Source organism: Bacillus sp. ISL-34 (genome assembly GCF_018613325.1).
Classification (GTDB): domain Bacteria; phylum Bacillota; class Bacilli; order Bacillales; family DSM-1321; genus Peribacillus.
Window position 1 is genome coordinate 115343 of record NZ_JAGGQJ010000021.1, and the last position, 57671, is coordinate 173013.

Here is a 57671-nt window from a genome sequence, read left to right on the forward strand (position 1 = left end):
ATCCAGATCAAGAACCTTATCCATGTATGACTCCCCAGCTGAACCATCAAGAATACGCAAAAAACGATTGCCAGGCCTGGAACGAGCGGTACAGCCGGACAATAAAAAGCACGTTTCATATCCGGTCTTGTTTTCCTTAAAACGATGACCGCTATGGAAATCATCGTAAACGCAGTCAATGTCCCAATGTTGACCAACTCAGCCAATTCACCAAGCGGGATGAATGCTCCCAATAAGGCCGCTATCAAACCAAATATCCACGAAGCCGCATATGGTGTTTTATATTTTTTATGAAGTTTTGATAAGGATTTTGGCATCAGCCCATCACGTGACATCGCAAACATGATTCGGGTTTGTCCATACAACATAACCAAGATCACCGTTGTCATTCCGAGGAAGGCACCTAGATCGATGATTCCTGCAACCCAATTTTGGCCTGCGCTTTGCAAGACCAAAGAAATCGGGTGGTCAAGGGCCTTGCTGAATTGTGCATACGGTACCACACCTGTCATGATTAAACTTACGGCCATATAAAGCACTACACAAATGACCAATGAACCGAGAATTCCGCGCGGCAAATTCTTACCTGGATTTCTTGTTTCTTCCGCCGCAGATGCAACTGCATCAAAGCCGATGAAGGCAAAGAACATTAATGCGGCAGTTGAAAATACCCCATCGATTCCAAATGGCATGAATGGCTGCCAGTTTTCCGGTTTCACATAATAAATAGAAGAAACGATGAACAACAAGACTACCAACACTTTAATAACGACCATTATATTATTGATTCTAGTCGTTTGTTTCGTACCTATGGAAATCAAAAAGGTAATCGCCATGACTATCAAAAAGGCTGGTAAGTTCATATAAGTCGTGACACCTTCGACCGAACCCGGTGCTGCCGTTAATTTCTCAGGAAAGTTAATCCCGAATCCACTTAAAAATGATTGGAAATAGCCCGACCACCCCGCAGATACGGCACTAACAGCCAATAAGTATTCAAGGATTAAATCCCAGCCGATTATCCAAGCGGCGAATTCACCTAAAGTTGCATAAGCATACGTATAAGTCGAACCTGATACCGGCACGGAAGCTGCAAATTCTGCATAAGAAAGTGCAGCGAATAAACAGGCAAGACCAGCAATGACGAACGATATTGAAAGTGCAGGGCCGGCATTCACTGCACCAGTGCCTGTTAGAACAAAAATGCCTGTCCCAATAATCGCTCCAATTCCTAGCATAGTTAAATCCCAAGCACCTAGTTCCCGTTTCAATCCCTTACCGCCGGAACCTGCGTGTTTCAACAAGTCCTCAATGGACTTCTTTCTAAAAATACTCATCTTCTCTCCTCCATAATTTTAAAAACTATTCTGAAAATTATAAACAAATAAATTCACTTACGATTTATATCTAAGAAATTTCGACAAATTTCTACAATCCCTGAATTATCTGACTTTCAAATTATATGTATTAACCTATTCACCGTCAATGGTTTATTATTGTAAAATTCTGTTTTTGTTTATTATAAGCTTAATTACCCAACAGAATTAACTATCAATAACAATGAATGATTAACAATTCATTATTGTAATATTAATAAAGTAGCTATTGAAGTATTTACTGCATTCCAGTAATTTGGTTCTTGTAAAAGTTCTAATATTTTTAATTCTATAGAGAATCATTATTTATTTTTATCTAAGTATTATTATGAAATAACACACCAAAATTATTCCGATCATTCATGCACCAATCGTTTGACGGAATCAAAGTACATCACTATACTTATTAAGTCTTAAAAAAAGTACGGGAATTATGCTTAATAATTGAAGAAGGTGACATTCATGGATTTTGCGATTACCTATCTGTCTTTTTATTTAATCCAAGTCGAAGGCAAAGGCGATCAGGCTGATAAGCGTTTTAAACATTTCCAAACTCTTGATACTGAAGAATACGAAGAAAGTCCTCTAAAGGATTTTTTAGATGGGGAATTGATGAAGATTTCCAAACGGAAAGTCGACCGTCATCCAAAAACTGAACAAATACCGACGAAAATCGGTTCTTTTATTGTCGAAGAAGGACATGCACTTGATTCCAACCCTAATTACAATGTATTTAACCGTGTTCGATATGCAAAAACAAAACAAGAATTCCAAGAGGAAAATGAACAATTCACGCGGTCTTATATTGATACAAGTGCCGTCCGTGGCGGTGTCTTCATAATCGCATCGGCAAAATTAACGAAATATCTTGATGAACCATTCGTTTTCTTATTAAAATGTGATTTCGAGCCGAAAGTTGCTTCCATTTCTGATGAACGTACCCTGATTAGGCACGTTGAAATGGCAATCACCACTAAAAATATGAAATCCATTCAATACCCCTACATGCCCGAAGAAGGAATGGTCGAAGAAGGCGAACTGAAAATCCACCAGGCTTCACATGCACGCTACTTCGAGGACTTTTTGAAATTCGTCGAGTATGGCGAGTCGATGCCGGAAATCATGAAAAACCAGGTCATCCATATGGTCCATGAACATGTATCCGCTCAATTCGAAGAAAACAGTGACGAACTGCAGAAATTCGAACAAGACCTGGAAATCTGGGAAACAAGCGATAAACGGGAAATCCAGGAACGCCTTGAAACTCACCAAGTCGTCGAAGCCACAGCCCAGATTGTCGAGCATACACCTGAAGCCGAACTGCGCATGAAGCTTGGCAGTACATCCATCAAAGGACTTCTAGCCGATTTCGGCGAAAGCATCCATTTAGGCAAGATTAATGGGAAGTATGTATTAATGATAGAATCCGATACAATAGAATTCGATAAAGGTGTATCACCGATTGAATTTCATAGGCCGGATGATTTGATGGAGATTGTGGAGCGGATTAATAAGAAAAGTGTTGGGGAGTAAACAGGGAATGGTGATGATTTGTGGTCATTGATGGAATCATTAAAACTGTGCCATATAAGGTTATCTGATCGTTTGTGACCAAAATTGTGATCAATTTACGCTCTAAAATCATGTTAATAAGGGTTTTCTTTAATTAAGTAACTTAAAATATTAAATCAAAAAAGACAGTGAGCTAATCTTTGCTTACTGTCTTTTCGTTTATAACTAAATAATAAGTTATTCAGTTGTTCCCATTGCTAATTCTTCTTTATAGAAAAGGAATAACCCTAAAAAAGACAATAAGAAACTACGCCCCTTGATATGTATTTTAAAAATCTTACAATTCCTGTATCCCTCATTCTTAGCTACCATTTGGGATTTTCTAATTTTAATTTCTTTCTTCTATTTGTTTTATATACTCTGCTGCCTTATTGCATTGCCCAAAAATTTTAATAATTTTCTGTGGCATGAAAAAAGGCGCACCATTTATAAAAAAATCAGTGTTTATATTTTTTGAGATAAATTCATCATTTACTTCTTAATTCCTTAGCGAAAAATTCGATCGAGAAAAGTTTTCTTTTTCTCAGGAGGCACAGGAAGAAAGAAACGATTCTTACTTGTTACATCAAGATAAGGCGTTAATATGTCAGTCTTCTCCGCTACAGAAGTTGCGGTATTTAACTGTTCTTCAATTTTTGCAAAATGTTTTGCTGTTGAGCCTTTTGACGTATAGACAAAACGCCCATCTGGGAATTTTTGTGACTCTGTTGTTTCTTTTTCAGTATATGCATGGACAGACGGACGTGCCCAAAAAACATTCTTCCGCACCATACGTGCAGGACTTCCTGCAGCTGCTACATTTGATGGAAGCGATTTTGCCACGAGTGACTTTGCACCTAAAATTGAACCTGTACCAACTTCCACTCCTTTTAGAATCATGACGTCCTGCCCAATCCAAATGTGGTCACCTAAGTACACACTCTTTGTTGAGTTAATCCTTTTTCGAGTTGTTCCATCGTAGATTAAATGTGGATCTGCCAAACGAACGACTACACCACTTGAAAACATATTATCATCACCGATGAATAGATTCTTTTGCTCAGAGAGAATAAATCTCGCTTCTCCATTAAATGAATAGTTGCGACCTAGGAAAAATGTATTGTCATTCCAAACATTGACTCTCATCGTTGCTTTGCGATTGGATTTCCCAATGATTATGAGCGAGTTGTTGCCATTAAAATTTAGCGTTGCATTTTTAAATTCGGCTCCACGTTCAATAATTAACCGATTTCCTTCACCAATAAATTTGATTTTACTATTCACAAACGAAATCTCATCTTCTGTATTTCCTATAAAGAGTATCCCATTATCCGTTTCTGGTTTCTGTAATATATCTGAAATGATTTCCATACTTTTCGTACCCTCTTTTTCAAAGTGTTTAAAACGTTTTCATTATACCTCATTTTTCGCTCAACACAAAGACCGCCTAAGAAAACCTAGGGAGATGTAAAGCTTGAAGCCTCCCGATTTACGAAAAAAGGGTAATGGTAAAGTTATTTTTTTCAATGAACTGAGAACAGGATGATCTTATTAAATCACTGAAACGGAAGATTAAGAAATTTGATAATAAACAAATTAGGGGCCGAATTAAAGTGGCTCTTGCAGTGGAAAATAAAAAATTTTAAATTAATTTAGAGATCACGATGCTCTCCCCTCCCTGCTAGTTAAATACTAGGGCTTTTTCTTTTGGTATTGCGCCATTATGCGGAATTGGAAATTAAATTGCATTTTCTATTGACTAAACGTTCATTCAATAATAAAATAAAACTGAAAATTCAGTTAAAATCGGAGGGGTTGCATTGGATTTACATTTCGAGATTACTGGCAATGGTCATCCTGTTGTTCTTATTCATGGTGGTGGGACTGATTTGAGGCAATGGACATTTTTAGCATCTCATTTATCTAAGAATCACAAAGTTATTGCTTTTGATGGCCGTGGTGCTGGTAAATCACCATCCCCTATAAAACATGCAAACTATGTTGACGATGTACTGGCACTGATGGATTACCTGGAACTTAATCAGGCAACGATTATTGGCCATTCCATGGGCGGCCAGATTGCAACTGATTTCGCACTTAATTTCCCTCAAAGAGTATCGAAACTTGTATTAATTGCTCCTTCTTTAACTGGTTTTCCCTATTCAAAAGAGTTTGAACAATATCATAAAAAGATATTGGAAAGTGCCCCCAATATAGATAAGATGTTGGAGCTTGCCCTTCATTCCCCAACATATCAAGTTGTTATCAATAGTCCGCATAAAGATCTCACTGTCCAAATGCTCAGGCATCATTTCGGGCGCATGCTTAAGTGGCCAGCTGATATCTGCATGAAATGGCCTCATCCGCCTGCAATGGATCGATTAGGAGAATTGAACCCAGAAACGTTATTTTTTATCGGCAAAAAAGACTTGGCAGACAATTTTCGGGTTGCCGATTGTTTCCGTAAGGTACCAAACATCCGTTTCATTGAAATAGAGGATGGCGATCATATGCTGTCCCTCACCCACTCTGAAGTTTTATATCAAGAATTCACTGCTTTTATGGAGGATTGAAGTTAAAATGCCACGTACACCCGAAGAAAATGACCGCATTCGCCAAGTATCCAAAGAAAAAATTCGCGCTGCTGCCATGGAGTTATTTATGAAACAAGGATATTACACTACTTCCATTAACGATATAGCCAAGAAGGCGGACATTTCTAAAGGGTTACTCTATAACTATTACAAAGGAAAAGAAGAACTGCTTTCTGAAATGGTCGAGACGAGAATCAGGGAAGTGGTTGAAGTCATGGAAGAAGCGTTCACCTTAAATACACCTCGTGAACAGCTCGAACATATAATCATTGGTGCCATTGATAATATCCACAAAAAACCGGAAGTCCATCGCTTCTATCTACACCTGCAAACCCAGCCAGCGGCTGATGAAGAGTTGATAAAATACAGTCATCTCATCATTGAAGAAAATGCTAGACAATTCGAGTTTCAATGTAAAATATTTGAAAGCATGGGTGAAAAGGAACCAAGGAAACGATCGTTATATTTTTCATCTGTACTACAAGGTATTATGTTGATGATATCCACCTATCAACAAGGGTTTCCGGTAGAAGAAATAAAGCACCAGATTATAAGGGAGTTTTGCAACTAGTCTGCCGTTTAATAGGTCATATCCTAAATAAAAATTAAATGAGGAACTTCAACAATCGGGCGCTGAAATGGAGTAAATTATGCCTCAAATAGCTAATTCTTTATCTTGGTCGGATGTTCCCAATTCTAAAAAATCTCTTCAGAAATCTATCTGAAGAGATTTTTTAGTTTATTTGTGACGACCGGTTTGAACTAAAACCAATATCACTTTTCTAAATAAGAAGTTAATCTCTATCTCCTATACGCCCATCTATTATTCTACTAACAATATTCCGTCTGCAATCGGGCGTTCACCTGCTGCATCAGAGGGTCTTGTGACTCGGTCATCCCCAACTGTCATTGTCGTCGACCCGCCGCCGTCAAGATTGATGGCATCTACGGCTCCTAATGACATCATGACTTTTGCACTTTCTTCAAAATTAGCCCCTACACTCCATCCGGGTGCGCGTCCATCGATGGTGACAAATAATAGATTGCCATTTTCCTTGATTCCTGCAAGCGTTCTAGGATTACGACGTTCCCCAAAACGATAATAAAAGCCAGGATCTTCTTCCCAGTGAAAGCCTTCCTCTACGGCATTAATGGAAATTTCTCCGTTTTCCAATAATCGAGGTCCTCCATTAATCATGTTGGTGGTTTGGTCTAATTTTAATAGCTTTCCATCACCGATGATTTCACTCTTCACCTGAATTTTCATACCTTGTTGGGCATGGTCACGAAGCCACTCTGCCGCCTCCCCCGTTCCTACAAGAACAGAACCATTGCCCGGAATGACTCCTCCGCGATTGTCACGAATTTCCGCCACTTCTCCGGCATGATTTACGACCACTTCCACACCGTCGCCCGATTCTGTCTTTTCTCCAAATACGGATGTATATTGGATAAGCTCACTTTCATCCTTACAAGTAAAATCATGTTTCGCCCCTTCTGTTGTCGTATCTCCTCCAACACCGCCACAATTGCGGATTAATCCCGGCTTCCGATTTAACCCATCCACTTCCCTGACCGCACCATCAGATGAAGTAGCCTGAATTGACGTGGAAACAGACACAATGTTTGCCTTCTCTTCAACAGAGGATAAAGTCAGAGCTGAACGGCCATTTATCGCCTCACTGACAAGGTGGCCTTTGCTGGCGAATATACCGGCAAGATCGCCTGGTGTTCCATCCTTCTCTCCTACAACAAAGTATCCGGCATTAATTCCGGCAATCGCATCATTTCTGTCAGCGATTTGGGTCAAGGTTTCTTTCCCTGTCACTGCCTCATTTGCCAATTCCGGCAAAACATGCCCTTGAAATCGATCCTGATCCACTTCGAGTACGTTCACTACCCATGGTCCTGTTGTTTTCTCTCCGTCTTCACCCGTATACATAGTCCGTAGGCCCGAATATCCCTTTTCCGATAACTTGTTTCTCATTTCAGCTGCATCCGCTTCCAGCTGATATTGGCCGATGCGGACAATGTATCCAAGTGGACCTTTTTCCCGGTCATCCAATGCCCGATTCGGTTCTCTTATGATACGAGCATTTTTGAAACCATCTCTTTTTAAATTTCCCAACAATATCTTTGCCTGCTTCTGTGTTTTTACAAATGCCACATCCACTGTGAAAAAGTCTTTAGAAGATGTTTCACCACGATAGATTTTGGTATACGTCACTCCTGGTGCTGGATTCATGGAATTTCTTTGCTCAATCAAATTAGGTGTTCCTAACGGAAGCACATGATTCTTCACTTGTAATTGAGCATTCAATTCTGCTTGAACTGGAGTTTCTGGAATGGCATTTACAATCATCACAGATGCTAGACTAATAGTCGCGATAGGCAAAATGGGCTTTTTCCATAATTTTTTCATTTATTCCTCCAATAAAATTATGTCCTGCTTTAACTTTATTGGAGGAATATGATGGGAAATTAAAAAGACTATTATATTTCAGTCAATTTTAAGTGAACAAAAATGAGCATAAATACCCGATAAATATTACAATAAATTTTTGTGAAAGGACAAATTTTGGATATTTTCTCATTGTACTCAGTAAAATCAACCTTTCCTTTTAACAAAGCCTTAACCTTGCTTTGCTGCCTAAAGAGTGGAAATTATAAGAGGGATTATCATTTTGGAGGTAAAGTTTATGGAGACTTTAAAAAAGAACTTGTTGTTAATACCAACCATTTTATCGGTTATCAATGTGATCTTCCTTGCTTCATTCCTCATTGGACTTAGTATTATAAGCCATCCAATTTCAGGTATTTTAACAGATTTTGGCTTGCTATGCCCATTGATCGCAACCTTATCATTCTTCTATTTAGTGATTAAAGTCAAGGGTATAAAGCATTCAACATTAAAGTACTTTCCTTTCGTAAATGCGGTTACATTTCTAATCCCGATATGTATTCTTACTTTCCTTATACTTCGATTCTTAAACGATTAGGATTTTCACTTTTAATGAATGCTATTATAAAAATACTTTTATTCATACAAAAAAAGCCCTCATTTTTAAGGGCTTTTTTGCTAAGCTAAGTGCATTTAAGCATTATATTCTATTACATTTCATATATTTCATCCAAATAATTTTGCGAAGGTATTTTCACCGGCGACCCCGTCTGCAGATGTTCCATTGGCCCTTTGAAATGCCTTCACCGCTATTTCCGTTCTGCCACCAAAGATACCATCTATGCCATGTGGATCATGTCCTTCCAAATAAAGTGCAGCTTGAAGGATATAAGTGATATTCCCTTCCGCCCCTTCCCTAACATTAGGTGAAGCAGCTTTTGTTTGGGGTCCCCATATTCCATCAACATTAATCTTTGCACCATATTGTTTATTCAATTCGGTTTGAAAACCCTTGATCAGCGCTTTTTTAGTATTGGGACCATAATAACCATCAACATCTATTTTTGCTTTATACCTGCTATTTAATGTCCTTTGAATGGACTTGATAGTTTGGTTGCCGCTATCCTTTGCTGGCGTATCTTTTACAATGACTTCGGATTCGACTTGTGTAGGAGGTGGAGTGGTTCCATTCACTTTTGATATCAGTCTAGGCTTCATTCCCGCTTTTAACTGAGAATAAGTCAGTCCGCCCGTCATATCCAAGTGCGGATAATCTTTAAAGCTTGACCAATCCCCTCCCCATGCAAAGCCCAAGGATTTACCAATAGCGGCTACCCGTTTCCATTTTGCATCGACTGTCCATATTGCATTTTTTCCATCATCGCTGACTATGAAATAATCAATAGCTAGTCCAAAGTTATGATAAGATTGACCTGGCATCGCGTTGGTCACTCTCGGTTTCGATAAATCACTATAGTTTTTACCATCATAAATATACCCTAGGCGACCTTGACCATATAGTTTTGCTTGCTCTTCCATAGACCGATAACCTGCGCTGATTTGCACGAAAATGCCTTCTTGGTATGCCCGTCTAACCATTTCCAATGCTGATTCTTTTACGACTGGATGAATGCCGCTGCCCATATTCTTTTCTGAACGATCCAATAAGGTTTCTAATTTAACTGTCAATTTAATCACCTCCTAATATGTTATGGTGCTAATTAGGAAATGCTTGTACACCTACCTTGACGTTACACAAAAAAGCCCTTTTATGTGGACCTAGTTTGCTTTCATCGTTCTTAAATAAAAAAAGCACAACCCTTAATGGGATTGTGCTTTTGATCTATTATAAAAGCTTATTTGGATCTTCTTTATCTTTACCAATAACCCTTATCAACTCATCCAGCTTTTCATTTCTTTCTTGATCTAATCTTGTCTTTGCATTGATGAATTTAATTATCTTAATTATGAAATAAACACTTAATACAACAAGTCCCAAATAAAACAAAATCGGTATGATTGCAAAAAGCCCTATTAAACTGCTGGCTTGGTCCAAAAATAATTCCTCCCAAATGTAAAATATAGTATTATTATACAGGAAAAACAAAGAAAGCATCCGATATCGATTTATTATTTAAATAATTATTTTGCGCAAAAAACCTGAAGCTAGCAACATTTTAATGATCTCCAATTAGTCATCAGAAAATTTCTTAAAGGCAGGGTAAAACAATATTGAAGGATTTGAGTCAGAAAAAGGGAGAAGTTTAAATTACCCATTTAAAAACCCCTATTTTATCTATTCAAATATAGACATAAAATAGGGTTTATATATTTTTTTGTTGCGTTTCTATCATGATTATAAAATAGATAAATTGAATTAAAGAACTTCACATAATCAGTCAATACTTCCCTAAACCCCACTTATCTCTGCACTCTACAAATGTTTTCTAAAAAGAATTTACACTCTAGAACAGTGGAATGAATCACATCATGGGCCATATATTTCGATGATCTAATCAAAAAATCCCTCGAGGATCCCCTGTGCATAATCCCTTTCTATAATTAGGCTTTCCAAAGGCTAATTATCAAGGAACGTTGTCGACCTTTTCCGGGTATAAGAAGTTCGTGTATACGTAAGACTTAGAGTTTCCAAAAGTCTTGAAACTCCACGAAGTGTATATCTCTTCCCCCATTCCAGTTCAATATACGTCGACACTAAGGAAAGGGTCCAATTGTAGTGCAGTTCATAGGTTGGGGTGCTTTTCTCTAGCTACTTAGCTGTGAAGGGGAACGCAATCATTAATTCTGGAGCCAGGGGCTTCTTCATAATACTTAATTCGTTTAAGCAGCCAGGATAAGTAATACCTCTCCAAAATCCTGGAATATATTGAAGGCTACTTTATTCCCGATTAAGAATACAACCAATTCAGTTTTATTCAGTATATTAGGGTGACAGAATTTTAAAGGTAAATAGATGCTAAGACAATTTTCAGTTCAAGTAAATCCTGGTGAAGTTAAAGATAAGTTCCACCGATTTAGTACTAAAGTGTAATTCTTTAATTCGAATAAGGTTAGTGTTAACATATAGTAAGTATATCTTCCAATGAAGGAGCTAATTATGAATCCCAATATTTTATTGCGTAATAATGTAAAGTTTAAAGGAAGCGGTACACGACCAATGATATTTGCCCCAGGTTTTGGTTGTGATCAAAATGTCTGGCAATCAGTTGCAAAAGACTTCGAAGATGAATACCAAATTATCCTATTTGACTATGTTGGGTCAGGTAATTCAGATATAAAGGCATATAACGTGGAAAGATACAGTACTCTTGAGGGGTATGCACAAGACGTACTTGATGTTTGTTCCGCATTAGACCTAAAAGATGCTATATTTGTTGGACACTCTGTTGGATGTGTGATTGGCATGCTGGCATCAATTAAACATCCTGAATATTTTTCTAAACTTGTTCTGGTTGGTCCTTCCCCTTGCTACCTGAATCTTCCTAATGATTATTACGGAGGATTCGAGAAAGAACAACTTTTAGGATTGCTTGATATGATGGACAAAAATTATATAGGCTGGGCAACCGCCTTTGCTGGAACGGTAATGAATAATCCAGATCGACCAGAGCTTAAACGGGACCTAGAGAATCGTTTCTGTTCTACTGATCCTATTATCGCTCGACAATTTGCGGAGGTTACCTTCTTTGCAGACAACCGTAAAGACTTACCAAAAGTAAAAGTACCATCACTCATTTTGCAATGTTCTGAAGATGTTATTGCTCCGTCAGCAGTAGGTGATTATATTCATAAACATCTTCCTCGTAGTACATTTAAATTGATGAAAGCAACAGGACACTGTCCACATATTAGTCATCCTGAAGAGACGATATACCTAATCCGTCAGTATTTGGATGAATTTCCGACAAACGATTTACAGAAAGAGATTGGTGTGAATTTTTGTGAATGAACAATTAAATGAGGCACCCTGCGGATATTTGACTTTATCAGAAGAAGATACTATTTTATCCGTTAACCAAACCTTACTTAAAATATTGGGGTATAATCTCGATCAATTGAAAGGGCAGCATATTAATTGTATCCTTTCGGCTTCTGCCATACTCTTTCATCAGCTTTATCTGGTTCCTCTGATCAAGTTGGAAAATCACATTGAGGAAATATATATATCCTTAAAGTCTGTAGATGATGAAGAAATACCTGTGTTACTCAACGCTGTTCGAAGAGAGCGAAATGGAAGACCTATTATTGAGTGTGTAGTGATTCCAATGCGAAAAAGAAACGAATTAGAAAATGAGCTTCTTATAGCGAAAAAAGAGGCAGAGAAAGCTCTAAATGCTAGGAATAAGGCTTATTCTGATTTAGAGAATGCTCATGAAACGATGATAATGCAACAGGATAAACTTATTGAATTGAACGAAAAAAACGAAAAATACAAAGTAGATACAGAAAGAGAAATGGATCTTGCCAAAAAAATCCAAGAGGCACTATTAACTGTTCCTATTATTAATGAACATCTTGAAATTCAAGCGTATTATAAAGGCGCCAATCAATTATCAGGTGATCTTTATGGATTTTACCAAATTGACGCCCAACGGTATGGCCTTATCCTACTTGATGTGATGGGGCACGGGCTTTCTTCAGCTCTACTAACCATGTCACTTCATTCCATATTTCAGAGATTAATTTTAAAAGGTTCTGAAGTGAGAACTGTGATGAAGGAATTAGATGATCATCTTCATTCTTTATTCAAAAACACAAGTGAAACTTTTCATTATTGCACAGCCGTCTACCTTTTAATCGATACTGATAAGAGAGAAATTAATTATATCAATGCAGGCCATCCTTCCGTTCTTTTACAGGATATAAACGGAAAACAATATCACTTGCGTTCTAATCGGCCTCCACTCGGGATGTTTGAAGATATGATTTTTAAAACAAACACCCTTACATACAATAAGGACAGTAAGCTGTGCCTTTATACAGATGGAGTTGAAGAACCTCTTGGTTCAGACCGTTTATGCTCATTGTTAAAGACCTATTCGGCTGCCCCTTTATCTAAACTTAAGGGGGAAATTATACAATCGCTTAGAAATGAAGAGGACACTGACCAACGTAAAGATGACCAATGTCTTATTTTAGTTAAACTGAAATAAAACATTGGGGTTGTGCTATCCGTTATATAAACTAATACAGGTTGATTCAATTTCTTGGGAGTTCCTGTAGCTATGATTGCAAATCAATTATTTCAGTTAATAGAGGGTTTAAATTTAGTTGGTTCGAAAACCTCATTGTGTGGATACGCCCTTTTATTTAGAGATAAACTTTAGTTCAAATCACTTTAGACACCCTTAATGGACCAATTTAGTAATTGGAATAAAATAAAACAAATGAGGAGCTATCTATTTTGGGTAGCTTCTATTTTTTATGCAAAATAGTTATTATAAATTACGTAATATAAATAAATTGACAGCGTCCGATTCAAAAATCATCCGTAACCAGCTTTTCAATAATTTTCAATCATTTAGTTCCATTTGCCTCCCAATCCTTTCCATCATATAATAAAGCTATTAAAGAGGAAGGGGGGCATGGCAAATGTACGAAGGTAGAGATCCTTTCGTTTCTTCACTCGCTTCTCATTTAAACATGCGGCTCACTCGTTTAGCAAAAGAAAGGGAAATCCCACTGGAAAGATTATTGGATAAATCCGTCGAATTGTTACTTGAATATATGGAAGACAATGAATTGATCAATGACCATGTTAAATTAAACAATGTTGAAGCGATTAATAAAAATAATGAAATCATTCAGCAAAGCAGGCAAATCCTTAAGAAAGACTAGTATAAAAACACTCAGCCATCACAGTTGAGTGTTTTTTTCAGCTTTTATATTTCAGAGCATTACTCACTAATATAGCCCACTCTAATTTACAACTGAATGTCCAAATAAAAAAGGCAGCCACTAGGACTGCCCCTGTTGAACAATTGTTTTACAGTTGCTTCATTCTTTTAGTGATTAATAAAAACGATGCTTGTTTTTTTTGCATTTTTTACATTTACAACGTTTTCCAGGAAACCATACTGTACTCGGGTCATTGTTCTCAAAACATTTTTCTTCATAGCAACAATTTATCTGCATACTAACACCCTCCTTACTACTGTATATGCTTGGACTGATCGAAGGTGTGGACAAGTTGCTAAAAATTTAGTAGTAAATGCTGAATTCATTCATTTTCCATGTTGCTGGACAACTTCCAATGTATGTGGAAGCCAACTGAAATCTCCCCAAGTTTATGGCCGGGAATAACGATTTTCGCATCTTTATATACATACATTAAATTCTTCATCGTATTTGGCCATGCTTCCATGTTAGCTTCATCAATGATCCCGGAATTCTTTTGTTCCAGCGCGAAAATCATATCACCAAATAATTATACTTTGGCAGCCATATTGTCATGTTATCAGAAGTATGGGCTTCTCCCGGGAAGTATTATACACTTCCAAATTTCCCCTCAACGAATAGCACATAATATAATTATGTAAACAAATATTCGCCCATGAAACTATACTAACTCCACTATTAAGCGTTATTTATTTTAGAACGAAACTATTTTTTCGGCATTAGATAGCCCCTAAAAAAAGAAACCTTGAAAGGTATTTAGCCAATCAAGGGGTTTCATTCTATATAATGTTTTACTTTAGATATTCAGCTTCCCATTTATCTTGTTTTTCTACAGGGCTAAGTTCTGAAATATCCTCATATCCATAATTTATTTTCATTTTTCCTGTGTTATCTAAAATGAAAGTTAGGTTTGTCCATAGTTCCTGTTCTTGCTCCTTAAATTCTTCACGCAATCTCGAAAAACAATTATACAATTCATTATCAAGCCCATCAAACTCTTCCTCATCAACATTAAATAAATCTGTTATATCCAGACTATATACTGGTTCCCCGCCAGTTTCAGGGTAATAGTAGAAAAAAACTTTTTTATAACCTTCTCTAAATTCAGCGTATAAAAAGATTTGTTTCCAATCCTCTGGAATTATATTAATTAATGTATTCGCAATTAGTTGATATGTCTGCTCCATTATTTTGGTTTCCATCTCACTTACCTCCTAAATAATTAGTTAATCTATCTGAATATTTTTTACCATCTATTGCATAGTTGATTTTAAACTCACTTGGTCTAGCTGATTGTGCCTCATATATGGGTTTTACTTTAATAGTTACTTCTTTATCCTCTACTAAAGCCTTCTTCCATGTATTCTCTAGAGTCTTATATTCCCTCCTATTTAAAGTAGCATTCATGGGTACTAAGTTATCTATTTCACCAGAACCTTTAAAGATACTTGCAATTAAATGTCCACCATCATCGTCTGATTGTCTATCGTCTCCTCCAACCTTTCTTTGGGCATATGAATTTCGTTTTGCTTTACCCAATTCTAATTTAGCTTCAGCAATCGCAATACGCCCGTTATCATCAGTGGTATATTTATATCCTTCTTTTGTTGTATACTCTACATTGGGTTTTAAGGTCTTCTTACGATTTACTTTCGTGTATTGTTCACCATATCTAACGTTATCTATACCCTTAGAAATACTTCCCCTTGAAACACCCTCTACTTTACTATCCTTCACCGTAAATTTCTGATAGGCTTCCTTAATTGTCTGCTTTTCCATCACAACTTGGGGAAGGCTTGGTCCTCCTGCGAGGGAAACTTGTTTCACACTTATGCGTTTAGGAACCTCTTTTTTACCTATTTCTTCACCTATATTTTTTAACGTGGTTTTTCCTGATTTCGCTATGTCTGTTATTGTAGCTTGAGCCTTCTGTACCTGCTTTTGCGCAAATTCCTTGCTCTATGGGACGAACTTTGTACCACTCGCTACTTTTTTCTAAGCCACCTTGCCTGAAGTAAATCTATATGATTTTAAGTCCTCACGGCCTATTATCTGAGGAACCCGATATGACTTAAGATGATAAATATTCATATCGACAATGAAAAGACCATAATTTTTCCGTTAAGGTCATTTAAAAGAAAAACAGGTTGCACCTTATTCGGTAATCTCTCATTTAGCCAAATAAAATGCACATCCAGCCATGTAAAAGTCATATCTTCTAATTATCGTTCTTTCCACACTATCCAAGTATTAAAACCAAACTCCATGATGGTACAATCTTCATGAGCTGTAAACTTCAGTAAATCGTCATTCATGTCGTCCAAAATTTAAATATCTAAAACAAAAACACCTGTTGCCTAAAAGGCATTCAAGTGCTTTATAATTAACTTTATAAGTATTTCTTGACGAATATTATGCTTAATCCAACAATCTTGTTTAATTTCGTGAGTTTATAGCTTATTCCCTGTGATAATACATCATAATTTAAACTGTCATATCTTCTATTTCTCGTTCTTTTCACCCTTAACTACTTTAGATATTTATTATTTCTTTATTCCAGTCTGGAAAGATATTTTTCTAAATGCTTCTTTCCAGAATTGCTTTTAGGCATAATGCCAAGATTCCTATACTTCCAAATAGTTTTTCTTTCATGAGGGTCTATATTTGAAAGATCATCATAATTAAAATCAATCTTAAACTTTCCTATCTTATCTAAAACCATAGTAAAATTTGTCCAAGATTCTTGACCATTATCTTTAAACTTTCTCCAAAGTTCTTGAATAAAATCTACTAATCGATGCCATTTTTCTGAGTATTCAAGCTCACTTATTGTGAATAGTTCAGTTAACTCATGGCTGTATATCGGTTTATCACTACCTTCAGGGTAATAATAAAAGTAAGCAGTCTTAGCTCCTTCAACTACCTCACCGTATAAATAAACCTTTGACCATTCTTCTGGAATAGTGTCTACAACGACTTCTGCTATCTGTTGATATAATCTATCTAATTGTTCTTCATTCATCTAGCTTTCCCCCTGGTACATTATCAAATCGTCTAATTTCCCATTCATCATCACCAATTTTATACTTAATATCAAAACTTACTGGACGTTGTGAGTCTCCCTTATAGTTTGGGGTTATCTTTACCTTCACTTCATCACCTTGTTTAAGTGCATCTGCCCATGTATTCTCAAGTTTCTTCCATTCACCTTTATTTAAATTCCCATTCATTGGAACAAGGTTATCAAGATTACCTGAACCTTCGAAAATACTTGCAATTAAATGACCACCATCATCATCTGGCAATCTATTTTCTCTTCCTACAACCTTTTGGGCATAGTTATTTCTTTTGCCATCTCCTATCTTGAGAGTTCCATCAGCACTAGAAATACGACCTTGACCATCTGTTTTATAATTGTAACCTTCTTTACTTGTGTACTCAACATCTGGTTTCAATACTTTTTTACGACCATTCCTAGTATAATGTTCCCCGTATTTAACTTTAGTAACGGATTTGACGGTACCCTTAGGAATATTATTCCCTGAAACACCCTCTACTTTGCTATCCCTCACCGTGAATTTCTGATAGGCTTCCTTAATTGTCTGCTTTTCCACTACAACTTGGCGAAGGTTTGGTCCTCCTGCGAGGGAAACTTGTGCCACACTTATCCGGTTAGGGATTTCTTTTTTACCTATTTCTTCACCTATATTTTTTAAAGTGGTTTTTCCTGATCTCGCGATGTCTGTTATTGTAGCTTGAGCCTTCTGTACCTGCTTTTGCGCAAATTCCTTGCTGTAAGGGATGAACTTTGTCCCACTTGCTACTTTTTTCTAAGCAACCTTGCCTTGAAGTACACCTGTATGATTTTAAGTCCTTACGGCCTATTATCGGAGGAGCCCGATATGACGTAAGATGATACATTTTCATATTTCAACAATGAAAAGACAAAAGACCTTAACTTTTGCGTTAAGGTCTATACAAAAGAACAAACTCTTCTTGTCCTCCAATATTCATTCTTAAGGTATTCTTCTAAAATACTCTTATCATATTCAGTTTCAGGTAAAAGACCCAAACGAGTATATTCCCAAATAACCCTTCTTTCGTGATCATCTGCATCTGATAGATCTTCATAATCATAGTCAACCTTAAATTCCCCTGTACTTTCTAAAGTAAAAGTTAATTTGGTCCATTGTTCTTGATTATTATCTTTAAATTCATCTCATAATTCTTTTAAGATCTTTATTAACCTCCGCCATGTATCTCTATACTCTATTCTACTAATACTATGTAACTCAGGGATATCGTGACTATATATGAGTTTATCATTAATATTAGACTGATAGAAATAGAACGCAGTCCCTGTCCCCTCAGTAACTTCTCCATACAAAATTACTTTACTCCATTCTTCTGGAATCATCTCATTTACAGTTTGAGCTATTTTCTGATAATATTCATTTAGTTTTGATTCATTCATTTTTTATCCCCCTGCTCTATTTTCAAATGTTCTTAACTTTCTCAGGTTCACCTAATAAGAATTGCTAAGTAAAAAAACCTTCTCTCTTAGGAAGAAGGTCTATTTTATGTTTTTAGAACAATGGTAAACTATCCCTTTTTATATAATTATAGTTTTCACTATTATCGTTTAATGAGTAGTTTTCCAATAAGTATTTTTTTACATTATTTAGACTTTCAATCTTAAAATAACCAGATTCAATCGCATTTTCACCTAATATTCTTAACGTTTCATCATCAATCACTTCAATCACTTGAGGAACAAAGTCTCTTTTTTCCTTTTTATATGCTTGATAAGTTGTATAAGAAACAGCATCTAAAACTGAATACCATGCATATTGTTTTTGTACATCCTTTTCTTTATTTGCAAACTCAGCTACATCTACATAATCTTCGCTATCTATGTAGTTACACAAATCATCCGCATCGATTTTTTCACCTTCTAGCCATTTCCAACAGGAATCTAGAGCTTCTCTACCAGTTTTATATCCGAGTTCATTCATACTAATTATATTATACATATTTTCAGCTATTACCAATCCTACTGCAACCTTAGCCACTGCATTGAGATTATTGATAAAATCCATAACTATCATTCCCTACTTATTTTCTTATTTTAACCACATTCTCCGGCAACCCATTTATTACCTCAAAGGATAATGTATCTCTTGGATATGGTAAACTTGGATTTATTTCAGTCGATACCTTAATTTTTAAATTAGGATACATATCAGTCATTTGCTTAAATATTCCTCTTTCATCATTTGGAACAGGATCAAACAAACCTTTTGTACATTTATTACAAATTCCGTTTGGATTAGACTGATGGATATATAGTGTTCCCTTCATATCTTCTGGTTTAAGTCGTGCTTTTTTAACAGCATCCTCAAATTCAGCTATTATACCTTCTTCTGCATGATCCATGAGCTGGGCATGTCCTCTTATTGATCTATTATAAGGAGCTTTAATTTCACGACCAGGATATAGTTCATCCAAACTTGGTAAACCTGCTTCTTTTCTAACTTTGGGAGAGCCACCCTCAAATACTATACCTTCTAAACCTTTTATATCTGTTTTTCCAATAGCAATTGTTTGAGTTTCAGGAACACCTAGTTTTTTTCTAAGACTTTCAAATCCTCTTTCCCAACGTTAATACCCGATTTACTTCCAGTTCCATTTACACCCTTACCACCATCACTCTTCACTGCAAACTTCTGTACGATATCCTTAATCGTCGTTTTATCAAAAGTGACATGCTTGTAGTTGTTTCCATACGCCGTAGCTAACTCTTCGACCCTAATCCGGAGAGGTACTTCTACCTTGCCGATTTGCCGGCCGAATGCTTTTACCTTCTGAACCTGCTTTTGCGCAAATTCCTTATTGTAAGGGACGAACTTTGTACCACTTGTTACTTTTTCCCAAGTCACCTTACCTGAGGTAAGTAAATCAACATATTTTCTAAAGAAAGTTTTTTTTTGACCTGACTGCCCTTTTTCTGAGGTAACCGATATATCTTAAGATAATACATATTCTATTTCAAAAATGAAAAGACCTTAACTTTTGCGTTAAGGTCATACAAAAAGAACAAGCTCTTATTGTCCTCCAATATTCATTCTTAAGGTATATTCTACTAAAATACTCTTATCATATTCAGATGCAGGTAAAAGACCCAAGAAAGTATATTCCCAAATACCCCTTCTTTTGTGATTATCTCCATCTAAAAAGATTTTTATAACCATAGTCAACCATAAATTAGATTTTTATTAACAGGTATGTTTATTTAGTAATATTTTTAGTTTTTTATATTCTTCAATTATCTTGAAATTCATTTTTTTCTATTCGCGTTTAGCATTATACCTAATTTTTCATATTCCCCAATTTCTTGTTGCTCATAGCTATCAGCATTTTCTGAATTTCTATACTCGCCCTATTCTCTTTCTTATTGCATATATTAAAATAACATTGACACTCCTTGAAGGAATAACCTTCATGCACCATTAATTCAAATTCTATTTAACTGTAAACAATTTAAAGATTATTATTTTTTATCTCCTCAAACCACTCATCAGCAAAATCATCTGACGTTTTTATATCCTCAATTGTATGTACTAAATCATACTTGTATTCTGCTTTGAAGTTCCCACTCCTAACATCATATATTAATTTCAACTCCGTTGGCATGTCTCTTTCGTATTCTTTGCATAATTCTTCAATTTTTTCGACATCATCATTGATAATATTTAATACCATAAACTGTCGTTCTGTAGATACATCATATCTTTCGTCCCCATTCTCCAATGCATCGTTCACCTTGTGACATTCTACATACTTATTGTTAATTAAATAAAAGAAACTGCTCGATATCATATCTTCTTCACATGTAGCATAAACATATACTTTATCGGCTCTATCTTCAACATATTCCATACAAATGGATATCATATCAGCTTGCAATTCACTAAATCTATCTTCAAATTCTTTCATACTACATTGCACTCCTTTTATAAATTTTTAAATTTTGCACTGCCCGGCTTACCATCAATAGTGTAATTAACTATAAATTTATCTGGGCGCATATCATTCCCAGAGTAATTTATAGCAACATCAACTGTTACTTTTTTTGGTGGAGTTTCTTTTAGAGCTGCAGCCCATTTATCTTCGACTTTCTTATATTTCTTCAAATTAACATCAGATAATTGCGATACCAAATTGTCAATTTTAGGTGATCCGCCAAACCTATCAGCTGCCAAATGTCCTGCATGGTCTTGACCTTTTACTTTACCTGGTGTATTTTTGCTGTGTGACAATCTGTCTTTTCTTTCTGTTAATTTTAAATTTTCTGTTTCAAATTTTGTAATCCTACCTAAATTATCTGTTTCATATAAGTAATCATACTCTCCAGTTTTATACCTAATATCAGGCTTTAACCTATTTTTTCTACCATTTGTAAACTGTTGCCCTTTGTCGATAACTGTTTTGACTTCACTTACTCCAGAATTTTCTTTACGCGTCCCCTTAGGAACACTCTCCCCTGAAACACCCTCTACTTTTCTATCCTTCACCGTGAATTTCTGATAGGCTTCCTTAATTGTCTGCTTTTCCACTACAACTTGGCGAAGGTTTGGTCCTCCTGCGAGGGAAACTTGTGTCACACTTATCCGGTTAGGGATTTCTTTTTTACCTATTTCTTCACCTATATTTTTTAAAGTGGTTTTTCCTGATCTCGCGATGTCTGTTATTGTAGCTTGAGCCTTCTGAACCTGCTTTTGCGCAAATTCCTTGCTGTATGGAATGAACTTTGTACCACTTGCTACTTTATCTGCGACCTTGGCCGCACCTGCCACACCGCCGATTCCAAGTGCCATCAACAGCCCGTTCTGGCGCTGTTCCTCGGTTAGCTGGTTGCCGAACATGTCTTTGCTGGTGACTGCTTCGCCGAGGCCGTTGGCTGCGAGGAGGCCGTATATCCCGTATTCGGTTTTCTGGAGAAGGCTAAAGCCTTTTGTCGTTTTATAGGCATCAAGCGCATGGTTCGCTGCGCTGAGTCCTTTGGCCGTTTTGTATAGGGCGCTGCCGCCTTTGATGGCCCGGCCGGCCCAGCCGACGACGGGGATGAATCCTGCGGCTGCCATGGCGCCGGCGGCGATTCGTTCGGCATCGGACAGCTTGCGGCCCGTTACTGGATCGACTCCTGTTGAGGCCCTGATAGAATCATAATATCCCGTGAATTCCCCTGTAAAGGTTTTTGTCGTATCCCAGGCTTTTTCGTACCATGGGCGGTTTTCGAGTTCTTCCATTTCTTGTTCGATTTTCCGGGCTTCGGCTTGTTGCTTTTTGAAGGTCTGATAGTCTTTCATCTGACTGGCGACTTCATCCTTCACTTGATAGACGTCACTATTCTTAAATGCCGATTGGTTGAATGTCATCGGCGAAACGTTGCCGTCCTGATTAGTGGCATCAAGCAAGGCGCGGAAGAGGCCAACGGCCACATTTTCCTGCCCGACGGACACATCATATTCCTCGACCAATTGCCGGTCGATATTCTCGACCTTTGTCACGGTGTCATCCAGCCTCTGTCCCGCCAGCGTGATTTTTTCATTAAAGTCCTTTTGGTCGAACCTATCAAGAGGCAGGATATCGTCAATGCTGTTCAGGATCCTTTGGAGATCGTTCGCTTGTTCATCGACAAGCGACTTCGCTTGATTAATGCCGTTCGACACTTCGCCATCTAAAAAGGGAACCTCGACCACCGTATTTCCGGAGAGGTCTGCCTCTTCCAGACTGGCCGGAATGCCTTCCAAAAAACTGATCTGGGTAGTGAATAGCTCCATCCAGGCATCCGCCACCTCGATTTGCGCTTCATAGAAGCTTTTGATGGCGGCAGCACCGGCTCCTTGAAACTCGTTATCCAGGCCGACGATGCCCTGAAATTCTTTCTTCAGGGCCGCGACTTCCTTCTTTAGTTCTTCATATTGCTTGGCACGTGACTTGGTTGCGGCCGTCAATGTCTTGGCTTCATATATTTTCATCGCGTAGGATACCCATGTGAAGACGTATGGGCGATGGCTTCATCCTGTTCTTTTAATAAGTCAATGTTGGCACGGGTATCTTCCACATTTTTCTGGACGATTTTGATATATTGCTCGAAGACCTTCTCCAGGTTCGTTTCCCGGTCGATCCATTTCGAGGTGAATTCCAATTTATTGCTTCCAAGCTCGCCTGCCGGCAAATTTCCAAGCGTGACTGTACCAAGTGCCGTCTTCACCTGATCGACTTGCTTCGTTACGGCAGGATGATTCAGTTTGATTGTCGTCATTAAAACAACCGCCTTTTTAAATCTGATATTTTACTTTCCAGCTGTTCAAATGCCTCTTCTCCTTTGCTCAAAAGGGAGTCGGCTTCTTGGGCTATATTCCCTGCTATGCTCAGAAGCGTATTTTCGGCATTCAGCTTTGTGATCATCGCCTCGATTTTCCATTGGTAATCGTCATAATCGTCATGAATGATACTGAACATCACATTATAGGCATCATGACGGACTTCCTGAAATTGATCCGAGCGATTCCCTGTCCAGCTACCACCTAGCTCAGGGTCTTTTATTTTCCTAATCTCGTTTAAACACATGCTCTGCTCTTTTATAATATCGTTTTTCGCATTTTCTAAACGTTCAATTTTCACATTCAAATCAGCTTTTTTACTGGAGATAGCAGAGTGCATATTACTCAAAATATCTGCATAAACCATGAAACTCACCTCAGAAACAGTATAATCCTACACTAAATGTCATATTTTCCTATTTAACATTATAAGGATTAAAGTCCGAGAGTTAAATAGGGAGAAATATGCTATTTTGTCAGTTAAAAGAGAAGATTGACATAAAAAAGTTCCTAAATTCCATATTCTTTATACCCTGCGTTTTACCAATTTTAAACAAGTGAGCAGAATGTCATCTCATTGAATTCTCTATAAAAATTGCAACCACTTCATTCAAACTGCCCTTGACTGTATCTGTACAACAAATCATCCCGAACAAATTCCCTGCAAGTGGAAGATAGATGTGACCGCTCGGGATGTATCAAATCTCCAAAAGGCAAATCGCCGACAAATTTAACTTCGCCTTCAAAAGCCTGTCCGGATTCACCATCAAAACCGATTACTTTCACAAAGCAAGTTTTGTGCCCGGTTTTCATAAAATCAATTACCGTTAACACATGATTATGTACATCGTTCATTCTTTTTTCCTCCAACCATGAAAGCATTAAGTAAAGATATTTTTTACTAGTATTATAATAAAGAAACCGATCAAAACAACCATGGTTAAGATCGCTAAAGGCATTAACATTGGAAATAGGCACTCCTACTTTCCGTGAATCTCTTATACTTTATTTTTTTATGTATTTTGGGTTGATCTATTCACTATAACCTTATTTAACTGACGTTGCATGTCCTGACTTCTCAATTCATTCACTTATACTTTGTTTACGTTTCCCGGAATATACTTCTCTTAGCATGTCTTTGATTTCATATTACTTCCATCGAAGGTCAGTCTGGCAACCCCGAGGGCCTCCCCTCTTCTATATAGATTTATAACCTGCTATAATCTAAGGATTGGAGGTGTGAAAAATGAAAGAAATCATCCAGATATTAGCTGAAATCGTCAATAATCTTCACGATTTCATCTTATTCTTTGTGAGTGACACATTAAATTCAAATGCAACGGACAAAGATTTGCATTTTTGGATAATGGGAATCATCGGTATCATCATATTTTTGTTCGTGTTATTTTTATCTAATTTAATTTCCCGGATGCGTTTTGGAATAACGATACTCTCTTTCCTTTATACCTTTACAGTCATGGTTGTTTTAGTATTTGCCATTGAAATACAGCAAGCCCTTACCAGCAGGGGGAATATGGAGTTTCAAGATGCGGCGGTAGGCCTATGGGGGTTCATCGTATTTTTCATGGTTTTTGCTGTACTATCATCCATATTCCTTTTGGTGAAGAATTTTTTCAAGCAATCAAAAAAAAGGTAATGATAGGTCACCTTGCTTAAGACATCCCTAACTAGAAATTCGGATTTTGTATTGGCGGGAATGATAAACTCTCTGTAGCATCATCTTAAATCGGAAGGAAGGTTACAGAGAAGCAAATTTGATTCGGGGAATTACTTCGGTTCACTTTCATTGAATAAATCAACGCTAAACAGATTAAAAGAATCGTCGTCATTAATACGTTCCTGGTCATTTCCGGGTATATCAGGACTATTTTCCCTGCGACGGCGATTTACTTCCCTTAATTCCGCTTCCAAAAATTCCGCTTGTTCGTGGGAAAGCTTGATCGTGATTTCATTATTTTGATCATCTGCAGCTTTCAAGAGGACATAACTATCCGCAGCATTACGTAAAGTGACATTGCTTACTGTTAAGTTCATGTTTGCGAGTTCATATCTTGCCTTCATAAAGTAAAAAGAACCTCCATCGGAAAATACCGGTTAAAATAATATATATTAAATATACTCTACTTCAAGATATCTAAATATACAAATTCTTTGTTTGAAAAAGCCTGGATACCTAAAGAAATCTACCTCCTTAAAGTTCTTTCCAAGACAAGAAATGCGCCGCGTCTTTAATAAAGGTACAGGTGAATTATCTTCACTTGAAAATCCAGAAGTTCTGGAAATAACGGACAATTGAATGATAATTCGTCCCTTTCTTAAATCTAAAACAGGATATCGGAACCCTTGACTCGTTAAAGGGTTCCATTTGTTTTTATAATTCATTCTCAATCGCGCAAGCAATATGGTATGGACCCGTGCTTTTATTTGAAGTAATGACGGTTTTCATTCGATTTGCCGGATATACCGCAGAATTGAAACTTATACCCGGGTCATACCCCATAAGATGATATTTGAAAATCGCCTCATCTTTTTTACGAATCCAAAGACCATATCCATAGTATTCCCCTTCATCTTCTGTAGCAATATGGGGTTCCAATAAAAGATTGGTATATTCTTGATTCAGTAGCTGATTGGAAAATAACCCTTCCCAAAACCTGAACATATCTGTTGTGGTAATATACGCCCCTCCATCCGCACCGCCTTTGATCGGAAGGGAATAAACATTCGTTCTCCAAGCTCCATTTTCTTCGTCTATGTACCCTAATGCAGTATTTTTAGGAAGCTGGTCCATGGAAAAATAACCGGAATTTTTCATTTCACAAGGCAGAAAGATGTTCTTGTCGATATATTCGGAAAATTCGAGCCCTGTTAGTTCCTCAATAATCAATCCTAATAAAATATAGCCTGCATTATTGTAATGGAATCTTTTCCCTGGTTCGAACATCATCCCTTCATCCTGAAACATTGGCAGGAAATCTTTTAATCTTTTTATATGGTACATCGGACACTTCTGCCAAAGCTCTTCAAAATCATCCATCACTTCTTCATCAAAGTAATCAGGAATGCCCGAAGTGTGTGTTAAGAGGTGGTGTATGGTTACATTATGATGAAAGTCCGAAAATACGATTGGAAGACAGTCTTTAAGCTTAGAATCAAACTTAAGTTTCCCTTTTTGTATTAACTGGCAAATGGCTATCGCGGTAAACAGTTTACAGCCGGAAGCAATTCCGAACCTTGTTTCGGTCGTATTCATGATTTCATCCGCTCGATTGGAATAGCCATGTGCTGAACTATGGATCAGATCATCTCCTGCTTTCACACCGATTACACCCGAGAATTCAATTTCCTTGCTCGTCTCTTCAATAAGCCTGGATAAATCCATATTTAGTTTTTCCCCTTTTCTGGTAAAATTTTCATTACTGATGTATTGGCCAAGGTGCTCGTTTGGTCTTGCAAAAAAACCCGCATCTTATGTGATGCGGGATAACTTATCTCAGCTTCTTTTATTTCCACCAAGTATCATAAACATTAATGGCTTCATTGCGTTTATGTTCGGTTTTAGTATACCATCCTTCGATGATTTCGGCAGCTTCCGTTCTGATTTCCTTGCCTTCAAGGTAATCATCGATTTCATCGTAGCTAACGCCTAAAGCCACTTCATCAGGAAGCAACGGTTTGTCATCTTCCAGGTCGGCCGTTGGTATTTTCGTATAAAGACGCTCAGGGGCACCGACGAACTTCAGGATTTCTTTTCCTTGCCTTTTATTTAAGCGATATAATGGAAGGATATCCGCTGCACCATCACCATGTTTCGTAAAGAAACCTGTAATCGCTTCAGCGGCATGGTCCGTTCCAAGCACGATGCCTTTGTAAAGTCCGGCTAAATCATATTGTACCTTCATACGCTCACGTGCTTTGACATTTCCCCTTAAGAAATTCGATAGCTTTTCAGAAACTGCTTCTTCCACAGCTTTTACTGATGCATCCACCGCGTCCTTGATGTTGACTGTAACCGTTTGGCTTGGCTTGATGAATTTTAAAGCCAGCTGCCTGTCATCTTCATCAGCCTGTACTCCATATGGCAAGCTTACGGCAACAAACTTATAGTCGCTGCCATTGGTTTCTTCATTCAATTCATTGACAGCGGTTTGGGCAATATACCCCGCCAGCGTTGAATCTTGACCTCCAGATATTCCAAGTACAAAGCTTTTCAGAAACGTATTTTTCTTCATATACCCTTTTAATAGATCAACACTTTTCCTGAATTCGACTTCAGGATCGATCGTTGGTTGGACAAGTAATTTTTTTACGATTTCTTTTTGTAATGGACGCATTGGCATAGCCCCGCTTTCTAATAAAATAGATTGGTCATTTCGTTAGCATTCTTTCTACATTGGCTTTAACTTCATCTATATTCCTCATTTTATTATCCCAACAATCCTGGCTTAGATCTACCGGGTATTCTTCAGGATTAAGTGCACGCAGGTACTCCGGCCATAATACTTGGAGATTTTTTTGCGTGAAGGCCTTGATTTCATCTATGGTTGGCAATTCATAAATCAAACTTCCATCCTTGAAAATATCCACATGCAGATCAACCGCATCGAAATCCGTGACGAATTTACTTAGGAAGGTATGGACAGGATGAAACATTTTTAATTTTTCCTGTTCCTGCGGCTTCTCATATTCCATCGCCAAATAATCACCTTCAGCATGATGGTTCACTTTATTGATGATTCGATATACTCGTTTTAAGCCAGGTGTCGAAACCTTTTCAGGGTTAGAAGAAATTTTGATGGTATCTCTCATATTCCCATCTTCACCCTCTATTGAAACCATTTTATAAACGGCACCGAGCGCTGGCTGGTCATAAGCAGTGATCAATTTGGTTCCGATGCCCCAAATGTCAATTCTTGCTCCTTGTTGTTTCAGGTTGATGATCGTATATTCATCCAAGTCATTGGAAGCGACAATCTTCGCATCATGGAAGCCTGCAGCATCAAGCATACGTCGTGCTTCTTTTGATAAATAAGCTAAATCACCGCTGTCAAGACGGACGCCAATGAAGTTTATTTTATCGCCCAGCTCCTTGGCAACACGTATTGCATTCGGGATGCCAGAACGTAATGTATCATAGGTATCAACCAAGAATACACAGTCTTTATGGGAAACAGCGTATTTATGAAAAGCCGTATATTCATCTTTATAAGCTTGGATCATGGAGTGAGCATGCGTTCCTGAAACCGGAATTCCGAACAGTTTTCCAGCACGTACATTACTAGTGGAATCAAAGCCAGCAATATAGGCCGCTCTCGCTCCCCAAATTGCAGCATCCATTTCTTGCGCCCGTCTTGAGCCGAATTCAAGGGCAGATTCTTCACCGATGACCTGTTTGATGCGCGAAGCTTTTGTTGCCACGAGTGTGTGATAGTTCACAATGTTAAGCAGCGCTGTTTCTATGAGTTGAGCCTCACCAAGCGGTGCCTCCACCCGTAAAATCGGTTCATTGCCGAAGACGAGCTCTCCCTCTTTCATGCAGCGGATCTCTCCCGTGAAACGGATGTTCTGCAAATAATTCAAAAATTCTTCATCATAGTGCAGATCATTTTTTAAATAGTCGATATCACTTTCCGAGAAAGAAAAGTTTTGAAGGTAATGCACAATTTTTTCAAGTCCCGCAAAAATCGCATAGCCGCTGTTAAATGGAAGCTTTCTGAAAAATATCTCGAAAACTGCCTTCCGGTTATGTGTTTTATCCTGCCAATAAGTTTGGGCCATATTGATTTGGTAAAGGTCAGTGTGTAATGCGTAACTGTCGTCGTTGTACTTTTTTTCCATGGATAGTTCCTCCCAAAAGAAAAGCAATTGCTTCCCTTCTATTCTGTCGTGTGAATGGATATTATAGAATGGTTGCTCCAAGAGATCCTTTAAAATGTCCAAGCGCCCAATGGTGACCGGCATCATTGAACGAGGCCACTGCATTTTCATATACAAAGATTTTATAGCCTAGATTATAAGCGTCGATAGCCGTATGCAAAATACAGATATCTGTACACACCCCGACTAAATATACATCGGTAATGTGACGTTCCCGCAGGCGGATATCAAGGTCCGTTCCTGCAAAGGCCGAATAGCGTGTTTTATCTATATAATGAACATTCTTTTGATTTTTATTTGTTTCATATTCCTCTTTTAACGCCCCGTATAGGTCTCTCCCCATTGTACCGCTAATATTATGCGGTGGAAACAAATTCGATTCGGGATGTAAGCGGTCTCCTTCTTCATGTAAATCAATCGCGAATACCGTGTATTCGCCTTGTTCGATAAAATCCTTGGTTATACTGACAAGAGCCTTCTCGATATTCTGGCCTGGCTTCCCGCAGGTCAATGAACCACCGTCTGCCACGAAGTCATACGTATAATCTATATTGATCAATGCCTTTTTCCCCATATCACGAATTCCCCCTTAATAGTATATAGAGTCCATGACAACCTCTGCATTAAATCGGTAAAGCTGTGAAGGCCGATATGAATTCCGTTTCGTTTTCTTCTGCATTCCCTTTTCATCCAAGACTTTCTCCAAAAACGGGAGTTTCGGGGCTTTTGCATAAAAAAGTGAGTCTGCGCTGATTTTTGCATCATCTCTGGCTGTCAGCAAAACCCGTTGCAGTTCAGAAAGTGTAAATTCATCCGGCAGGAATTTTTGGGCTATCGTCGTTTGCACCATTTCTTTTTTCATTAAATTCATCGCATCGTTAATAATAGTATAATGATCGAATGCTAGATCTAATTGTAAGGCTTCCTTAATCGTGAACAATTCAACCTCGGCTGCATCGTCATTGGCTTTTCTTTGATGAAGAAACTCTTCCTGGACAATTGCATAAAAAGCATTGGATATGATCCATCCCCTGGGGTCGCGTCCTGGCCGGTCATAAACCCCGAAATGCTTGACATGGAATCCAGCTACGCCCGTTTCTTCTTTCAATTCCCTTTTGGCTGCTTCATAAGCAGTCTCGCTAGCATTGACAAAGCCTCCGGGTAAAGCCCATTTATCTCCTTCAACATTCGGGCTTCCTTCCTTATCTTTTGTGGCACGTTTGATTAATAATAGCTTCAAAAACATTTCAGGCGGGGCTTTCTCTGCCGTTTTCTTTGTAGTGATGGTAAAGATCGCAATATCTGCTGTGTATCCATCTGGTGTAATATATTTCTTTTTTTCCTGCTGAGCCATGGCAACTCTCACTTTCTTTCACTAAGTATGGAATGAATTAAGTAATTAGTAAATCATTAATTACTAATTATAGTACTCTTCCTTGTGTGAATTAGCAACTCTAAATCAGAAAAATTTTCTAATTATTTAAATAATCATATTTTCATACATGATAAATAGCCCGGTCATGATGACCGGGCTTGTTTGTTGAATTCTTTAAACGGGATAGACCCCATGTTTACGATCGGTAAATGTCAATTGCTTACTGCTATACGCTTCAAACCGGGCGCTCAATTCATCACGCAGGTCATTTGGCTGGATGATGCCGTCAACAATCATCTCGGAGGCTAAACGATAGATATCGATGTCTTCATTATACTCATTGCGCTTCTGTTCGATGAATTTGGTGCGCTCTTCTGGTTCCATTGCATTGATTTTATTGGCATAGACTGCATTGACCGCAGCTTCTGCCCCCATGACCGCAATCAATGCCGTCGGTAAGGCAAGAACGCAGTCCGGTTCAAAAGCGGGACCAGCCATTGCGTATAGTCCAGCACCATAAGCCTTACGGACAATGACAGAAATCTTGGGAACAGTGGCTTCACTCATGGCGGAAATCATTTTCGCACCATGGCGGATGATCCCTGCCTGTTCGACCTTCGTCCCAATCATGAACCCTGGAATATCCACCAGGAACAACAGCGGTATATGGAAAGCATCACATAAATTGATGAACTTGGCAGCCTTATCAGCTGAATCATGGAACAGGACGCCGCCCTTGACACGCGGCTGGTTGGCTATGATCCCTATCGTTTGTCCATTTAGCCTTGCAAGCCCAGTAATTAATTCAGGTGCAAATAGCTTTTTGATTTCACAAAACGATTGCCTGTCTATAACCCTATCGATCAGGTCATACATATTGAAAGGTGCATTCTGATTTTTAGGAATCAGTTCTTCCAATGTTTTTTCGAAATCCGCAGGCAGCTCAGGTTTTACGCTTTTAGGCCTTTCTTGATAATTTCCTGGAAAATAGCTTAAGTATCTGCGCGCAAACGCGATCGATTCTTCTTCCGACTTGACAAGCACATCCCCGCATCCTGAAACAGAACAATGCATTTTCGCCCCGCCCATTTCCTCTTCGCTCACCTTTTCGCCAATGACCATTTCTGCCATTCTCGGTGAACCTAAATACATGGATGCATTGCCATCAACCATCACGACAATATCACAAAAAGCTGGGATATATGCCCCCCCTGCGGCAGACGGACCGAACAATAGACAAATCTGAGGGACTTTTCCTGATAACTTCACTTGGTTGTAAAAAATGCGTCCCGCTCCGCGGCGTCCTGGAAACATTTCTACTTGATCCGTAATTCGTGCCCCCGCAGAATCGACTAAATAAAGAAGGGGAAGCTGTAACTTTTCAGCTGTTTCCTGAATGCGAATGATTTTCTCGACGGTCTTAGCTCCCCAGGAACCAGCTTTTACAGTCGAATCATTGGCCATGACACAAACTCTCTGACCATTGATTTTCCCGATGCCTGTAACCACACCATCGGCAGGCAGACCAACACTCGCACAATTAGCAAAGAAAGCGTCCTCTATTTCAACCCCTTCATCGAAAAGCAGCTCTAGCCGTTCACGTACGAAAAGCTTTCCTTTTTCAGCGTTTTTTTGATGATATTTTTCTAAACCGCCTTTTTTAATCGTTTCAACCGTTTCTGTTAGTTTATCCGTCGTTACCATCCCTGTTCCTCCTTCAAATGCAATCATTGGCCCTTAAATACCGGTTTGCGCTTTTCCTTGAATGCTGACAGACCCTCCAGTCGGTCACGGGTTTTTAATGTTGTCTGATAGCAGTCTTTTTCAATTTGCAATCCAGTTTTCAAGTCAGTCTCAGCCCCTTTATTGATTGCCGCTTTTGCAGCCCTGAGTGCTAATGGGGCATTGACCGCAATTTCCCCAGCCAATTTTTTCGCTTCCTCAAGTAAATGTTGGGGTGAATATACATGACTGATGATTTTCAAGGCATGTGCCGTTTTTGCATCCAGTCTCCTTGCCGTATAAATCAGTTCTTTCGCTGTCGGCATTCCGACTATCCGCGGCAGTCGCTGTGTACCCCCGGCGCCTGGGATGATGCCTAACGACGTTTCTGTCAGTCCCACCTTTGCCGTTTCCGATGCGATGCGTATGTCACAAGCAAGTGCCAACTCCAGCCCTCCGCCAAAAGCCGAACCGTTAATCGCTGCGATGACTGGAACTGGAAGGTTTTCTACAGCGGTAATCGTGTCTCCAATCAACTTGACTGTCTCCCTGACTTTATCATCATTCATACCTGCTCGTTCCTTAAGATCCGCACCTGCACAAAACGCTTTTTCACCTGCTCCGGTTATAATGACTGTTCGTAAATTGGAGTCAATTTTCAATTCCTCCAGCCCTTCGACTAAGCAATGAAGCAATTCTGTGGATAAAGCATTAGCAGCATCCGGCCGATTCAAAGTCACGAGGGCAATTCCCTGTTCCTCAATTCTTATTTCAACTAATGAAGTCATAAATTCACCTCTATTTCTCGTATTGTGCGTTATAAACAGCCATCTGATGGCTAGGCAATGGTTTTTCCAAAAAGCTTTGCATCGTGGCCGCAGCCTTCATTAGTTTTTCTGGATTGATTCCCGTCTGAATTCCCATTTTATGTAGCATATGAACCAGGTCATCCGTTGCAACATTTCCGCTCGCACCTGGTGCATAAGGGCATCCTCCTAAACCTCCGAGCGAAGAGTCGAAAGTGTCCACACCGTAATTCAGTGATTCAAGAATATTTGCGAGTGCCATTCCCCTTGTATCATGAAAATGGAGGGCAATCCGGCTTATATCATATCTTTTTACAGCCTGTTCAAGGAACAGTGCAACCTGCCTTGGAGAAGCGACCCCAATGGTATCACCCAATGAGACTTCATTGATTCCATATTCAAAAAGTTGATCACAAACACGGAAAACCTGTTCGGTCGAAACCTCCCCTTCATAAGGACAGCCGAAAACGGTTGAAATATAGCCCCTAACCGTTTTCCCGCTCTTTGCTGCAGTCCCGATGACATCCTTCATTATTGGAAAGGTATCGGAAATCGACTTATTGATATTTTTAAGATTATGCGTTTCACTGGATGACATGAACACGGAAATTTCATCGATATTGGCTTCAAGTGCCGACTCCAGTCCCCTTTGATTGGGTACAAGGGCCGCATAAGTGATACCGGGATTGCGCTTTATTCCCTTAGCCACAAGGGCGGCATCACTCAATTGGGGAATCCACTTTGGATGGACGAAAGAAGTCACTTCTATATAAGATAATCCTGTATCAGAGAGCTGATCGATCCAATCCATTTTGCTTTGCGCAGGTATCATGACCTTTTCGTTTTGCAGCCCGTCACGCGGACCCACTTCCTTAATTGTCACTTTTTCAGGCCAATTCATCTTACCCCTCCGTCCCTTTATTCAATGACGGCCAAAACGTCGCCCTCATTCACGAAATCCCCCTCATTCACTTTAAGTTCTTTAATGATGCCGGCTTCCTCAGCTGCAATGGGGATTTCCATTTTCATCGACTCCAAGATAATGATATCCTGTCCGTCGGTTACACTTTGCCCCTCGTTCGCTACGATTTTCCAAACGCTTCCTGCCATGCTTGCCTTTAATTCTGCCATCTTACATTCCTCCTGATCATTATGTTTTAAAATATACGTTATACAGTCAATTTTTTTATATATTTTGCAATGAAATCCGTAGTCGTATCTCCTTGGGAAAAAGCTTCATGAGAAATTATTTCCATCAGCAAAGGTAGGTTTGTTTTAATTCCTTCTATTTTATAGCTTGCCAGCGCTTCTCTTAATCTCTCGATCGCTTTATCCCTCGAATCGCCGGTAACCACCAATTTGGCGATCATCGGATCATAAAAGTGGGATACGACGGAAGATCCATGAACAGCCAATTCATGACGGATTCCATCACCTTCCGGAAGTTCCATGCTTGTGATTTTCCCCGGTGCTGGATAAAAGGTTTTCGGATCTTCAGCATATATGCGCACTTCAATGGAGTGTCCATCCTGTTTAATCTCACTTTGTGTGAATTCCAATTTGTTGCCAGATGCAATTTTGATTTGCTGTTCGACCAAATCCAGCCCCGTAATTTCTTCGGTGACAGGATGCTCCACCTGAAGGCGTGTATTCATTTCCAGGAAATAAAAATTTTTATTTGCATCAACTAAAAATTCGAGGGTGCCCGCATTGCTATAACCGATGGATTTTACCGCTTTCACTGCAGCCATTCCCATCCTGTTTCTTGTTTCTTCGTCAAGGAAAGAAGAGGGGGCCTCTTCCACGACCTTCTGGTGGCGCCTTTGAACGGAGCATTCCCTTTCCCATAAGTAAACAGCATTCCCAAAGGAATCCGCCAATACCTGAATTTCGATATGACGAGGCTTCTCAATCAATTTTTCTATGAACATATCTCCATTGCCAAAAAACAATTGGGCACGTTTTTGATTCCCTTCGAAGGCTTTGGTCAGCTCATCTTCATTAGCAACCGCCTGCATGCCGATTCCCCCGCCGCCTGCTGCTGCTTTTAACATGACTGGATAGCCAATCTTTTCGGCAACGGCTGCCGCTTCTGCACTATCAATTAATGGCCGTGAAAATCCCGGCACCAATGGAAGTCCAGCTTGCTCCATCTTTTTCCTTGCCTCGACTTTATTGCCCATCTGCTGGATGATCTCTGGTTTGGGACCAATGAATATCAAGCCTGCATCTTCGCATGAACGTGCGAAATCTGCATTTTCACTAAGAAATCCGTATCCAGGATGAATGGCCTCCACTCCGGTTTTCTTAGCTATTTCCAAAATCTTATTGACGTTTAAATAGCTTTCCTGTACTCTCGGGCCACCCAATAAATATGCCTCATCCGCCAATCCTACAAATGGCGAATCCGAATCTGCTTCCGAATGGACAGCGACAGTAAGTATTCCCAACTTTTTGCATGTACGAATAATGCGTGATGCTATTTCTCCCCTGTTTGCGATAAGAATTTTTCGAATCATTTGGATATCCTCCTTATTTAGTGCGTTCCGATAGTAGGTCAAGAGTTTGTTGCCGAAGCTTATACTTCTGGATTTTTCCGGATGCTGTCATAGGATAAGAATCGGTAAATTGAATGTAACGGGGAATTTTATGAAAAGATATTTTCCCTTTGCAATACTCGATCAATTCTTTCTCCGTAAGGGTTTCTCCTGCTTTCAAAATGATCCATGCCGCTACCTCTTCCCCATACTTCTGATCTGGAACGCCGAGTACCTGGACATCGACAATTGCAGGATGTTGATAGAGGAATTCTTCAATCTCACGGGGATAGATATTTTCCCCTCCGCGGATGATCATATCTTTCAGCCTGCCAGTAATCTTGCAATAACCCCTCTCATCCATCACCGCCAAATCTCCCGTATGAAGCCAGCCTTCCCGGTCAATCGCTTGCTCAGTGGCTTCCGGATTATTATAATATCCCTTCATTACATGGTATCCCCTTGAACAGAGTTCCCCCTGTTTTCCCCGCTGGACTTCTTCCCCAGTAGCCGGATCGACAATTTTCACTTCCACTTTCGGCAAAGCCCTTCCCACTGAGGAAACACGAAGTTCGATCGGATCGTCCGTTCTTGTCATCGTAATTCCTGGAGAAGATTCCGTTTGACCATAAGTAATCGTAATTTCCGAGATTCCCATCTTATTCACCACGCTTTTCATGACTTCGATCGGACATGTGGAGCCTGCCATGATTCCAGTCCGTAAAGAGCGTAGATCATACTGGTCAAAGTCATCGAGATTAAGTTCAGAGATGAACATCGTCGGAACACCATGAAGTCCCGTACATTTTTCGGCTTCAACGGTCTGAAGGACGGCGCGTGGATTGAATTCCACGATGGGCACCATTGTCGCCCCAACAGAAACAGAGGCCATCGTACCAAGGGAGCAGCCGAAACAATGAAAAAACGGAACCGGGATGCAAAGCCGGTCAGCTTCGGTAAGCTTCATGCATTCCGCGACATTCAATCCGTTGTTGACCAAGTTTGAATGCGTCAGCATCACTCCTTTTGGAAATCCTGTCGTCCCCGATGTATATTGCATATTAATCACATCACTGGATGCCAACTCCTCCATCCTCATGTCCAGCGACTCCTCCGAAACGGAATCGCTCCCGCTAATGACTTCATCCCAAGAAAACGTACCGGGATAGCGCGTTTCACCTAAAACGATGATATTTTTCAATTTTGGCAGTTTCTCAGATTGTAATTTTCCTGGTTCAGCATTTTTCAATTCAGGTATGATTTCATACAGCGTATCTATATATGAATGATCCTTATATTGTTCCATCAGGATGATCGTCGTCGAATCGGATTGCTTGAGCAGGTATTCCAGTTCACTTGTGCGGTAATTAGTATTGACCGTAACCAGCACCCCGCCCATTTTCGCGGTGGAAAATTGGGATATAAGCCATTCCGGTTTATTGGATGCCCAAATGGCGATATGTTCCCCTTTTTTTATATCGAGTGACATGAACCCCCTGGCCGCCTTTCGGCAAATCTTTTCAAATTCGCGATAGGAATGGCGCAGGCCTAGTTCATGGTACACCACCGCTTCATTATCACCATATTGTTCAGCTGTCCTTTCAAGCAGTTTCCCGATAGTAACATCTAGCAAATCAGACATCAAACTCCTCCTAATCAAATAAAGGTAAGAATGAACGCTTTTTGCTGTATAGATAACATCTGCTTTTCACCAAAATGAACGCAAGCAACATAGTTCATTTTACGTTCCGTAAAGATTAACAGCCTAGTTGTCTGGCGATAACGACTCTTTGAATTTCGGAAGTGCCTTCACCAATCTCCAATAACTTAGCATCTCTTAAATAGCGTTCCACTTCATATTCGCGCATGTAACCAGATCCGCCGTGTATTTGAATCGCTTGATTGCTGGCCCGGAAAGCGGTTTCACTTGCAAAAAGCTTGGCGTATGCCGCTTCCTTTGCAAAAGGTTTTTTATTGTCTTTTAACCATGCCGCCTTATATACCATATTCCTTGCCAATTCAATTTCCATCGCCATGTCTGCCAGCTTGAATTGAATAGCCTGGAAATTTGATATGGATTTACCGAATTGAATGCGCTCTTTTGAAAAAGCTAAAGCTTTATCAAAGGCAGCCTGAGCGATACCGACGGCCAAAGCTGCAATGGAAATCCTTCCTCCATCCAGTGTGAATAAGAATTGTTTAAAGCCTTTTACTGGATCACCCAATAAATTTCCCTTAGGTACCCGGACATTATCCAGAATGATTTCACAAGTATTGGAAGCCCGAACTCCCATTTTTTCATAATTGCTATTGATCGTAATCCCTTGGGTATCGGTTGGCACGATGAATGCCGAGATGATATTCTTGCCCTTGGAATCTTTGCCCGATACAGCAGTGACGGTAACGGTTCTTGAATAGCTGGCATTAGTAATCCATGTTTTCTCGCCATTGATCACATATTCATCACCTTCCAACACGGCAGTCGTTCTCGTACCGCCAGCATCGGAACCCGCATTAGGCTCTGTTAACCCGAAAGCTGCCAGAGTTTCACCGGTCGTGATTGGAACCAGATATTTTTGCTTCTGTTCTTCGGTTCCAAAATAGTAAATTGGACTTGCTCCGAGCGAAACGGCTGCTGCATAACTTAAGCCGGTTCCGCCGCACGCCTTGCCAACCTCTTCAACTGCAACGGCATACGAAATCGTATCACCGCCCGAACCGCCATATTCTTCAGGAAACGGAATTCCAAGCAACCCGAGTTTCCCCATTTTTTTGAATACATCCTCCGCAAACATGGACTTTGCATCCAACTCTATTGCAATGGGTTTAATTTCCTTTTCGGCAAATTCCCTAACCATTTCCTTAATCATCTGCTGTTCTTTTGTAAGTGAAAAATCCATATGTTCATTCCCCTTTCAATTGAGACCGACTAGTTGGTCTGTGCAAATCAAGTTTAATGTTTAATCCACAATAAATTGGTTCTTCAGTAAAAATGGCTGGGCGAACTCCGCTTCTTTTTGTTTATCTGTCAATAGGGCATTCAGAATTAAATCTACGTAAATATCGCCGATTTCATCGATTGTTTTTCCACCGTCCCTTTTGTACCATTTGTAGGACCAGTTCACCATCCCCAGAATTGACATTCCAGTAATTTCCACCGGCAATTCGCTGCGGAATACTCCCTTGTCAATGCCTTCTTTGATGACGGAAAAGATGATTTCTTTATACATTTGACGCTTTTTTTTGATTGCTTCAACATAAGGTGGTTTTAAGTAAATGCTTTCTTGATAGAAAACTGAGATGTGTGGTTTATAGAGGTCAAAAACTTTAACGAAAGATTGAATGATCTTCTGCATTTTTTCTGTTGGATGGGTACTTTCTGAAATGGCTTCCTGTGCTTTTATTAAAACATATGAAATAAAGTAATCATGAATGACAAATAAGAGTTCATCTTTGGAAGAGAAATGGTGATAAAACCCCCCTTTGCTAGTTCCGCATGCCTTAACGATTTCGTTAACGGAGACACCATGAAAACCATGCTGATCGAAGAGAGTCAACGACGTTTCAATTATTTTTTCTTTTAACTCCGTAAGACTGCACCCCCCTTTGTATCCGCTTACATTAATCCAGAATTAAGAGTTTGATTATGTATAAACTGGATTTATTTAGATTTTACCAAATATTTTAAAATTGTCAATTTTTAATTATAAACAAAAAACAGCCCTAAAAACCAAGAGCTGTCAACCTGCTTTATTTAACTATATATTCGATACCATCACATATCGTCATTCACTATTTATTTCTTCCCTTGACCGGTTTAATCTGGGCATTTACAAGCTGCCATCCATTGTTATACGTCCATACTGATTTAATCTTCAAAATCGGATCACGTTCATCGGACCCTTTTACATTTTGGACTCCCATAAGCGCTTTTCCTTTACCAAAAACGGTCTTGGGGTCAAGTGAAGAGTATGGATCAACCAAAAGCTCTGTCGGTTCATTTAGTTTTCCATTTCGATAAATGCCCATTTCATCATAAGCTTGTTTTCTGGAACTGACATCTATCACCACAGGCTTTTGACCTTCAATAATGATTTCCGCTTTGTATCCGTCAAGGAATTGGGCCATTACTGGAACGGATGGAGGGACTTCAAGTTCCTTCACTTTTCCATCCTTGAACGTATAGACGTAACTGGTTATCAACCGTTCTCTACCTTCCATCAAAACCGTGACCAATACATCCTGGACTCCATCATTATTCAAGTCGGCAACCTTGAGATCTGGATTATACCCAGCTTCAAGCGGGACGCTGATTGTACGGCGATTGCTTTCCACACTTAACTCAATTTTCTTCAGGAACTTGCTTCCTTCCTCAAATGGCAGTCCCTGAACCTGGATGATGTCTATTTTCTGGTCACCTGTTACATCTCTTTTTGTTGATATATATGTGCCATCAACCTGAAAATTTTTATCATGCGCTTCAACCGCTTGATAGCTCAAAAATAGTGAGATGACTAAAACCGCATATTTTAGCAGATCTAACTTTTTCATAGTGATAACCTCTCTTTTCAAAGATGAACTAATTTGACATTTGTCGCCGTTTGAACTTTCGGCGCTGATCTTTCATGAAGATGGACCAGAAATAATAGAACCCTGGCACTAATATCGCAAAGCCCACGATATATGTGGCAAACACGGCCCGGAATGAGGTTGGATCGGTAAATCCTGAAAGAATCGTGACATTTGGATATATGATATAAGGTAAATGTGCGATACCATAAACATAACTGCCGATTAAATACTGTATGATAATCGCTATTACAGCAACGCGAGGCATCCCTTTAACCTCCTGCTTAGAAAAATAGGGTAAGTATAGTGCTATCCCGCTAATGATGAAAAAAACGAGCGAAACGAATAACAAGTGAGAGTTTTTCATCATTCCTTGGTAGATCCAATTCGCTTCGTTTCTTAACGTGAGCATAACCAACAGGGCCATGACTAACATAAGCGGTCCCGTTATCATCGCATCCCTGCGATATATTTTGTATGCTTGCATTTCATCAGCCTGTTTTGAGTAATCAGATAGGAGCAAAGATGATAAAAAAAGCGTACTCATAATTCCGAACCCCACAAATGCATACTCATTCGGACTCGTGAAAAGTTTAAATAAATTCAATTCTTCATTTCCTTTTACGCCCTCGACAAATCCAAGATGGGTGATTGGCAATACGCTGATCAATAGCCCCGGTATGATCAATCCCGTCAATCCTGAGATATATGTTAACGCTTTTTCATATTTGTCCACGCTATGCGAGAAAACCAAGAAAGCACTCCTAATGCACAGCAGGACCAATATCAGGCTCGCGGGAACGATCAAGGCTACCCCAATCGGGAAAACTGCCCCTGGAAACAAACTGTAAATCGCGATGACAAGACCAACGACAAAAGTATTGGTCACTTCCCAAGTTGGTGATAAATAGCTATTTGCTATCTTGGTAGCATTCGTTTCTTCCTTTTTAATGTAAGTCATTGCCCAGAAGCCAGCGCCGAAATCCATAGAGGCCATGATGGCATAAAGAAAAATAAAGCCCCAGACCAGTGTTATTGCAAGAAGAGCATCACTCATTCGCCTTCCCCCCTTTTATGAATTCGAATCGAAAAGCCTAACATCTTTTTGTTCGGCCTTATATATATCATCCATCACGGAATGACGTTTGAAATAATACAACAGTGTAAACAGAACAGAAACGCATAAAATGATATATACAATAATGAACATCGTGAATAAAAATCCAAGGTTTTCGTACGAAGTGACTGAATCCTCCGTGGTCAGCATCCTGTATATCGTCCATGGCTGTCTGCCTGTACAGGCAAAAATCCAACCGCATTCAATCGAAATCACCGAGAGTGGCCCAGCAGCAACAAACAGCCAAAGAATCCATTTCGGATAAGTCTCTTTTTTCAGCCATTTATTCCATACCAATGCAAACAGTGCCAACGCGATTAAGCCTGAACCAATGATGACCATGGCATTGAATAAAATATGGACATATAGCGGCGGCCAATACTCTTCTGGAAAATCGTTCAAACCGGTCACGACCGTATCGAAGCTATTACCTGATAGAAAGCTTAATAACCATGGGAATTCAATCCCATACTTCACTTCCTGCGCTTCCCTATCGGTATAACCGAACAAGGTAAGTCCGGCATGGTCCTTTGTTTCAAACAACCCTTCAGCCGCGGCCAGTTTTTCGGGCTGTTCCCTATATAAATGCTGTGTAGTCGCATGACCGTTCAATGCCGTCAAAAAAGAAAAGACCAAACCCAATACAATACTGAGCCTCAATGCCTTTTGGTGAAAATTAAATTCAGCAGTGCCATATTTATTTTTCAGCATCTTATAGGCTGCAACGGCAGCTACGACAAAAGCCCCTGTAGTATAAGCAGTCAGGGCCGTATGTCCTGCCGTCACCAAGAAACTTGGATTGAAAAAAGCCGCCCAAGGATCGACATCGACGATTTCCCCATTTTCAAACCGGAACCCAGCCGGTGTCCCCTCAAAAGCATGGACATTCGAAATCAAAACAGCCGAAGCCATTGCTCCGAATGCAACAAAGAATAAACTCACGATTCGGGCCCATGGCTTGATTTTTTCGGCAGCATACACATAGATTGACATGAACAGCGCTTCAACCATGAATGCATATATCTCGATCTGGAATGGAAGCGCCATGACGCGTCCAATCACTTCCATGAACCCAGGCCATAATAGTGACAGCTGCACACCCGCAATCGTACCAGTCGGTATCCCGACCCCAAGTAAAACCCCTAATGTTTTGGTCCAGCGTTTAGCCATGACAACATACTGTAAATCCTTTGTCCTTTGATACATCAGTTCCGCTGCCAACATCATCATCGGCAGCCCGACGCCGATCGTTGCAAATATGATATGTACAGCCATATTCGTCCCGAACATCGCACGGGCCATTTGTATATGATCCATACTGTCTTCCTTTCTAACCTTTGTCTCTTGGTAGTATCTCCTCTGGAAAGGAAAATATTTAATAATATTCCACAAACTAAGTTTTTATAGGCTTTGCAAAAAGTCAGTATTTTACTTAATGATGTATTTGGTTGATAGTTCACTGAATATTCTATCGAGGTTATTATTGAGATATATTTAGTCTGGTTGATCGCTTCTTAAACTCACTAAGCAATATTGAAAAGCATTATCACTTAGACACGTATCAATACATTCTTGGATGGGCGCGGATTGTAGCCAATGAAAGCTTTGAAATAAAGGTCTCTTCAATGCAACGGCCGCCCCATTCGCGCCTATTTCCAGACACATTGTAACCGCCAAAAGGTGCCTTCAAGTCGATGATACCCACTCCACTGTACCTACCTTTTATATTTTCCCGCCTGATACATAGGCTGCCAATCAATACGGTGTGTCGTTTATAAACTTCATTGCTTCTTCGACCCCGTCAAAGACACTCACCCCGAAGACCGGTCGAAAGATTTCTTCATGTTCGATCGTCATTTCGTTCGTCATATCAGCAAGGATAGTAGATTACACATAGAAGCCTCCGTCCGAACCTTTTGGCTTCCCAGAACCACCAGCGAAAACTTCTAAGCCGAAATATCCAATTGTGAATTATGATTACTTTTAACAGCAATCCTGCCACTTTAACTTATAATTTAGGGTTATGCGCAACGAACGGGTCACCAAACAAACACCATTTAAAACACTAGGAGTTAAATCGAGGATTGCAGCGAATTCTTTTCAGTTCTCTAAAGAACTCTTTATTCATTTTTATATTTCCTTCAATAAAAAAACACACATACTCTACAATATAGTAGTCTATGTGTGTATTTGCGGCCGGCTTTTACTCTTGCCCAATTTTCCTTAAAGCACGGGTACTAGCCTATATATTTATTTTTAATCCATGACATAAAAAGAACAATACAATAAATACGAAGATAAGTTTTTGCAAAAATCGCTCTATGTTTCTAGCGAGTGGTTTTTGCACCAGAACTAAGGATTTTTAAAATAAAAAAACTCTACCAAATCGTAGAGCCTTTTTAAACATGTGTTCAATAACTTGTACTTTTATGAATGAAAAAAAATGGATGAACTCAGCAATATAAAATAATCTTTCTTTCATTATAAAAAATAGGTTTATTCTGATTTAACTAATTAGAAACTCTTGACTTAATTGATTTATTCCGCTTTGCACTATTCAAATATCCAAATATTCTAAATATTCAACAGATACCTTTACAAGAAAAATCCAGATTCAGGATCTTAAATCCTAAATACCCTTTGAACCTTTTTATCAATCACTTCCTGTAATTAATAAATCATCCTGTAACTGAATTAACACTGTTTCATTACTTACATTTTGATTTTTTGTTACCTCAATTGAAACAATATGACCACTTACACCAGTCTCAATTTCTACTTTTTTATTGTCCGTTGTATGAACTACCATTAGTTTTTCCCATTCATATACATAAGAACCTTGACTAACAAATATGTTTTCAACTTTTCCACAACAAGGACTATAGACAGTTTCTATAACTTTTTTCATCTTAAAAACCTCTCTTTCTAAAGAAATAAATTAGAGATTTCAAATATCATACTTACACCAGCCATGTAAGAAGCTAGACGCATATCTATTTGATAATTTTGGGCTATTGAAGAAACCTTTTAAAAAAGAATGACTATTATTTCGTCATTTTTGTGCCATTCCTTCTGTCCAATAATAGCCTGATTGTTTTGCACCCATTCAAAGTATGAAGCCGTTATTCCACCAAAACTAGCAAGTAAGTCTAGTACTAGCATTATGTTCCGTTTTCCTAATATGGTTGTTGCTTCAATTGTTGTAGGTCCATTCGCAACTTCGACCGCAATCACAAGTATGAATGCGTTCTGCATTCATACTTGTGATTGCTTAAAAAATAGCAGGAGGAACAAAGGATCTTACTCTTTTTCAAATAGCTCTTCATTGGGTTTTAGCACAGTAATTAATTTGCTACAAACGTCATTGCCCCCACATACCCTCGACTTAACCGTTCTAATTTAGAAGAGGTCATGTTACGGGGATCGCAAACAATAACCCCATTTCCTCCCCCAAAAGTAAGATCAAAAATCCCACATTTCAAACTCATCCACATGGATAAAGCAGTTACTTCTTTGATGAAAACGAACTCGTCCCTTTGTAGGCCCTGCTGATCATTATGTTGAGATATTTCACTTTACTTATTTGCCGGCTTTTCGACTTGATCGATATTGATGAGGATTGCCTCTTGCCTTTTCTTTGCACATCGTAGGTTATAAGTTTCTATATGAAAGTTAAGGATAATCTACATTTAAAAACATAGCCACATCTTTGCTTTTTTGTTTTCTCTGTTCCCGCATACTTGCTCGATCTAATGCCGTTTCATGTAATTTTTTTTCTTCTTCTGTCTCCGGAATAACTTTTGGAACACGTGTTGGACGTTTTTGTTCATCAAGTGCAACAAATGTTAATAAAGCAGTCGCTGCAATTCTACGAACACTGCTTTTTAAATCTTCAGCAATAATTTTCACAAAAACCTCCATTGAAGATGTGCCTGTCCATGCCACATAAGATATAAAACAAACTGAATCCGTAGTACGAATGGGATGTAAAAAGTCAACTGAATCTGTGGAAGCAGTTACACATTCACTTCGACTATGACGTGCTGCAGAAATCGATGCTACTTGATCGACGTCACTCATTAATCGGCCGCCAAATAATGTATTATGATTGTTCACATCATTTGGAAATATACGACTCGTTCTTATCACCCTTGATTCTCTGCAATATTTTGCTTCAATAAACCCGTCCTCCTAAAACATGGGACCTGAAATCATCACCTATGTAAACATTTAGTATATGGTTATATTATGATACAATTTTGCGCTTTTTATCCTTAAAACACTATCGGCGTACGTAGCCTAGTTCCGAGAATGCGCAGCTTTCTTTAAAATATCATTCACCATCTGCTGTTGCTTAAGATCTCTGCGTAGCATTAAAAGCTCCTCCTGTTCGAGTGAACTGTTGTCTTTCTCTTGGAAGGAACCAGACTTTTCATACTGGTGAATCCACCGGTCATGGGAGGACGGGGTCAGATCATATCTTCACTGATTGCTTTCTTTGATTCCAGTTCCGTTAAACGGCACCATTATCAATGAATTCGACTTATTTATCATCAACGTAAATCTTCCTTATGCATGTTAATTCGGAGAAAGAGAGAAGATTTATGGTTATATTTTTCTATTTTTAGAAAGAGTAGGTATGCCTATCTGTTTAGTTTCACAGTTTCGAACTCTAAAAGTAAAAATCTTCACCCATTTTTATAAACTCATCAATTATTTAGAAAAGAATCCTTTAAGGGCAAAAGCAATATTTTGTGGTCTTTCTGCCAAGCGACGCATAAAATAGCCAAACCAGTCGTTACCAAAAGGAATATACACACGCATTGTATATCCTTCTTTAGCTAAACTTAATTGCATGTCTGTTCTAAATCCATATAACATCTGAAACTCAAATTGGTTACGTGGAATATTATGTTTTTGAACAAACTCTTTTACTCTGGCAATGATACGATGATCATGGGACGCAATCGCCGTATAGCTACCACTCAGCAAATGCTCTTCAATGATTCTCATATAATTTTTATCTACTTCTTCTTTCTCTTGATAAGCCACTGAAGGAGATTCTTGATAGGCTCCTTTAACTAAACGAAGGGGAATTCCTTTTAATTCTTTTACGTCCTGTTCCGCTCGATATAAATAGGATTGAATCACTGTTCCTACATTATCATATGTTTCGCGTAATTCTCTCAGGATATCTAACGTGATTTGGCAATGTGCATGATCTTCCATATCGATTCTGACAAAATTGTTGTATTTCTTGGCTGTCTCAAGAATTAGACACATATTTTGAACACAAAAATTCCGATCAATGTCCAAACCAAGTTGGGTCATTTTTACAGATAAATTACTATTTACTCCTGCACTACCCATAGCTTCCAACGTTCTTACGTTATATTCCGTTGCCTCTATTGCCTCTATTCTACTTGAAACAAATTCCCCTAAATGATCCAGTGTACAAACCAAGCCTTTTTCATTTAATTCTTGAACTTTCTTAATTGCACTTTTGATAGTATCTCCTGCCACAACTTGGGAAGCCCCAAATCGAAGGCCCCATTTTTTCGCAGCTTTATTTAACGCTTTGTTGTTGGAAGCGTGAAGAAAAATATTTTTTGAAACATCTGCCAGCATGAATATATCCCCCTAAATACATATCCTCGTTTTATTAAATGGGGCAACCTTTTTAAATTGCCCCAGCTTTTATTAAAGTGTTTCGCTAGTTGTTTTCGCTTGCATGTGTAGAATCAAGTAATCAGGGCCACCTGCCTTCGAATCCGTTCCAGACATGTTGAACCCACCAAACGGATGATACCCAACGATTGCACCTGTACAACCGCGATTAAAGTATAGATTACCTACGTGGAATTCTTCTTTTGCTCGTTCAATATGATCAGGAGTGTTAGAAAGTAACGCACCCGTTAAGCCGTAGTCTGTGTTGTTCGCTATTTCCATCATATGATCGAAATCGCGTGCTTTACAAAAGGCAACAACAGGTCCAAAAATTTCTTCCTGCATCAGACGTGCTTTTTCATCAATATCCGCAAAGATGGTCGGTTCAATTAAGTACCCTTTGGAGTCGTCCCCTTCTCCACCAGTCATCAACTTGCCTTCTTCCTTTCCTATTTCGATATATTTCATGATTTTATCGTATGAAGCCTGACTGATAACGGGGCCCATATAGGTATTTCCATCTTCTGGGCAGCCAATCGTTAATGTCTTAGTTAATGCCACTGCTTTTTCAAGTACCTCATCATAAACATCCTGATGTACCACTGCACGGGAACCAGCCGAACACTTTTGTCCGGAGAATCCAAAAGCAGAGTAAACAATCGAAGAGGCCGCTACGTCCAAATCCGCGTCTTTATCTACGACTACAGTATCTTTTCCGCCCATTTCGGCAATCACACGCTTTATCCAAATTTGACCCGGATGTACTTTTGCCGCGCGTTCATAAATGCGGCAGCCTACTTCACGGGAACCCGTGAAGGAAACAAAGCGGGTTTTCGGATGATCAACAAGATAATCGCCTATTTCCGAGCCACCTCCTGGAATATAGTTAAGTACACCATGAGGCAGACCTGCTTCTTTCATCACTTCAACGAATTTCGCTGCAATCACTGGTGTGTTATTTGATGGTTTCAGAAGAATCGTGTTTCCAGCTACAATCGCTGCAGCTGCCGTTCCGGCCATAATTGCTAAAGGAAAGTTGAATGGAGAAATAATGACACCTACACCAAGTGGAATATAATTGAACTTGTTTGCTTCTCCCTCTCGACTTTTTACAGGTACTCCGTCCTTTAATTGCATCATTTGACGGGCATAGAATTCAAGGAAATCAATTGCTTCAGCCGTATCTGCATCAGCTTCTTTCCACGGTTTTCCAGCTTCTTTAACAAGATACCCTGAAAATTCATGTTTGCGACGACGAATGATATCCGCAGCACGAAATAAAATGTTAGCACGTTCTTCTGGTTTTTCTTTTTTCCATGTATTGAATGTAGACAATGCTGCTTGCATTGCTTTCTCAGCTAATTCTTTATTCGCTTTAGAAACTCGACCGATTACTTCTTCCTTATTTGCTGGATTTATCGATACAATTTGTTCATTTGTTGTAATGAATTCTTCTCCAATGACAAGTGGATAATTTTTTCCTAGCTCTGATTGTACAACTTCTAAAGCCTTTTTAAATTCACTTTTATTTTCTTCAAGCGTAAAATCTGTAAATGGTTCGTGTTTATATGTTTTAAGGTCCGTATTGTTAGTTGTAATCATGTTATTCTCTCCCTTTAAAGATAGATTTGTATAATCGATGTAATAGTGGTTCATCTTTAGTTAAATAAAAGCAATGAATAATTTTCTAATGATAGTAGCTGCCTCTAATTTTTTTAAACTGAAATACTAATTCTTCGTTTACTTGAAAAAAGTTTGCTAATCCAATATCGCCTCCTTTATTAACGGAAAATTTATAATACAAACAATATTCAAAAACTAATATAAACACATTATAATTCTGTTTATACACTTTTGTATACTATTTTTAACAAAATCGTTTAAAAAAAATAAAATTGAACACTTTTGTTCAATTTATTTTTTTCGAAAAATAGATTATTATTAGCTTATGAAGCTAATCTAAACAATATATGGATGAATTCACTTTATCTTGGGAAGAATTCACCCCCTATTAACCCGCTTCTTTTTAATCAAATCATAGCTTCTGAACCACACAGTATGTAAATGGCTGTAGGAATGCCTTCAATCCTAACTTCAGAACAACTTTTTGATTTACCGATGTTCATGTTCCAAATTACTTTAAAGTAAACAAAACTGTATAGTGATTGTTCCGTTTTCGGGAAATGAATAGACAAATATGCATAAAATATATTATCATATAATTCTTAATATTTTTTCATCTTTTATTTATAGTCCATATGCAAATTGAATTTTTAATTCTAATAAGCAGAGGAAATAAAAGAGGAGATTGTTAATTAATTATTTGTTTCTTGTTATAAGGGGTTACACTTTCTACTATTTTTTGAAAGATTTGAATCCCCTTAATTTTTTTGGTTTTTACGTTATAGAGAGGATGTAGGATATGAATCATCAACAACCTGTATTAAAGAAAGAGTTGAAAATTCGGCATATTACCATGATTTCTCTCGGAGGAATAATCGGTGCTGGGTTATTTGTTGGAAGTGGCCCGTTAATCAATACGGCAGGGCCAGGGGCTATTTTCTCATATGCGCTAGCAGGATTACTGGTAATTTTGGTGATGCGGATGCTTGGGGAAATGTCAACAGCAAATCCATCAAGTGGCTCTTTTTCCACTTATGCCCGAGAAGCGATCGGCCCATGGGCCGGGTACACGATTGGCTGGTTATACTGGTTTTTCTGGGTAATTGCAATTGCAGTCGAAGCAATAGCAGGTGCGACAATTATTCAATATTGGTTTCCTTCTTTGCCTTCTTGGTCAGTCAGCCTTATGCTTACTTTTTTATTAACCCTAACTAACATCTATTCTGTTAAATCATTTGGTGAGTTTGAGTATTGGCTGTCCATGATCAAAGTTGTCAGTATTGTTCTCTTTTTAATTCTTGGAGGGGCCATTATATTCGGTTTCATACCAGGTATAGAATCACCTGGTGCTTCAAACCTTCTACATAGAGGTGGATTCCTGCCATCTGGAATAAGTTCTGTCTTTATAGGAGTTGCCCTTGTTATGTTCTCTTTTATGGGGAGTGAAATTGTGGCGACTGCAGCAGGGGAAACCTCAAATCCTGAAAAAGCAATGAGGGTTGCTACAAATACCGTTATCTATCGTATCTTAACTTTTTACCTAGGTTCAATTTTAATAATTGTAACAATTCTTCCATGGGACTCTACTAGTTTGATGAAAAGCCCTTTTGTTTCTGTCCTAGAACTTTTAAATATACCAGCTGCAGCTCAAATCATGAACTTCCTTCTTTTTACGGCAGTACTTTCTTGCTTGAATTCTGGTATTTACACGAGCTCCCGTATGTTATTTTCGATGGCGAAAAATGGAGATGCTCCCCGAATGTTTTTAAAGGTAAATAATAAGGGGATACCAATGAATGCAATATTAGGATGTACCGTTATCGCTTATATTAGTATTGGATTCAATTACGTCTCTCCAGATAAAGTATTTCTATTTTTAGTCAATGCTTCCGGAGGTGTAGCACTTCTAGTCTATCTAGTGATTGCCTTCTCTCAGTTACGTATGCGAAGAAAATACGAAAAAGAAAATCCTGGAGCACTTAAGATCAGAATGTGGTTATTTCCTTATTTAACATATGCCACGATTATTACGATCACTAGTATTTTTATCTCGATGACATTTATTGATTCCTTACGTTTACAATTCTTTTTAACACTACTTCTCACTATACTGATTGTCGGTTCTTTCTTTGTCTTAAAGAAAAATAAATCATCGGATTTATTATCAACGAACAAAGAAAAAAATGCTTCTTAATTACAAAACGCAGGGAAATATATCATAAACAATGGACTCTAATCCACTAGAACTTAGGCACGGCAGGCCATTAAAAATCCCTACTCAGATTAGTCATTTGATTTACCCCTGTCAAGTAGACAGTCATAAAAAGACTACAGTCATCGAGATTCGATTTTCAGTCGGAGCTCGGTGGCTGAGTCGTTTTTGGAATCGTTACTTGTAATAATAGATATTCTACCACGCCTTGAATCAATTCTTATTCCGTTTTTAAATTGCCTACCCCATTCAAATACATCTGTACAGCTTTCATTTTCTTTTCCTTTGAATATTTCTCGAAGTTTTGCCCTTTTTTTTTAGCCATAATAAAATCCCCTCCGGGTAGTAGTGTAACATCCACGATTGTTTGTGGTCTTTTTACACTGTCTACCATTAGGGGATACTATCAAAGCAGTCCTTTGAACAGTCTTCAGAAACTGGCCATAACAAAAGGTTCGATACCTTGTTGTTTTTGTAAAATACCTTCGTCTTCTAATGCAATGATAGCTCTTCTCATTATAATACGACTTGCATAATTCACCTTCCGTAGATATTCGATCTCCTAAACTGTATATCCCCGTATCTATATTCTTTTTATATCTTCTTTTAACTGCATATAAAGCCGCATAGATGATTTTTATAGTAATAAATAGGTAGCGTAACCCGGGAATTAATAAAGAGCCTAACTTATTTTTCAAAAATTCAACCAAATAAATCAGTTTAATCCATATTCTTTAAGCTTATTGTAGAGTGTCCCTCTGGACATACCGAGTAATTTGGCAGCAGCACTTTTGTTTCCATATGTCTTGCTTAAGGCTTCTTGAATCATGAATAACTCATCTTTTCCCTCTTCCTGTAATGATGTTTCATGTGGGCCTGAGATATGGCTATTATGAACATAATAGTTACTAGTTATGTTTTTTTGAAGATGATTGCTTTTAATAGTATTTTCATCATTCAGAAGGATAACACGTTCCACAACATTCCGAAGCTCGCGGACATTTCCTGGCCATTCATAGTTAACTAATATGGTTATAACTTCTGGTCCAATTTTTGGAATTGGTTTCTTATATTTAGAACTGAACTCTTGCACAAACTGTTCAACTAACTTGACAATATCTTCTGGTCTTTCACGTAAAGGAGGAATATCAATGTTAATTACAGTTAAGCGATAATAAAGATTTTCGTTGAATTTCCCTTCCTTTACCATTTCTTCCAATGCCTGAGAAGTAGAGGCGATAACACGTGTATGTGTCGTCAATAATTCCGTTGTACCTACACGATAAAATGATCCATGTTCTAAGTAGTTTAGAAATTTTTCTTGAATGTCTAAAGGCATTTTATCAATTTCTTCAATAAATAATGTTCCATTATGTGATTGTTCAATTTTTCCGTTTTTTCCAGTCCTCTTATCAGCTGTAAAAACTCCTTTTTGATATCCAAATAATTCAATCTCTAAAAGAGTGGAAGGAATGGCTGAACAATTAATAGATACAAAAGGGCCGGTACGCTTTGAACCGCCGTAATGAATAGCTTGTGCTAACATCTCTTTTCCTGAACCTGGTTCTCCGGTTAACAGGACAGGAATGTCTGCGTAGGCAACTTTTTGCGCAACCTTCACTGCTTTTTGAATTTCTACATTAACTCCAATAATAGAGGAAAAAGGGTTGTCCTGATGGATAAGTAACGGTAACGAAGAATCAAGTTCCTCGTTTAAACGGACAATTTGAGTAATATCATGTTCTGTTGCAATACCTCCAATAACTGTATTATCCTTTATAACTGGAGAGGCATTTACTAATACGTGATTATCATTATTAGGGCGATGATAAGCCCCACGAACGGGACGTCCCTCATTTAATATGCGATGTAATATAATGGACTCTGATTGAAAATGCTCTCCAATCTTTTGACCAAGGATATTTTCACGTTTAATGCTGTATGTTCCCTCAGCGACGGTATTCCAGCAGATGACTTTCCCCTCTTGATCCACAGCTGTGACTGCGTCATTAATGGTTTCCGCCAATGTAGAAAAGTATGCGGATAGCTCCGAGTTTTTCAATTCCAACTGCTGAACCCATTGGTTTGCAGTTATAATTCCAATAATTTCTTCATTTTCTGGATCTTTAATTAGGACCGGTCTGCTCCAATCAGTTTGTAACCTGGAAAGTTCAGCTATTGTAGAAATGGTACAGGGAGTCCACTTTACCTTTTCAATCCACTCGATTACAGACAGTGAATCATCCACTAATGCCAAGAAATTGCATTCATTCTTTGAAACAATGTAGTATTCTTTCGCTGAAATAATCACAAAATCACACTTTAAAAAGTTGTTCATTATATCAATTAAAGTTGTATAGGGTTTCACTATAGTGAAGGAGTTGTCTAGGTTAATTTGTTCCATTTTACATAATAAACCCCTTTTATTATTTATTTTATGAGAAAGTATAAGAATTTATACAGTATCATCTTCTAAAACAATCATAAAACAAATATGTTTAAATAAAAACTAATAACTTTATTATAATATAAACTTCACTTATGTTTCTTACGATTGATTTTCTGTAAAAGAAATAAAAAAACTCTTTCATTAAATAGAGTTTTTTATACGAATGTTAATAATAGTGATATACCCCCACCAATTAAAAAAAATAATCTTTCATTAATTATATTTCTGCATTGCCTATGTACTGAGTGTTCAAAAAATCAATAAATCAACTTTGTAACTTAATTAACACTGTTTTATGTGCACTCGCTAATAATATATGAAACTATACTAACTCAAATTGTTATGCTAATAGCGTATGGTTTCATAAAACAAAGAATGAAAATAAATTCTTGAAATTCGAAAAGATGAAGTTAATCAAAAACTTCCTTGCCACGCTTAATGCCTCACGTATTGAATATCCACATTTTTCATTGCTGAATCAACTTATATTTATATATATTAGATTGGTGCGATTTTTCCAATATTTTAAAAAGGTTACGAATAGCATTCCTCGTTATTTCATCCCATTGTTCAAAAAGGCTGAACACTGCTTCTCTACCTTTCTATATTAATTTCGGCTACATCAAAAATAGTAGTCTTAAGATAGTTAGCTGCCGAAAAAAAGGCATCATCTTTTAACCGCAAATCCACTTATTCATCTCCTGCCCCTTTTAAATTATCTAATAATTGAGCGTTGCCACATAAAGGATAAACCTAGTGGAATATGATAGCAATAATCACTCATGACAAATTATTGAAGATCCTTCATAATTGGTGACCCAATAGGAATAAGATAGCTTAAAACCCATCTAGAAAGTGTAACAAGAGAGGAGAAAAACACTTTGTCCCTTTTCAAAGATCCGCTATCACCAGATCAAATGCTGGCTGTGATCAGAAATGGCCTGGGACCTTCCCAAATCCCCAAAAAAATCATTATCATTGGTGCCGGCATGTCTGGTTTGGTTGCAGCATCCCTTTTAAAGCAAGCTGGGCACGATGTAACGATATTGGAAGCAACCGGGAGGCTCGGAGGACGTGTTTTGACCATACGGGAGCCATTTTCAGAAGGTTCCTACTTTGACGCAGGTGCCATGCGCATTCCGAATTATCATTACTTAGTTGCGGAATACATCAAGAAGTATGGTTTAGGAGTAAACACTTTTGTGAATGCAACTCCTAATGATCCCATTTATGCCAATGGAATCAAGACGACCGCTGCCATATACCAACGGAACCCGGATATACTGAGGTACCCCGTAGCTCCCCATGAAAGAGGTAAAACAGCTGAAGAATTACTCAATATGGCAATTAAGCCTGTGACTGACTTCATCATTCAAAACCCAAGTAAAAATTGGGAAATAGTCATTAAAGAGTTTGATAAATACTCCATGAGCTTCTTTTTGCAGTACAATCCAGTAGGAATCAGTCTATCAACAGGGGCGATTGAAAGCATTAAAGTCCTGATGGGTTTAGAAGGATTCCCTGAACTTTCTTTTCCTGCCATACTACGGGAGCTTATGCCACTCTTTAATCCAGACGTAAAATTTTTTGCAATCGAAGGCGGAAACGACCGGCTTCCATACGCTTTTCTACCGGAATTGAAGGATAACCTTAACTTCAGATATGAAGTGACAAAGATTGTTCAACATGATAATCAAGTCACCATCCATTCCAAACATACTCAAAGCCAAAACCCCTTAACGGTTACCGGTGACCTTGCCATCGTGACGATCCCACTTCAATTGTTGCAATTGATAGATATTGAACCCCGGAATTCCTTTTCCCATAATAAGTGGAAGGCAATAAGGGAACTCCATTATGCTGCGTCCACGAAAATCGGGCTTCAGTTCACTCATAGGTTTTGGGAACAGGAAGGAATTTTCGGCGGTAAATTAACGACCGATTTACCCATTAGATTTTCTTATTACCCCAGCCAAACGAGCAACCAGAGTGAATCCGGTCTCATCTTAGCAAGTTATACATGGGAAGATGATGCCACATTATGGGATATCCTTCCGGAAAAAGATCGTATACAACACGCATTGAAAAATTTGGCAACGGTCCATGGAAAACAAGTGTATGATCACTTTTTATCGGGGGCTTCTTATAGCTGGACACTGAATCAGTATGCCTACGGCGCTTTCTCCATGTTTAAACCTGGTCAGGAAACGGACTTGTTTCCATACATCCCAACCCCTGAAGGAAGGGTGCACTTCGCTGGTGAGCATACATCAACCGTACCAGCTTGGATTGAAGGAGCCATTCAATCCGGCATCAGGGTTGCACATGAAGTGACGAATCTGCCTAGAACATACGGGTGATCCTTGAATGGACCTTTTCTTTAGTTATTTAACTTAAGAGCATTGACAAAAGAACCTTCCATTTGGAAGGTTTTCGTTCTTATGAACAGTCACTTTACCCCTCCTTTTGAACCGAAGTCTATGATCCTTAAGTCCACTTCATAATTAATATCGGCTTTACTGAAAATTTCGTCCCATTTCTGCTTATTTTTCTCCCAAAACTTTGGATGCTGATTTTCCACATAACGATACAATCCTGCTACCCCTGTTTTATATTCATGCTGTAATTTGTATACGATTTTCTCGACATCCTTCTTAACTTCATCCTCGGCAACACGCTCAACATCTTTTAAATAGCCTTCCTTAAATGAGTTTTCCTTACCATACCAATCTTCCGAAAGTCTTGCTGTGTACCCGACCTGAATATTTATCGTCAAATGATCCCCGTTCAATTCGGTCTTGATTTTCCTCCTTGTCCTATTGAGCAATTCAACACTTAGAGGCTTACCGTGTTGGTCCGCTTCGATTATTCCGCCCTTTACCTCTCCGTTCAACCAATTCAATGCTGCTATATCCTCATCATTCATGACCCCGACCAACTTTGAATTGTTGATCACCCCTGCACCCTCCAAAATTAATTTTCCTCCCCTAATATCAACGGCCTGAATGGCAAAGCTTCCATCTGATTGTAAATTTGAGGATGCTTTGCCTAGTGTTAAAGGCGGAAGTATCTTATTCGTTCTGTTCTCATTATCTTTCAATTCATAGATTACATTGGAAGGAATCTCCCCATCGTCGGATAGTCCCAAAATTTCTTTCGTCGGTCTCTTTGTTAAATAAACAAGACAGCTTCTCCTTGTATTATTATCGCGTATTGACTGATTAATGATCGATTCCATCGGGATTTTCCTTAATACATCTTCATTAATGAGCATGATACGCTGATGATTGGTTAAAACCGTATTGGTTAAGAGTAAAGAATCCCTAATTGCTTCATGCAGCGTTTTGGCACTGACGGTAACATTCTTAAATTTTAATTGGGCCTGATTCTCCTGAACACCACTTCCTGGAGGCACCAGAATTTGCTGTGTTAACATGATTTCATCTTTCTTTTTGCCTTTATCGATTCCCACTCCTACGACAATAGATAATTCTTCTATATTTTCACTGTCCCAACAGCCTGCAAGCAAAGGAATAAGCAAGATCAACCATAATCTTTTCATCCGCTTCTTCTACTCCTTTTCACTTGAACGATTGCAAATGTAATAATTGGCAAGCCAATCAATATAAAGGGAAATACATATCCCAGCAAATCGCTCATTTTAAAAATCCCGATTATATCTTTAGGGAACTTTGCCAGAAAAAAAACAATTGGAACCAAAACAATAAGGTTCGTTGAATATGAATTGTTAAAAATCTTCGTCATGCCTTCTGCTGCGAAGTAATAATAGATTGCATGTGTACAAAAGAACTGGAGAATCCAGGTGATTAATAGAAATAGCTCTAAACGTTCTATAAATATCCCTTTTACTTCATACGATTGAATATAGGAAATGGTTGGCCAAGTTACAGCTTTGACTTCTGGCACAGACAGTGTAGCGACTACCAGAACATATGTAATTACATATAATATCAGCGGTATGAAAAAACCGATTAAAACGCCACTTTTTACCTTGTTTTGATTTTTAACCACACCAAACAAAAAGATGAAAAGCTCAATTCCAAAAAAAGACAAAGTCCCCGAGCCCATTCCTTTCATGACAGGAAGAAATCCTTTCGCAAGGACAGGCTGGAGGTTTTTTAACTCGACTACTCTGAGACTGAACAAATAAATGAGCAAAACGATGACTATTGTCAAAGGAAGAAAGAAGACACAAGCCTTAGCTATGGCTTTAATTTTGCCTGTCAAAAGATGCACACTCGCTAAAATCAAGGTAAGTATCACGATTTCAACCGGGGTTTCCTCCAACAAATAAAATCGGACCATTTCACTCATTGCAAGAACTTCAAAGCTGGCCACGCCTATAAAGTACAACACCACAATCAATCCAATAAGTTTGGCGAGCCACTTTCCATATGCCTCCTCCATGTATGTGTAATAGTTAGCCACCTTATGTTTTTTTAACA

The 57671-nt window shown here is 38.6% G+C and carries 55 protein-coding genes and 2 pseudogenes (2 of these 57 running past the window's edge); 9 read left to right on the plus strand and 48 right to left on the minus strand.

The features are described 5' to 3' along the window. A protein-coding gene (gene bcaP, locus J7E52_RS15060; RefSeq protein ID WP_214747947.1) for a branched-chain amino acid transporter BcaP crosses the window boundary here: on the minus strand, window positions 1-1337 show its 5' portion. Its footprint begins 76 nt before the window's first position; 1337 of the gene's 1413 nt are visible here — the first part of the coding sequence; its start codon is at window positions 1335-1337; its stop codon lies off the left edge, out of view. Between the two features lie 501 nt (window positions 1338-1838). On the opposite strand from bcaP, the gene J7E52_RS15065 reads away from it, so the two are divergent. Further along, window positions 1839-2909 carry a DUF3900 domain-containing protein gene (locus tag J7E52_RS15065; protein ID WP_214747949.1) on the plus strand — a complete coding sequence of 357 codons (1071 nt, stop codon included), beginning with the start codon at window positions 1839-1841 and terminating at the stop codon, window positions 2907-2909. Window positions 2910-3434: 525 nt separating this feature from the next. On the opposite strand, the gene J7E52_RS15070 is transcribed toward J7E52_RS15065, so the two are convergent. Continuing rightward, window positions 3435-4298, minus strand: a complete 864-nt coding sequence (locus J7E52_RS15070) for an acyltransferase (protein WP_214747951.1) — start codon at window positions 4296-4298, stop codon at window positions 3435-3437. 449 nt (window positions 4299-4747) lie between these two features. Here J7E52_RS15070 and J7E52_RS15075 point away from each other — a divergent pair, with 449 nt between their 5' ends. Together J7E52_RS15075 and J7E52_RS15080 are read left to right on the plus strand one after the other, a co-directional pair. Beyond that, the gene (locus J7E52_RS15075) at window positions 4748-5500 is read left to right on the plus strand and encodes an alpha/beta fold hydrolase (RefSeq protein ID WP_214747953.1); all 753 of its coding nucleotides are present in this window, start codon (window positions 4748-4750) and stop codon (window positions 5498-5500) included. A 7-nt stretch (window positions 5501-5507) separates the two neighbouring features. After that, window positions 5508-6092, plus strand: coding sequence for a TetR/AcrR family transcriptional regulator (locus tag J7E52_RS15080; RefSeq protein ID WP_214747956.1), 585 nt, complete (start codon window positions 5508-5510; stop codon window positions 6090-6092). A 252-nt stretch (window positions 6093-6344) separates the two neighbouring features. Here the strand turns inward: J7E52_RS15080 and J7E52_RS15085 are convergent, their stop codons facing one another. The 4 genes from J7E52_RS15085 to J7E52_RS27435 all read right to left on the minus strand — a co-directional run bounded on the left by J7E52_RS15085 (window position 6345) and on the right by J7E52_RS27435 (window position 10665). Next, the gene (locus tag J7E52_RS15085) at window positions 6345-7943 is read right to left on the minus strand and encodes a phosphodiester glycosidase family protein (RefSeq protein ID WP_214747959.1); all 1599 of its coding nucleotides are present in this window, start codon (window positions 7941-7943) and stop codon (window positions 6345-6347) included. 705 nt (window positions 7944-8648) lie between these two features. Continuing rightward, window positions 8649-9611 carry a peptidoglycan-binding protein gene (locus J7E52_RS15090; protein ID WP_214747963.1) on the minus strand — a complete coding sequence of 321 codons (963 nt, stop codon included), beginning with the start codon at window positions 9609-9611 and terminating at the stop codon, window positions 8649-8651. A gap of 157 nt (window positions 9612-9768) precedes the next feature. Continuing rightward, window positions 9769-9978, minus strand: a complete 210-nt coding sequence (locus tag J7E52_RS15095) for a hypothetical protein (protein WP_286197786.1) — start codon at window positions 9976-9978, stop codon at window positions 9769-9771. Between the two features lie 522 nt (window positions 9979-10500). After that, the gene (locus J7E52_RS27435; protein ID WP_396020280.1) at window positions 10501-10665 is read right to left on the minus strand and encodes a winged helix-turn-helix domain-containing protein; all 165 of its coding nucleotides are present in this window, start codon (window positions 10663-10665) and stop codon (window positions 10501-10503) included. Window positions 10666-11040: 375 nt separating this feature from the next. Between J7E52_RS27435 and J7E52_RS15105 the strand changes: the two genes are divergently transcribed. The 3 genes from J7E52_RS15105 to J7E52_RS15115 all read left to right on the plus strand — a co-directional run bounded on the left by J7E52_RS15105 (window position 11041) and on the right by J7E52_RS15115 (window position 13781). Further along, a complete protein-coding gene (locus tag J7E52_RS15105) occupies window positions 11041-11892 on the plus strand; it encodes an alpha/beta fold hydrolase (RefSeq protein WP_214747969.1) in 852 nt (283 codons plus the stop codon). Next, a complete protein-coding gene (locus J7E52_RS15110) occupies window positions 11885-13096 on the plus strand; it encodes a SpoIIE family protein phosphatase (RefSeq protein ID WP_214747972.1) in 1212 nt (403 codons plus the stop codon). Before J7E52_RS15105 ends, J7E52_RS15110 begins: the two co-directional genes overlap by 8 nt. Before the next feature lie 439 nt (window positions 13097-13535). Further along, the gene (locus J7E52_RS15115; RefSeq protein ID WP_214747975.1) at window positions 13536-13781 is read left to right on the plus strand and encodes a hypothetical protein; all 246 of its coding nucleotides are present in this window, start codon (window positions 13536-13538) and stop codon (window positions 13779-13781) included. Window positions 13782-14163: 382 nt separating this feature from the next. On the opposite strand, the gene J7E52_RS15120 is transcribed toward J7E52_RS15115, so the two are convergent. From J7E52_RS15120 to J7E52_RS15185, 14 genes and pseudogenes are all read right to left on the minus strand, one after another. Further along, on the minus strand, window positions 14164-14358 hold the full coding sequence (locus J7E52_RS15120) for an MBL fold metallo-hydrolase (RefSeq protein ID WP_214747977.1): 195 nt from the start codon (window positions 14356-14358) through the stop codon (window positions 14164-14166). A gap of 274 nt (window positions 14359-14632) precedes the next feature. After that, a complete protein-coding gene (locus J7E52_RS15125; RefSeq protein WP_214747980.1) occupies window positions 14633-15043 on the minus strand; it encodes an immunity protein YezG family protein in 411 nt (136 codons plus the stop codon). 1 nt (window position 15044) lies between these two features. Beyond that, window positions 15045-15620, minus strand: coding sequence for a DNA/RNA non-specific endonuclease (locus tag J7E52_RS15130; protein ID WP_214747983.1), 576 nt, complete (start codon window positions 15618-15620; stop codon window positions 15045-15047). Between the two features lie 772 nt (window positions 15621-16392). Then, window positions 16393-16863 carry an antitoxin YezG family protein gene (locus tag J7E52_RS15135; RefSeq protein ID WP_214747986.1) on the minus strand — a complete coding sequence of 157 codons (471 nt, stop codon included), beginning with the start codon at window positions 16861-16863 and terminating at the stop codon, window positions 16393-16395. After that, window positions 16856-17503: a DNA/RNA non-specific endonuclease gene (locus J7E52_RS15140; RefSeq protein ID WP_309476895.1), complete on the minus strand. Its 648-nt coding sequence runs from the start codon at window positions 17501-17503 to the stop codon at window positions 16856-16858. Before J7E52_RS15140 ends, J7E52_RS15135 begins: the two co-directional genes overlap by 8 nt. A gap of 311 nt (window positions 17504-17814) precedes the next feature. Continuing rightward, window positions 17815-18315, minus strand: a pseudogene (locus tag J7E52_RS15145) (immunity protein YezG family protein). Window positions 18316-18427: 112 nt separating this feature from the next. Then, a complete protein-coding gene (locus J7E52_RS15150; RefSeq protein ID WP_214747989.1) occupies window positions 18428-18940 on the minus strand; it encodes an Imm6 family immunity protein in 513 nt (170 codons plus the stop codon). Between the two features lie 16 nt (window positions 18941-18956). Next, on the minus strand, window positions 18957-19349 hold the full coding sequence (locus tag J7E52_RS15155) for a hypothetical protein (RefSeq protein WP_214748145.1): 393 nt from the start codon (window positions 19347-19349) through the stop codon (window positions 18957-18959). Window positions 19350-19462: 113 nt separating this feature from the next. Continuing rightward, window positions 19463-19780: a hypothetical protein gene (locus tag J7E52_RS15160; protein ID WP_214747992.1), complete on the minus strand. Its 318-nt coding sequence runs from the start codon at window positions 19778-19780 to the stop codon at window positions 19463-19465. A 601-nt stretch (window positions 19781-20381) separates the two neighbouring features. Then, window positions 20382-20837: an immunity protein YezG family protein gene (locus tag J7E52_RS15165; protein ID WP_214747995.1), complete on the minus strand. Its 456-nt coding sequence runs from the start codon at window positions 20835-20837 to the stop codon at window positions 20382-20384. Window positions 20838-20854: 17 nt separating this feature from the next. Continuing rightward, window positions 20855-22882: a T7SS effector LXG polymorphic toxin gene (locus J7E52_RS15170; RefSeq protein WP_214747998.1), complete on the minus strand. Its 2028-nt coding sequence runs from the start codon at window positions 22880-22882 to the stop codon at window positions 20855-20857. Then, window positions 22879-23169 (minus strand): YwqI/YxiC family protein, encoded by a 291-nt coding sequence (locus J7E52_RS15175; RefSeq protein ID WP_098370402.1) that lies wholly within the window; start codon window positions 23167-23169, stop codon window positions 22879-22881. Before J7E52_RS15175 ends, J7E52_RS15170 begins: the two co-directional genes overlap by 4 nt. After that, window positions 23169-23597 (minus strand): YwqH-like family protein, encoded by a 429-nt coding sequence (locus tag J7E52_RS15180; protein ID WP_214748001.1) that lies wholly within the window; start codon window positions 23595-23597, stop codon window positions 23169-23171. The genes J7E52_RS15175 and J7E52_RS15180 overlap by 1 nt, the downstream gene beginning before the upstream one ends. Window positions 23598-23836: 239 nt before the next feature. Beyond that, the gene (locus tag J7E52_RS15185) at window positions 23837-24085 is read right to left on the minus strand and encodes a hypothetical protein (protein WP_214748004.1); all 249 of its coding nucleotides are present in this window, start codon (window positions 24083-24085) and stop codon (window positions 23837-23839) included. A gap of 391 nt (window positions 24086-24476) precedes the next feature. Here J7E52_RS15185 and J7E52_RS15190 point away from each other — a divergent pair, with 391 nt between their 5' ends. Next, on the plus strand, window positions 24477-24887 hold the full coding sequence (locus tag J7E52_RS15190; protein WP_214748007.1) for a hypothetical protein: 411 nt from the start codon (window positions 24477-24479) through the stop codon (window positions 24885-24887). 131 nt (window positions 24888-25018) lie between these two features. On the opposite strand, the gene J7E52_RS15195 is transcribed toward J7E52_RS15190, so the two are convergent. The 25 genes and pseudogenes from J7E52_RS15195 to pruA form a co-directional block, all read right to left on the minus strand. Beyond that, a complete protein-coding gene (locus J7E52_RS15195) occupies window positions 25019-25312 on the minus strand; it encodes a hypothetical protein (RefSeq protein ID WP_214748010.1) in 294 nt (97 codons plus the stop codon). Window positions 25313-25622: 310 nt separating this feature from the next. Next, window positions 25623-26633 carry a serine hydrolase domain-containing protein gene (locus tag J7E52_RS15200; protein ID WP_214748013.1) on the minus strand — a complete coding sequence of 337 codons (1011 nt, stop codon included), beginning with the start codon at window positions 26631-26633 and terminating at the stop codon, window positions 25623-25625. A gap of 121 nt (window positions 26634-26754) precedes the next feature. Beyond that, window positions 26755-27585 carry an ammonia-dependent NAD(+) synthetase gene (nadE, locus tag J7E52_RS15205; protein WP_214748016.1) on the minus strand — a complete coding sequence of 277 codons (831 nt, stop codon included), beginning with the start codon at window positions 27583-27585 and terminating at the stop codon, window positions 26755-26757. A 34-nt stretch (window positions 27586-27619) separates the two neighbouring features. After that, a complete protein-coding gene (locus tag J7E52_RS15210) occupies window positions 27620-29089 on the minus strand; it encodes a nicotinate phosphoribosyltransferase (RefSeq protein WP_214748019.1) in 1470 nt (489 codons plus the stop codon). A gap of 61 nt (window positions 29090-29150) precedes the next feature. Continuing rightward, on the minus strand, window positions 29151-29702 hold the full coding sequence (locus J7E52_RS15215) for a cysteine hydrolase family protein (RefSeq protein ID WP_214748022.1): 552 nt from the start codon (window positions 29700-29702) through the stop codon (window positions 29151-29153). A gap of 15 nt (window positions 29703-29717) precedes the next feature. Continuing rightward, window positions 29718-30482 carry an NUDIX domain-containing protein gene (locus J7E52_RS15220; RefSeq protein WP_214748026.1) on the minus strand — a complete coding sequence of 255 codons (765 nt, stop codon included), beginning with the start codon at window positions 30480-30482 and terminating at the stop codon, window positions 29718-29720. Between the two features lie 195 nt (window positions 30483-30677). After that, window positions 30678-32207: an acyl-CoA carboxylase subunit beta gene (locus J7E52_RS15225; RefSeq protein WP_214748029.1), complete on the minus strand. Its 1530-nt coding sequence runs from the start codon at window positions 32205-32207 to the stop codon at window positions 30678-30680. Window positions 32208-32230: 23 nt separating this feature from the next. After that, window positions 32231-33013, minus strand: a complete 783-nt coding sequence (locus tag J7E52_RS15230; RefSeq protein ID WP_214748031.1) for an enoyl-CoA hydratase — start codon at window positions 33011-33013, stop codon at window positions 32231-32233. A gap of 10 nt (window positions 33014-33023) precedes the next feature. Further along, entirely contained in the window at window positions 33024-33932 is a 909-nt protein-coding gene (locus J7E52_RS15235) for a hydroxymethylglutaryl-CoA lyase (protein WP_214748034.1), read from the minus strand. A gap of 17 nt (window positions 33933-33949) precedes the next feature. After that, window positions 33950-34162 carry an acetyl-CoA carboxylase biotin carboxyl carrier protein subunit gene (locus J7E52_RS15240; RefSeq protein ID WP_148357946.1) on the minus strand — a complete coding sequence of 71 codons (213 nt, stop codon included), beginning with the start codon at window positions 34160-34162 and terminating at the stop codon, window positions 33950-33952. Between the two features lie 38 nt (window positions 34163-34200). Continuing rightward, window positions 34201-35550, minus strand: a complete 1350-nt coding sequence (locus J7E52_RS15245) for an acetyl-CoA carboxylase biotin carboxylase subunit (protein WP_214748036.1) — start codon at window positions 35548-35550, stop codon at window positions 34201-34203. A 13-nt stretch (window positions 35551-35563) separates the two neighbouring features. Continuing rightward, on the minus strand, window positions 35564-37201 hold the full coding sequence (locus J7E52_RS15250; RefSeq protein ID WP_214748128.1) for an AMP-binding protein: 1638 nt from the start codon (window positions 37199-37201) through the stop codon (window positions 35564-35566). 124 nt (window positions 37202-37325) lie between these two features. Then, entirely contained in the window at window positions 37326-38468 is a 1143-nt protein-coding gene (locus tag J7E52_RS15255) for an acyl-CoA dehydrogenase family protein (RefSeq protein WP_214748039.1), read from the minus strand. Window positions 38469-38528: 60 nt separating this feature from the next. Next, complete coding sequence (locus J7E52_RS15260; RefSeq protein WP_214748131.1) at window positions 38529-39194, minus strand: TetR/AcrR family transcriptional regulator; 666 nt, start codon at window positions 39192-39194, stop codon at window positions 38529-38531. A gap of 166 nt (window positions 39195-39360) precedes the next feature. After that, window positions 39361-40119, minus strand: a complete 759-nt coding sequence (locus J7E52_RS15265) for a hypothetical protein (protein WP_214748043.1) — start codon at window positions 40117-40119, stop codon at window positions 39361-39363. A 28-nt stretch (window positions 40120-40147) separates the two neighbouring features. After that, a complete protein-coding gene (locus J7E52_RS15270) occupies window positions 40148-41194 on the minus strand; it encodes a cytochrome d ubiquinol oxidase subunit II (RefSeq protein ID WP_214748047.1) in 1047 nt (348 codons plus the stop codon). Between the two features lie 15 nt (window positions 41195-41209). Further along, window positions 41210-42571 (minus strand): cytochrome ubiquinol oxidase subunit I, encoded by a 1362-nt coding sequence (locus tag J7E52_RS15275; protein WP_214748050.1) that lies wholly within the window; start codon window positions 42569-42571, stop codon window positions 41210-41212. A 244-nt stretch (window positions 42572-42815) separates the two neighbouring features. Then, window positions 42816-42959: a hypothetical protein gene (locus tag J7E52_RS15280; RefSeq protein WP_214748053.1), complete on the minus strand. Its 144-nt coding sequence runs from the start codon at window positions 42957-42959 to the stop codon at window positions 42816-42818. A 50-nt stretch (window positions 42960-43009) separates the two neighbouring features. Further along, window positions 43010-43135: an aldehyde dehydrogenase family protein gene (locus J7E52_RS27440; protein ID WP_396020281.1), complete on the minus strand. Its 126-nt coding sequence runs from the start codon at window positions 43133-43135 to the stop codon at window positions 43010-43012. A 772-nt stretch (window positions 43136-43907) separates the two neighbouring features. After that, window positions 43908-44162 carry a biotin/lipoyl-containing protein gene (locus tag J7E52_RS15290; protein ID WP_214748057.1) on the minus strand — a complete coding sequence of 85 codons (255 nt, stop codon included), beginning with the start codon at window positions 44160-44162 and terminating at the stop codon, window positions 43908-43910. 119 nt (window positions 44163-44281) lie between these two features. Further along, window positions 44282-44509, minus strand: coding sequence for a Rossmann-fold NAD(P)-binding domain-containing protein (locus J7E52_RS15295; RefSeq protein ID WP_214748060.1), 228 nt, complete (start codon window positions 44507-44509; stop codon window positions 44282-44284). A gap of 104 nt (window positions 44510-44613) precedes the next feature. Further along, window positions 44614-44820, minus strand: a pseudogene (locus J7E52_RS27445) (Glu/Leu/Phe/Val dehydrogenase dimerization domain-containing protein); the annotation flags it as partial. Window positions 44821-44926: 106 nt separating this feature from the next. Further along, a complete protein-coding gene (locus tag J7E52_RS15305) occupies window positions 44927-45433 on the minus strand; it encodes an acyl-CoA thioesterase (RefSeq protein ID WP_214748134.1) in 507 nt (168 codons plus the stop codon). 534 nt (window positions 45434-45967) lie between these two features. Continuing rightward, entirely contained in the window at window positions 45968-46882 is a 915-nt protein-coding gene (locus J7E52_RS15310; RefSeq protein WP_214748066.1) for a proline dehydrogenase family protein, read from the minus strand. Between the two features lie 72 nt (window positions 46883-46954). Beyond that, a complete protein-coding gene (gene pruA / locus J7E52_RS15315; protein ID WP_214748069.1) occupies window positions 46955-48523 on the minus strand; it encodes an L-glutamate gamma-semialdehyde dehydrogenase in 1569 nt (522 codons plus the stop codon). An 820-nt stretch (window positions 48524-49343) separates the two neighbouring features. Here pruA and J7E52_RS15320 point away from each other — a divergent pair. Next, on the plus strand, window positions 49344-50738 hold the full coding sequence (locus J7E52_RS15320) for an amino acid permease (protein ID WP_214748072.1): 1395 nt from the start codon (window positions 49344-49346) through the stop codon (window positions 50736-50738). A gap of 733 nt (window positions 50739-51471) precedes the next feature. Here the strand turns inward: J7E52_RS15320 and J7E52_RS15325 are convergent. Further along, window positions 51472-53160: a sigma-54 interaction domain-containing protein gene (locus J7E52_RS15325; protein WP_214748075.1), complete on the minus strand. Its 1689-nt coding sequence runs from the start codon at window positions 53158-53160 to the stop codon at window positions 51472-51474. 962 nt (window positions 53161-54122) lie between these two features. On the opposite strand from J7E52_RS15325, the gene J7E52_RS15330 reads away from it, so the two are divergent. Next, complete coding sequence (locus J7E52_RS15330; RefSeq protein ID WP_214748136.1) at window positions 54123-55565, plus strand: flavin monoamine oxidase family protein; 1443 nt, start codon at window positions 54123-54125, stop codon at window positions 55563-55565. Between the two features lie 89 nt (window positions 55566-55654). Here the strand turns inward: J7E52_RS15330 and J7E52_RS15335 are convergent, their stop codons facing one another. Together J7E52_RS15335 and J7E52_RS15340 are read right to left on the minus strand one after the other, a co-directional pair. Then, complete coding sequence (locus tag J7E52_RS15335; protein WP_214748078.1) at window positions 55655-56767, minus strand: Ger(x)C family spore germination protein; 1113 nt, start codon at window positions 56765-56767, stop codon at window positions 55655-55657. Further along, window positions 56764-57671: the 3' portion of a GerAB/ArcD/ProY family transporter gene (locus J7E52_RS15340; protein ID WP_214748081.1), read on the minus strand. The gene runs 187 nt beyond the window's last position; 908 of the gene's 1095 nt are visible here — the last part of the coding sequence; the start codon falls outside the window, past its right edge; its stop codon occupies window positions 56764-56766. Before J7E52_RS15340 ends, J7E52_RS15335 begins: the two co-directional genes overlap by 4 nt.

Bases quoted from the DNA above. Each gene is read 5' to 3' on its own strand.
- J7E52_RS15065 (WP_214747949.1), top strand. From the start codon at position 1,839: ATGGATTTTGCGATTACCTATCTGTCTTTTTATTTAATCCAAGTCGAA.
- J7E52_RS15070 (WP_214747951.1), bottom strand. From the start codon at position 4,298: ATGGAAATCATTTCAGATATATTACAGAAACCAGAAACGGATAATGGG.
- J7E52_RS15080 (WP_214747956.1), top strand. From the start codon at position 5,508: ATGCCACGTACACCCGAAGAAAATGACCGCATTCGCCAAGTATCCAAA.
- J7E52_RS15085 (WP_214747959.1), bottom strand. From the start codon at position 7,943: ATGAAAAAATTATGGAAAAAGCCCATTTTGCCTATCGCGACTATTAGT.
- J7E52_RS15105 (WP_214747969.1), top strand. From the start codon at position 11,041: ATGAATCCCAATATTTTATTGCGTAATAATGTAAAGTTTAAAGGAAGC.
- J7E52_RS15115 (WP_214747975.1), top strand. From the start codon at position 13,536: ATGTACGAAGGTAGAGATCCTTTCGTTTCTTCACTCGCTTCTCATTTA.
- J7E52_RS15120 (WP_214747977.1), bottom strand. From the start codon at position 14,358: ATGATTTTCGCGCTGGAACAAAAGAATTCCGGGATCATTGATGAAGCT.
- J7E52_RS15125 (WP_214747980.1), bottom strand. From the start codon at position 15,043: ATGGAAACCAAAATAATGGAGCAGACATATCAACTAATTGCGAATACA.
- J7E52_RS15130 (WP_214747983.1), bottom strand. From the start codon at position 15,620: ATGGAAAAGCAGACAATTAAGGAAGCCTATCAGAAATTTACGGTGAAG.
- J7E52_RS15135 (WP_214747986.1), bottom strand. From the start codon at position 16,863: ATGAATGAAGAACAATTAGATAGATTATATCAACAGATAGCAGAAGTC.
- J7E52_RS15150 (WP_214747989.1), bottom strand. From the start codon at position 18,940: ATGGATTTTATCAATAATCTCAATGCAGTGGCTAAGGTTGCAGTAGGA.
- J7E52_RS15165 (WP_214747995.1), bottom strand. From the start codon at position 20,837: ATGAAAGAATTTGAAGATAGATTTAGTGAATTGCAAGCTGATATGATA.
- J7E52_RS15170 (WP_214747998.1), bottom strand. From the start codon at position 22,882: ATGAAAATATATGAAGCCAAGACATTGACGGCCGCAACCAAGTCACGT.
- J7E52_RS15175 (WP_098370402.1), bottom strand. From the start codon at position 23,169: ATGACGACAATCAAACTGAATCATCCTGCCGTAACGAAGCAAGTCGAT.
- J7E52_RS15180 (WP_214748001.1), bottom strand. From the start codon at position 23,597: ATGGTTTATGCAGATATTTTGAGTAATATGCACTCTGCTATCTCCAGT.
- J7E52_RS15185 (WP_214748004.1), bottom strand. From the start codon at position 24,085: ATGAACGATGTACATAATCATGTGTTAACGGTAATTGATTTTATGAAA.
- J7E52_RS15190 (WP_214748007.1), top strand. From the start codon at position 24,477: ATGAAAGAAATCATCCAGATATTAGCTGAAATCGTCAATAATCTTCAC.
- J7E52_RS15195 (WP_214748010.1), bottom strand. From the start codon at position 25,312: ATGAAGGCAAGATATGAACTCGCAAACATGAACTTAACAGTAAGCAAT.
- J7E52_RS15200 (WP_214748013.1), bottom strand. From the start codon at position 26,633: ATGGATTTATCCAGGCTTATTGAAGAGACGAGCAAGGAAATTGAATTC.
- nadE (WP_214748016.1), bottom strand. From the start codon at position 27,585: ATGCGTCCATTACAAAAAGAAATCGTAAAAAAATTACTTGTCCAACCA.
- J7E52_RS15210 (WP_214748019.1), bottom strand. From the start codon at position 29,089: ATGGAAAAAAAGTACAACGACGACAGTTACGCATTACACACTGACCTT.
- J7E52_RS15215 (WP_214748022.1), bottom strand. From the start codon at position 29,702: ATGGGGAAAAAGGCATTGATCAATATAGATTATACGTATGACTTCGTG.
- J7E52_RS15220 (WP_214748026.1), bottom strand. From the start codon at position 30,482: ATGGCTCAGCAGGAAAAAAAGAAATATATTACACCAGATGGATACACA.
- J7E52_RS15225 (WP_214748029.1), bottom strand. From the start codon at position 32,207: ATGGTAACGACGGATAAACTAACAGAAACGGTTGAAACGATTAAAAAA.
- J7E52_RS15230 (WP_214748031.1), bottom strand. From the start codon at position 33,013: ATGACTTCATTAGTTGAAATAAGAATTGAGGAACAGGGAATTGCCCTC.
- J7E52_RS15235 (WP_214748034.1), bottom strand. From the start codon at position 33,932: ATGAATTGGCCTGAAAAAGTGACAATTAAGGAAGTGGGTCCGCGTGAC.
- J7E52_RS15240 (WP_148357946.1), bottom strand. From the start codon at position 34,162: ATGGCAGAATTAAAGGCAAGCATGGCAGGAAGCGTTTGGAAAATCGTA.
- J7E52_RS15245 (WP_214748036.1), bottom strand. From the start codon at position 35,550: ATGATTCGAAAAATTCTTATCGCAAACAGGGGAGAAATAGCATCACGC.
- J7E52_RS15255 (WP_214748039.1), bottom strand. From the start codon at position 38,468: ATGGATTTTTCACTTACAAAAGAACAGCAGATGATTAAGGAAATGGTT.
- J7E52_RS15265 (WP_214748043.1), bottom strand. From the start codon at position 40,119: ATGAAAAAGTTAGATCTGCTAAAATATGCGGTTTTAGTCATCTCACTA.
- J7E52_RS15270 (WP_214748047.1), bottom strand. From the start codon at position 41,194: ATGAGTGATGCTCTTCTTGCAATAACACTGGTCTGGGGCTTTATTTTT.
- J7E52_RS15275 (WP_214748050.1), bottom strand. From the start codon at position 42,571: ATGGATCATATACAAATGGCCCGTGCGATGTTCGGGACGAATATGGCT.
- J7E52_RS15290 (WP_214748057.1), bottom strand. From the start codon at position 44,162: ATGAAAAAAGTTATAGAAACTGTCTATAGTCCTTGTTGTGGAAAAGTT.
- J7E52_RS15295 (WP_214748060.1), bottom strand. From the start codon at position 44,509: ATGCAGAACGCATTCATACTTGTGATTGCGGTCGAAGTTGCGAATGGA.
- J7E52_RS15310 (WP_214748066.1), bottom strand. From the start codon at position 46,882: ATGCTGGCAGATGTTTCAAAAAATATTTTTCTTCACGCTTCCAACAAC.
- pruA (WP_214748069.1), bottom strand. From the start codon at position 48,523: ATGATTACAACTAACAATACGGACCTTAAAACATATAAACACGAACCA.
- J7E52_RS15320 (WP_214748072.1), top strand. From the start codon at position 49,344: ATGAATCATCAACAACCTGTATTAAAGAAAGAGTTGAAAATTCGGCAT.
- J7E52_RS15325 (WP_214748075.1), bottom strand. From the start codon at position 53,160: ATGGAACAAATTAACCTAGACAACTCCTTCACTATAGTGAAACCCTAT.
- J7E52_RS15330 (WP_214748136.1), top strand. From the start codon at position 54,123: ATGCTGGCTGTGATCAGAAATGGCCTGGGACCTTCCCAAATCCCCAAA.
- J7E52_RS15335 (WP_214748078.1), bottom strand. From the start codon at position 56,767: ATGAAAAGATTATGGTTGATCTTGCTTATTCCTTTGCTTGCAGGCTGT.